This is a genomic window from Pseudarthrobacter chlorophenolicus (genome assembly GCF_000962805.1).
GTDB lineage: Bacteria > Actinomycetota > Actinomycetes > Actinomycetales > Micrococcaceae > Arthrobacter > Arthrobacter chlorophenolicus_A.
Genome location: NZ_JZTW01000014.1, coordinates 55,010 through 111,889, shown reverse-complemented (window position 1 = coordinate 111,889; position 56,880 = coordinate 55,010). Strand labels below are relative to the sequence as shown.

Here is a 56,880-nt window from a genome sequence, read left to right as displayed (position 1 = left end):
TGGCCGAGGCCCTCACCATCCACCGGCTGCAGCCGAAGAAAGCCGCCCGCAGGGACGCTGTCCGGTTGCTGGCAGAGAGCGGCATCCACGACGCCGAATCCCGGGCCCGGCAGTACCCGCACCAGTTCTCCGGCGGGATGCGACAGCGGGTGCTGATCGCCACCGCGCTCGCCGCCCGGCCCCGGCTGGTGATCGCGGACGAGCCCACCAGCGCCCTGGATGTCACCGTGCAGCGGCAGATCCTGGACAACATCGCGGCGCTTACGGCGGAGCGGGGGACCGCCGTCCTGCTGATCACGCACGATCTTGGCGTGGCGGCGGACCGTGCGGACCGGATCATCGTGATGCGGCGGGGCGAAATCGTGGAACAGGGCCCGGCGCCGGAGGTCCTTGGCAGTCCCCGGCACGCGTACACCCGGCAGCTGATCGCCGCCGCACCAGGGCTGAGCCCCAAACGGCTCCGGCCTGTTGTGGCCGCTGTGGCCGGGCCGGCCACGGGCGCGCCGGCCGGATCAGGCCCTGCGGCCCGCCCGCTCGTGGAGGCACAGAACCTGCGAAAGGTCTTTCACCTCCCGCGGACGGCGAACGGGCCCCGCACCCTGACCGCGGTCAACGACGTGTCGCTGGAGATCCTGCGCGGTGAGACCCTGGCCCTGGTGGGGGAGAGCGGCTCGGGCAAGAGCACTGTGGCCAGGCTCCTGCTGCGGCTGGACAAGCCAACCGGCGGCTCCGTGACGTTCGACGGCGAGGACCTCACCGCCGCGCGGGGTGAGCGGTTGCGCCAGCTCCGGCGCCGCTTCCAGGTGGTTTTCCAGAGCCCCTACGCCTCGCTGGACCCGCGTTTCACCGTGGCGGACAGCGTGGCCGAACCGCTGCGCGCCTTCGGCGAGGGAACGCCGTCGGAGCGCCGCGCAAGGGTGGCTGCGCTGCTGGACGCGGTGCACTTGCCTGCCGACTACGGGCGGCGGCATCCCGCGGAACTGTCCGGCGGGCAGCGCCAGCGGGTGGCCATTGCCCGTGCGCTGGCCCTTCGGCCCGAACTGGTGGTGCTCGACGAAGCAGTGTCCGCACTGGACGTGTCCGTGCAGGCCCAGATCCTGGCCCTGCTCGCTGAACTGCAGGCGCAGGACGGACTGAGTTACCTGTTCATCTCTCACGACCTCGCGGTGGTGCAGCAGATCTCGGACCGCGTGGCTGTGATGCGCGGCGGGGAACTGCTGGAAGCCGGAGCTACGGAATCGGTACTTGAGCGGCCGGAACACGGGTACACGCAGGAGCTGATCTCGGCAGTACCGGGCCGGCGGAAGCTGCAGGTGTAGGACCTGGCGGGGCCGCCGGTGCTCGAGAGTCCGCAGTTCCTGGGCTTGTCCGCTTATCGGAGCTTTCAAGGCGAGGATCTGCGAAGCGGCCCGGGATTCGAAACCGGTTTATGCGCCGGGCCAGGCTGCCGGTTCCGGGGTAAACATTCACAGCGTGGACAACCTGTGAGTATTAACCGGGTGTTCAACAAACCTGTGGCGCGCGTCCTAGCGGCGTTTCGGGGCGTCTGTTTCACTGGAACAATGACAACACTGACTGAAACCTCAGTCGCCGGCAACGATGACCGGCGAGACACAGAATCCAACAACAGCGGACTTAACGGACTTAGCGGCGGCCAGCTCATGGTGGCCCTGGACGTGGACGGCACCCTGGTGGACCACGACGGCCACATGTCCCCGGCCGTCCGGGAATCCGCGCAGGCTGTGGTGGACGCGGGCCACGAGGTGATGATCGCCACCGGCCGGTCCCTCAATGCCACGCTGCCCATCATCGAAAAGATCGGCGTGGAGCGCGGGTATGCGGTGTGCTGCAACGGCGGCGTGACCCTGCGGCTGCACCCCGAGCTCGACGGCGGCTACGAAATTATCCACAAGGCCACCTTCGATCCCGCCCCGGCCCTCCGGGCACTCCGCGAACGGCTGCCCTCGGCCAAGTACGCGCTCGAGGACGCCGACGGCAACTTCCTCTCCACCGAGCGGTTCCAGGACGCAAGCTTCGGCGTCGAGGCCATCGGGGTCGACTTCCAGACCATGCTGGATGCCACGGCCGTGCGCGTCGTGGTGTTCAGCACCGAGAACACCCCGGAGGAGTTCAACGAGGCCATCGACCATATCGGCCTGGCCGGCGTCACGTACTCGGTGGGCTGGACGGCGTGGCTGGACATCGCAGCGGCAGGTGTCACCAAGGCCAGCGCCCTGGAAAACCTCCGCCTGCAGCTCGGCATCGATCCGAGCCGCACGGTGGCGGTTGGTGATGGCAGGAACGACATCGAGATGCTCGGCTGGGCCGGCAGGGGAGTGGCCATGGGCCAGGCGCCCGAAGAGGTCATCGCCATCGCGGACGAGGTCACCCACTCCGTGCACGATGACGGCGCGGCCCACGTGCTGCGCAGCCTCCTCTAGTCTTCCGGGCGCCACAGCCCGCGGCTGCGGCCACGCGTCCCCGCCCGCCCCGGCACGGTTCCGTAACCCAGCCGGGTACAAGGCAGAATGGTAGATATGACCCTTACGACCTTTGCCCTCGTCCGCCACGGCCAGACCGACTGGAATGCCGAGCTCCGGCTGCAGGGGTCTACCGACATTCCGCTGAACGACGTGGGCCGGGGCCAGGCACGCGACGCCGCCGCCGTACTGGCGCCGTACGCATGGGATGCGATCGTTTCCTCGCCGCTGGGCCGTGCTGCGGAAACAGCCGACCTGATCGCCGAAGGGTTGGGCCTTGCGGTGTCGCGGCGCGTACCGGAACTGACCGAACGCAGCTTCGGGCCCGCCGAGGGGATGCAGGCCGGCCCGGAACTGGACGCGCTGCGGATCCCGGGCGGCTTCAAGGGTGCCGAGAGTGAAGACGAAGCTGCCAGCCGCGGCCTCGCAGCCCTGGAAGCGCTCGCCGAGGAATTCAGCGGCCAGCGGCTCCTGGTGGTCACGCACGGCACGCTCCTGCGCGTCAGCCTCAGCCGGGCCATCGGCGAGACCCTGCCCAGCGTGGACAACGCCGCGCTGAACCTGGCGCACCACCACGCCGTCGACGGGTGGCAGCTCGAATACTTCAACGGCGAGCCCGTCCTGGCGGCTACAGCCAAGTAGCGCTGCTACCTCACCTCAAGGATCAGCGCCAGCAGCCGTGCGGCAGCCGGCCTGGCCGCGTATTCCTCGTTCCACTGCGCCCTGGCCACGGCCTTGCTGACCGCCTGCGTGGTGATGCCCAGCGCCTGGGCCACCGCCTTTTGCTGGCCCCGGACACCCGGCGTCAGCAGGTCAAGAACCCGCCACTCCGCGCCCGACCGGTCGCGCACTATGTGGCCCAGCAGGCGGAGGACCGCCTCGGCGTCGTGCGCAATGTCCGCAAGGGGCCCTTCGACGGCCACCGGCACGCGCTCTTTGCTGTTGCGCAGCCGGTCCACCGCCCGTCGGGCGTAGATGAGGCCGTGGCCGGACGCGTCCTTGATCTGGTTCGGCAGCGGCTCGTTGACCGGACCGACGCCAATCCCCACGTACCACTGGCCGCTGCGCAGTGCGACCAGGGCTGCTTCAACCGCCTGCTCAGGGCACTCAACGATGCCTTGGACTTCGTCTTCGACGGAGCGGTCAAAGTCCAGGCGCGCGGGAATGTGCCGCAGGTCCTTGAGTAACTGCGGCACCCGGTCACCGTCGCGCCGGCTGTCCGTCTGGTTGATTGTCAGCGTGAACATTCTGGGTACACACTACCGGTAAGTAGTAAATGTGCGAGGGGGAGTGTTACGGCTGGTCAAGCGGTTATGGGCTGGTCGTAGGGCGCAGCTTCGGGAGCCCCCGCCGGAAGTTTCGGGAACCTCCTGTCGATGGTGAGGTGCCGTCCCTTCGGTTCGGCACCGGAGGGTGAAGAGCCCTCCGCGGTGCCCAGGAGCAGCACCAGGACCATCACGGAGAACAGGACAGTTCTGGCGAACATGACCCAGCCGGCCCGCCAGAACCCAGGAGCTTCGCCCGTGCTGATCCGGACCACTTCCGTCTGCGAGGCCAGCGAGCCCAGGGACCGGCCGCCCGCGCAGCAGAAACCGTACAGCCAGGGCGCGATGAGCCAGGTGGCGGCAGCAGCGCCGGCGGCCTTGCCCGCGGTCCCGGTCAGGGAGGTGCCCACCAGGACGGCCGCGATGATTGCCAGGATGGCCACGATGCCGAAATCCACGGCCCAGGCTTTGACGGAGCGCCAGATGGTGGAATCGACCACCCGTGTCCCGTTCCGCAGTGTCTTGACCCTCTGACGGGCGCTTTTCCACAGGGCTGCCTCCGCGCGTGACTGCGTTGCTGCCGTGCCGTGTACGTCGGTCACGTCCGTTCCCCCAAAGTTCGTCTTGCCCGAAACATCTTCAATCTATCGTGCTTAGGCTGCACCGCCCACGGGTAGGTCAGCCCATGTGGACGACGCCAGGTGGTTGTGCCTGGGCGGCTGGGATGTTGCGATGGAGGGACGGCCGGGCACGGCGTGAACCCCAAGGTGAGGATGGCTATGACCGGCAGCACTGGGACTGGATTCAAGGGAAACGGCAACACAGGTCAGGCAACCGCCGCGCAGGGCGCCCTGGGCCGCGAGGAACTTGAGCTCGTGGACCGCTGGTGGCGAGCCGCCAACTACCTCTCCGTCGGCCAGATCTACCTGCGCTCCAACCCGCTGCTGCGCCGGCCCCTGGGCCCGGAAGACACCAAAGCCCGCCTGCTGGGCCACTGGGGTACCACTCCCGGGCTCAACTTCGTGTACGCCCACCTGAACCGCGTGATCCGCCGCGACGCTGCCGAGATGCTCTTCATTGCCGGGCCCGGCCATGGCGGCCCCGCCGTCGTGGCCAATGCCTGGCTGGAAGGAACGTACTCGGAGATCTACGGCCACGTGGGCAACGACGAAGCCGGGCTCGCGGAACTCTTCCGCCAGTTCTCCTACCCCGGCGGCATCCCCAGCCACGCAGCGCCGGAGAGCCCGGGGTCCATCAGCGAGGGCGGCGAACTCGGCTATTCCCTGGCCCATGCGTACGGCTCGGTGCTGGACAACCCTCAGCTGGTGACCGCCGTCGTGATCGGCGACGGCGAGGCTGAAACCGGGCCGCTGGCGGCCAGCTGGCACTCGCACAACTTCCTGGACCCCGCGGCGGACGGCGCAGTGCTGCCCATCCTGCACCTCAACGGCTACAAGATTGCCAACCCCACGGTGCTTGCCCGGATGCCCCAGGAACAGCTGGAGCAGCTGCTGCGCGGCTACGGGCACGAACCGTATTTCGTCACTGTGCAGGACCCGGGCAATACCGGGCAGGCGCACCAGGACTTCGCCGCCGTCCTGGACCAGTGCCTCGCGGACATCCGCGCCATCCAGGCTGAACACCGCGACGCCGGGGACGTCCACAACGGGGCCGGGGACGGCACCTCCGGAGACCACCCCGGAAACCGGTGGCCCATGATCGTGCTGCGCTCGCCGAAGGGCTGGACCGGTCCGCGGACCGTGGACGGGCTGCAGGTGGAAGGGACCTGGCGGGCCCACCAGGTCCCGCTGTCCGAGGTCCGCACCAACGGTGAACACCTCAAACAGCTGGAGGAGTGGCTGCAGTCCTACCGTCCGGAAGAACTGTTCGACGGCGACGGGCGGCTCCGTGCCGACGTCGCCGCGGCGGCACCCACCGGGGACTTCCGGATGAGCGCCACCCCGCATGCCAACGGCGGAGTGCTCCGGCGGGCCCTAAAGCTGCCCGCCTACCGGGACTACGCCGTCGAGGTGGAAGCAGCCGGAACGGACCGCGTGAGCCCCATGATCACGCTGGGTTCGTGGATGCGGGACGTGATCGCGCAGAACATGGAGAACTTCCGCCTGTTCGGGCCGGATGAAACCGCGTCCAACCGGCTGCAGAACGTCTATGAGGTCACCGACAAGGTGTGGCAGTACCGGATTGACGACGCCGACGAGCACCTCGCGAGGTCGGGCCGCGTGATGGAGGTCCTCAGCGAGCACCTGTGCCAGGGCTGGCTGGAAGGCTACCTCCTCACCGGCCGGCACGGCGTCTTCAACTGCTACGAGGCCTTCATCCACATTGTCGATTCCATGTTCAACCAGCATGCCAAGTGGCTGAAGGTCCACCGCCGGCTGCCGTGGCGCCAGCCTGTGCCCTCGTTGAACTACCTGCTGTCCTCGCATGTCTGGCAGCAGGACCACAACGGCTTCTCGCACCAGGACCCGGGGTTCATCGACCATGCGGTGAACAAGAAGGCCGAGGTCATCCGGGTGTACCTGCCGCCGGACGCCAACACCCTGCTGTCCGTCATGGAGCACTGCCTGGCGTCCACGGACTGCGTGAACGTGGTGGTGAGCGGAAAGCAGCCCTCTCCCACCTGGTTGGGCCCGGCGGACGCGGCCAACCACTGCCGCCGCGGCCTGGGAATCTGGACGTTCGCCGGCTCCGAGGTGGCCGGCGAGGAACCCGACGTCGTGCTCGCCTGCGCAGGCGACGTCCCCACCGTTGAGACCGTGGCCGCCGCGGAACTTCTGCGCAGCGGCGTCCCGGGGCTGAAGGTCCGCGTGGTCAACGTGGTGGACCTGATGCGCCTCCAGGACGAGAGCGAACACCCGCACGGGTTGCCGGGCAGGGACTTCGACGGCATCTTCACCACGGACAAGCCCATCATTTTCGCGTATCACGGCTACCCCACGCTGATCCACCGCCTCGCGTACAAGCGCACCAACCAGGAGGGCCTGCACGTGCACGGCTACCAGGAGGAGGGGACCACCACCACCCCGTTTGACATGGCGATGCTCAACGGGATCGACCGCTTCACGCTCGCCATCGACGCAATCGACCGGGTGCCCGGCCTGGCCGAGAAGTACTCACTCCTGCGGCAGGAGCTGCAGGACCGCCGCGACAGCGCCCGCGAACACACCCGCACCCACGGCGAGGACCCGGAGGACATCCGGAACTGGAAGCTGGGCCGCTGACGACCCGTCAGCCGGGAAGGTCGCTGAGCCCGCACGAGGGCAGGTGGATCCAGCCCTCGCTGCGGGCGGCCCGCGCGTGCGCCTCATCAGGAAGGCGCGTACGACGGCGGGCCACGGCCCGGGCGGTCAGCGAAGCCACGACGGCGTCAAACAGGTCGTCCGAAGCCGCCAGCCGGGCCTCGTATCCGGCCAGGTCCAGCCACGGCGCCTGCTCACAGAGGGCTTCAAGGAGCACGCCGAGCCGCTCGGTTTCCGTGGTCCCCCGCCCCTTATACCCGCGGCCGTTGAGGCCCCAGATTTTGAGCGAGGCCGCCGGATATACCTCGGCCAGCCGGCCGGAGCCATCCCGGGACTGGGGGCCGTGCAGCGCAGCGATCTTTGCCTGGATCACCGCGCAGCGCATGGCCGGGTGGGCCAGCCGGTCTGCCGAAACGCTCAGCGGAATCAGGCCCGTCTGCGCGGTGCAGAAACGGTCCGTGTCCCGGTAGGCGAGGAGCCGCCGGCCGGCGATGCCGTCGTGCTCAAGGACCGGGGCGGCAACGTTGTCCAGGTGCCCGGTGAGGAACGGGATCAGCGCGTCCGGCCAGCCGACAGGGCAGTCGACACCGGTCATGTCGCTGGTGCCGAACAGGTCCACGATCGTCTGGTCGTCCACGTCCAGGGCCAGGTGGGCGAGCGTGGCACGGCCTTGGCCACGGGAATCCAGGTCCCACTCGATGACGGCAGCGGCGGTTTTCTTGGTGGCTGCCGCCAGGTCCACGCCCAAGGTCCGCATGGGTCCTCAGACCCTCCGGTAGTGCAGCGCGTCATTGATGGCACCGGCCTCGCCCAGGTCATCACCGCGGGCGAACCCTGCCCACAAAGCCCGAACCGCCCGTCCGGTCATGTCCACTTGCTCCCACGGTGCGCCGGCGATCAGTCCCACACCGTCCCAGGTTCCCCGGTTGCCCAAAAGCAGCGGCAGGTCGATGGTGTGGGCTGCGCCGAAGAGGTTATCCGGTGCATGCCAGCTCAGCAGGTACCGGTGTGCCCGTCCTCCTGCGCGCTTGTGGCGGCTGGCGAACTTCCGCGACGCCCACCCGTAGACCGTTTCGGTGACCACCCAGTCGACGGCGCGCACAGCGGCGGCGCCCACTCCCGGTACCTTGAGCAGGCGCATCAGGAACGGACTCCGGGGGAGGAACAGCCGCGCTTCCTCCGAGGTGTGGCCGATCAGGATGTCGATGCCCGGCGCGGCCCTGTCCCACGCCGCAGCAATGTCCTTCTCCTCCGGCAGCGGGGCATGGCCGTACTGGGTGCCGAACGGCATGGCGGCCAGCATCCCGAACTTCCGCGAGACCTGCGCCACCTCCGCCTCCCGGTCCACTACTTCCATGGCCGGGGTCCCTTCCGTCACCGATTCTGCCGCGATCCCCATGGCGTGGTTCATCCGGGCCCGGCCGCGGGCAATCCCCAGTGGCGCGCTCTGGATAATGGCACGCCGGAACAGCGACGGTGCATCGGGAGTGGCCATCAGGTGCGCGATGGCATCCCCGCCGGCGGACTGGCCGAACGCGGTGACGCAGCCTGGGTCGCCGCCGAACGCCGCGATGTTCCGCTGCACCCAGCGGAACGCCTCCAACTGGTCCAGCAGGCCCAGGTTTGCCGGCCGGCCGGTGCGGGTGGCCAGGAAACCGAACAAACCCAGCCGGTAGGTCACCGACACCACGATGACGCGGTTCTCGGCAACAAGCCGTGCGGGGTCGAAGATGGCGAGGTCCCCGGACCCGGTGGTGTAGGAGCCGCCATGGATCCAGACCATGACGGGCAGCTTTTCCCCGGGCCCGAGGTCGCCGGGCATGGTGATGGACAGGTTCTGGCAGTCTTCGCTGCCGGGAAGTTCGCCGTACCGGGTGCCCAGGACGTCGTCGAGGAACGGGACGGGTCCCTGCGGGCAGGCCGGCGCCAGCGAAGTGGCGGCAAAGGGATCGGTCCAGTCCGCCGCAGCAGCGGGCGGCTGGAACCGGGCCGCGGTGGCGTAGGGGATGCCCGTGGCGCGGAGGACATCGCCGTCCCGCCACCCGGTCACCGGGCCGCAGGGTGGGTGGAAAGCAGGTGCGGAATTCACGCCCCCAGCGTTTCACATCTTCCTGGAGAGTATTTGTCCGCGTATTGCCACTTCAGGGCCGCGAAGGTGGCTTCATCTGGACGAAAACTCCTGGAACGCGCGACGGCGGGTGGCCGGCTTCGAAAAGCCGGGCACCCGCCGTCGTAATTCCGGTGGTTGAGCCTGCCGAAACCAGGGCTTCGACAGGCTCAACCTCCGGGGAAAATCAGTGTCCGGTGGGAACGTAGCGCTTGATCGACGCTTCCAGCTCGGCCTCGGCGGCGGCGCGGTCGCCCCAGCCCTCGGCCTTGACCCACTTGCCCGGCTCCAGGTCCTTGTAACGGGTGAAGAAGTGCTCGATTTCCTTGATCAGGAATTCGCTGACGTCGCTGACTTCCTGGATGTGGTCGAAGCGGGCGTCAACAGGCACGCAGAGGACCTTGGCGTCTCCGCCGCCGTCGTCAGTCATGTTGAAAACGCCGATGGGGCGGGATTCCACGATGACGCCGGGGTGCAAGTCGAAGTCCTGCAGGAGCACCAGTGCGTCCAGCGGGTCGCCGTCTTCGCCCAGCGTGTTCTCGAAGAAACCGTAGTGCGTGGGGTACTGCATGGAGGTGAAGAGGACGCGGTCCAGGCGGACGCGGCCGGTCTCGTGGTCAACTTCGTACTTGACGCGCGATCCCTTGGGGATCTCGATGGTCACGTCGTGCTTCATGGGAATGCTCCTCAGCGATTACAGGGGGTGCGCGGCACACTTGACGGTCCACAAAAAGGAGTGTCCGTGCCGCCGACTATTATTGAGGATATAGCGAGAGGCCCTGGAATCAGGAACTTGTGGGGAAATTTCAGGACTTGAGGACCGGCACCGGCATGACCAAAACCACCAGCGCGGAATCGTGGCACCGCCGTGCGCTGAAGGCTGCGGCGCTGGGCCTTCCAGGCAGATCCGCCGGCCCGGGAAAACCCTGGCACCTCCTCCTGCTCGCGGCACTCCTGCTGGTCCTTGTCCTCCCGGCTGCAGCACTCGTGGCCCCCGGGTTCCTCGGCCCCGAGCCTCCCGCGCCCGCGCCCGAGGCCCCGGCCTGGCAGCGCGAACCGTCCGCCCTGGCATCCCCGCAGGGGCTCGCCCCGCTGCAATCCACCGCCTCTGTCCCGGACCCCGCCGTTTTGTCGGCGCAGGTTGACCCGCTGTTGAAGGCCGACGGCGGCGGTACTTTCACGGGCATCGTGCAGGATGCGCTTACTGGCCAGGTCCTCTTCGACCGGGGCGGCGCCGAGAGCCGCGTGCCGGCGTCGAACATGAAACTGCTGACCTCCGTGGCCGCCCTGCGCGCCCTCGGCCCGGACCGTGTGTTCACCACGCGGGTGGTGGAGGGGCCGGCCGCCAACCAGGTGGTGCTGGTGGGCGGCGGCGACGTGCTGCTCGGGCCCGGTGAGTCGAAGCCGGGCGAGGTGATGGGCCGCGCCGGCCTCACCACCCTCGCGGCCCGGACCGTGGCCTCCCTGCAGGCCAATGGTGCAACGGGGGAGATCAAGGTCCTGCTGGACGATTCCCTGTTTTCCGGGCCGGCCCTGAACCCGGCCTGGCAGGAGGGGGACGTCGCCGCCGGCGAAGTGGCGCCGGTGTATCCGCTTGCCATGAATTCTGCGCGCTACGACCCCGCCGTGACTACCGGGCCGCGCCCGCAGGACGCCGCGCAGACCGCCGCGGAGGAATTCGCAGCACGTCTCCGCGCCGCAGGTGCCGCCGCGGGACTGACTGTGGCGGCCGGCGTCGAGCGTTCACCCGGAGCGGGTTCGGCGAAGCCGGCTGCCGGAACCGAACTGCCTGATGTCCTGGCCGAGGTGCAGTCAGCCACCGTGGGGGACCAGGTGGACCTGCTGCTGCAGGAATCAGACAACTACCTGGCAGAGGTCATGGGCCGGATGGCCTCCATCGCGGATGGTGGTCCGGGCAGCAACGAAGGTGCCACAGCCGCGGTCAGCAGCCAACTGGCCCAGGCGGGGATTGCAGCCGGCCCCCTGACGCTGGTGGACGTGTGCGGCCTGGCGATGGGCAACCAGGTCTCGGCCGGCCAATTCGCTGAGGTGGTCCGGGCCATCACCACGGGCACCGATGCCAGGCTGCGCGCCGCTTTGGACGGCTTCCCGGTGGCCGGCCTCACCGGCACCCTTGATGCGCGGTACGGCGACGAGTCCACCGTCCAGGGAGCGGGCCTGGTCCGGGCCAAGACCGGAACTCTCAACACCGTTCTGGCGCTCAGCGGCTACGTCGTTGACGCAGACGGGCGGCTCTTGGTGTTCTCCTTCATCGGCAACGGATTGACGCCCGGCGCCACGGGCAACAAAGTGGCGCTGGACCGGGCGGCAACGGCGCTCGCAGGGTGCGGCTGCCGGTAGGTCAGCGCGCCTCCCTGGAATCTGCAACGCCATATGCGGGACCGGCCGCGGTGACCGGTTCCGCGGCCACCGCCATGGGGGCCGTGGTCCCCAGGAGCGCCGCCACCAGGACGGCGGCAACCACGGCCTTCCAGCCTTTCTTCGGGCCGGTGGTCAGGGGAGTGATGGGACGGTACGGGATCATGGTGTCCTCCTGAGGGGTTTGTCCGGCCCTGGCCCGCACGGACGGTGCTGGCCAGGGCCGCCTGTGCGGGTTCTGGAATGCGGTAGGGCCGCTGTTGCGGTGTACCCACCACCATGCCGCCGCAGCTTAGGCCTGGCCTTTTGCCCTCCTGTGCTCCGGCTGTGAGTGGCTGCCCGCCCATGCCTTTGCTTCGCCGGTGAGCGAACTTAAGGACGATCCCCGGCCCGCTGTGTTCTGATGGGACCTATGGAGTCCACTGCAGCCCAGTCCGCCCCCATCTCATCTGCTGATGCCGCTTCCCTGATCAATTGGGACCTGGCGGCCTCCGCGGCGGCACGGCTGGCTCCCGCCGGGCCGGACCTGAAGCCGGCGGCTATCAATGAAGCCGTGGACAGCCTCCGCCGGCTCGCCGACGCCTCCGTTCCGCACGTTCACGAGATCACCGGACTGGAAGCTGCCAGGGACCTCCGGGATTCCTCGGTGCTGGTGGTGGACCGGGCATCGTGGGCCAAGGCAAACACTCAGTCCTTCGCCGTGATGCTGAAGCCGGCCATGCAGAAGATGCTGGACAACCGGCGCGGTTCATTGAGCCCGTCCGCGGCCAGCGTCAGCGGCGCCATCACCGGCAGCCAGCTGGGCGCCGTCCTGGCGTTCCTGTCCAGCAAGGTCCTGGGCCAGTACGATCCGTTCGCGGCGCTGGCCGAAAACTCCTCCGCACCGGCCGCCGGGCGGCTCCTGCTGGTGGCACCCAACATCGTCTCCGTGGAACGCGAACTCAATGTCACGCCCGAGGACTTCCGGCTGTGGGTCTGCCTGCATGAACAGACCCACAGGGTGCAGTTCGCCGCGGCACCCTGGCTGCGCCACCACATGCTGGACCAGATCGACAACCTCAGCGGGCACCTGCTGGGCAACGTCGATTCGCTGATGGACCGGGCCTCGGCGGCCGCGCGCTCACTGAAGGACCGTTCGGCCACTGGAAACACGCCTGGCCGCGGCGCCATCCTGGACCTGCTGCAGGATCCCGAGGAGAAAGCCGCCATCTCGCACCTCACGGCCGTGATGAGCCTGCTCGAAGGCCACGCCAACGTGGTGATGGACGCCGTGGACGCCAGCATCGTTCCCTCCGTCAAGACCATCCGGCAGCGGTTCAACGACCGCGGCAAGGACCGTGGCGTGGTGGAGAAGTTCATCCGCAGCCTGCTGGGCCTGGACGCCAAGATGCGGCAGTATTCCGACGGCGCCCGCTTTGTCCGCGCCGTTGTGGGCGTGGCCGGAATGGAGGGCTTCAATCGGGTATGGGAGTCGGCCGACCACCTGCCCACCGAGCCCGAGATCCACGATGCCAAGCTGTGGCTTGAGCGGATGGGCCTGTAATTGCCTGACGTTCCGCCCACGCATTCCGAACCACAGCCTTCCGGGTACCAGCTCTCCGGGCCCGCCCCGCACGCTCCCGGTCCTGCCCCGCAGGATTCTGCGCCGGCAGCTTCCGCACCGCAGCGCAGCGGACGACGCCGGCCCGGCCGGTTGGCGCCCGTCGTCGGCACTGCCCGCAAGATGCTGGGCGACGCCCTGGCGCAGGCCGGCTATCCGGCGCACGTCCTGGTGGCCTGCAGCGGCGGGCCCGACTCGATGGCGCTGGCCGCCGTCGCCGCCTACTTCGCCCGCCGCGGCAGCATTGACGGCCACCCGGTCACGGTGGGCGCCGTGGTGGTGGACCACCAGCTTCAGGAAGGCTCCGCCCGGGTGGCGGCTGACACCGCCCGTGCCCTTCGGGAACTGGGTCTCGCCCCGGTTGAAGTCCACACCGTCACGGTGGCGGGTGCTGGCATGGGCCCCGAGGCCGCCGCCCGCGAGGCCCGGCACAAGGCGCTTGAAGCGGGAGCCGCGGACCAGGGCGCCGGCGCCATCCTGCTGGGGCACACCCTGGATGACCAGGCCGAGCAGGTGCTGCTGGGCCTGGCCCGCGGCTCCGGAACCCGTTCGCTCGCAGGCATGCGGCCCACCCGGGCAGGAGCCGGAAGCGCCGTGCTGCTCCGTCCCTTCCTGGGGCTCCGCCGGGCCGACACGGAGGAAATCTGCGAGGTGGAGGAGCTGGATCCCTGGCACGATCCCACCAACACGGATCCCGCGTTCGCCCGCTCCCGGACCCGGGTGGAAGTCCTCCCTCACCTGGAGGAAAAACTTGGCCCCGGCGTCGCGGAATCCCTGGCGCGCACCGCCTCAATCCTGCAACTGGACGCCGACTACCTCGAGGATGTGGCGGAAAGCACCTATACGTCCCTGGTGGAGTGGAACGGTGGAGAAGCAAGCCTCCCTGAGGACGCCCTGCGCGCCCTGGCCCCCGCCATCAGGTTCCGTGTGATCGCCAAGGCCGCAGCCGGCGTCGGCGGCCAGCAGCCCAGCTATCGGCGCCTTGTGGCGGCGGAAGGACTACTGCGGCGGCAGGGTTCCGCAGGCCCGGTGCAGCTGCCCGGCGGGGTTGCCGCCTACCGGTTGTCGCTGGCCGAACTCGAAGGGCCCGGGACCGCAGAGCGCCCCGGGACCGGTCCCCGCGAACCCGCGCGCTGTGGGAAGCTAGTATTCCGGCCGCAAAAACCGGCCACACATTAGTCGCACCCCGCATCTACACAGGAGCCATTGGTGGATTCAAACGACGTCCAGGCAGACCTCAAGCACGTTCTCTACACCAAGGAACAGATCCAGCAGCGCATCACCGAGCTCGCTGCCCAGATCGACAAGGACTACGAAGGCCGCGAACTGCTGATCGTGGGCGTGCTCAAGGGCGCCGTCATGGTCATGGCGGACCTGGCCCGTGCACTGCACAGCCACGTCTCGATGGACTGGATGGCTGTGTCCTCCTACGGCTCCGGCACCCAGTCCTCCGGCGTGGTGCGCATCCTGAAGGACCTGGACACGGACCTCATGGGCAAGGACGTGCTGATCGTCGAGGACATTATCGATTCCGGCCTCACCCTGTCCTGGCTGAAGACCAACCTGGAGTCCCGCGGCACCGCGTCGGTGGAAATCTGCACCGCCTTCCGCAAACCCACCGCCGCCAAGGTCCAGATCGACGTCAAGTACGTGGGCTACGACATCCCCAACGAGTTCGTGGTGGGCTACGGCCTGGATTACGCCGAGAAGTACCGCAACCTGGACTTCGTGGGCACCCTCGCACCGCACGTCTACGAGTAGGCCGCCATGCAGCTCGGTGGTTTCTCGGTAGGCCTTGCCGTGCAGGATCTCGCTGCTTCCATGGAGTTCTACCGGAAGCTCGGGTTCACGCAGTACGCGGGCAGCCCGGACCAGAACTGGGTCATCATGAAGAACGGGACCACCAACATCGGGCTGTTCAAGGGCATCCTCGAGAAGAACGTGCTGATCTTCAACCCGGGCTGGGACCAGGATGCCAAGCCCCTGGAACCGTTCACCGACGTGCGGGAACTCCAGGAACAGCTCCAGGCGCAGGGCGTCCCGTTTGCCGCCGAAGCCGACACGAAGACCACCGGGCCCGCGAGTGCCATCCTGATCGACCCCGACGGCAACCCGGTCTACCTGGACCAGCACGTCTGATTTTGGCAAGCCCGAACATAGGCATCAAGGATGTCGCGGTGGCCGCAGGGGTGTCGGCCACTACGGTGTCGCATGTCCTCAATGACGTCACGTATGCGCGGATCAGCCCCGAAACCCGTGCAAAGGTGAAGGCCGCCGCGGAGCAGCTGGGCTACGGGCCCAACCGGGTGGCGCAGGCGCTCCGCAACCGCCGCACCGGCGTGCTGGGGCTGGTCAGCGAGGATGTGGCCACCACGCCGCATGCCGGCCGGATCATCCTGGGCGCCGATGACGCGGCCCGTGCCCGCGGCTACACCCTCATGCTCATCAACACCGCCGCTTCCGCGGGGCCCGCCTCAAGGGAAGGCGACGTGGAAGCCGTGCTGGAACGGCAGGTGGACGGCATCCTCTACGCCACCATGTACCACCGGGTCCTGGACGCGCCGGCGAACCTCGGCAAGGTGCCGGCCGTGCTGGTGGATGCCGTCACCACCGACGGGCGGTTCCCTTCCGTCGTCCCGGACGAATACGGCGGCGCCCGCACGGCGGTCCGCGCGCTGCTCGACGCCGGCCACACCCGCATCGGCTTCATCAACAACGTCCAGGACGTGCCGTCCACCTCGGAGCGGCTCCGCGGCTTCCGCGACGCGCTCACCGCGGCAGGGCTCGACGGCGGCCTCGCGCCGGTGGAGTCATCGTCGTCGGACGCTGCGGGCGGGTACGAGGCAGCGGCGCGGATCCTGCGGAGCGGACACCCGCCGTCGGGCCTGTTCTGCTACAACGACCAGATGGCCATGGGTGCCTACCGGGCGGCCGCGGAACTGGGCCTCAGCATCCCCGGCGACCTCTCCGTGGTTGGATTCGACGACCAGGAACTGGTGGCCGGCAGCCTCTTTCCCGGGCTGACCACCATGGCGCTGCCCCACTACGCCATGGGTGCCTGGGCGGCCAACCACCTCATCGATGCGCTCGAAGGTGCAGGGGACGGTCCTTCGGCTTCCGCCGTGACCACTGTGCTCGAGTGTCCGCTGGTCACCCGCGCGTCCGTCGCCGCACCCCGGAACCCCTAGCCTGCCTGCAACGATGTCCGCTACGCCCACAGGGAACTTTTGCTTTTCATCATGCGTGATGTACTCCGGACGGTGTATAGCTAGAAGCTGACGCAGCACCATCACGCGCGCAAAGTACACGCCGTGCAGCACTACCGGAAGGGACGGGGCCAGCCCCCGAACAGATGAAAGCTAAGAATTTCTTCAAGGGCCCGGGCATCTGGATCGTCGTTGTTGTCGGTCTGCTCCTGGTGGCCTTTGCAACGCTGGCCCCCGGCGGTGCGTCGCGGATCGACACCGATAAGGGCCTGGAACTGCTTGCCGGCACCAACGTGGAACAGGCCAAGATCTTCGACGGTGAGAACCGCGTTGACCTCACCCTGAAGGACGACCTGGAGGTGGACGGCCAGAACAAGGGCAAGAGCGTCCAGTTCTTCTTCGTCGATGCCCGCGCCACGGACGTGGTCAAGGCTGTCACTGATTCCAAACCGGCGCAGGGCTACACGGACCAGCCCATCGAGAGCAACTGGTTCTCCGGCCTGCTGTCCCTCCTCATTCCCGTCATCCTGCTGGGCGCCCTCTTCTGGTTCCTCATGACCCGCATGCAGGGCGGCGGCTCCAAGATCATGCAGTTCGGCAAGTCCAAGGCCAAGATGGTCAGCAAGGACATGCCGCAGGTGACCTTCGCGGACGTGGCCGGCTCGGACGAAGCCGTAGAAGAGCTCCAGGAGATCAAGGAATTCCTCCAGGAGCCGGCCAAGTTCCAGGCCGTCGGCGCCAAGATCCCCAAGGGCGTGCTGCTGTACGGCCCTCCCGGTACCGGTAAGACCCTGCTGGCCCGCGCCGTTGCCGGTGAAGCAGGCGTCCCCTTCTTCTCGATCTCCGGCTCGGACTTCGTGGAGATGTTCGTGGGCGTTGGTGCGTCCCGCGTCCGCGACCTCTTCGAACAGGCCAAGGCCAACTCCCCGGCGATCATCTTCGTGGACGAGATCGACGCCGTCGGCCGCCACCGCGGCGCCGGCATCGGCGGCGGCAACGACGAACGCGAGCAGACCCTCAACCAGCTGCTGGTGGAGATGGACGGCTTCGACGTCAAGACCAACGTCATCCTTATCGCCGCCACCAACCGGCCGGACGTACTGGACCCCGCCCTGCTGCGGCCGGGCCGTTTCGACCGGCAGATCGGCGTCGAGGCGCCGGACATGATTGGCCGTGACCAGATTCTCCAGGTGCACGCCAAGGGCAAGCCGATGGCTCCCGGCGTCGACCTGAAGGCTGTTGCCAAGAAGACCCCCGGCTACACCGGCGCGGACCTGGCCAACGTGCTCAACGAAGCCGCCCTGCTGACCGCCCGCTCCAACGCCAACCTCATTGACGACCGCGCCCTGGACGAGGCAATCGACCGCGTGATGGCCGGCCCGCAGAAGCGCAGCCGGGTCATGAAGGAACACGAACGCAAGATCACCGCCTACCACGAAGGCGGCCACGCCCTGGTGGCGGCTGCCCTGCGGAACTCGGCCCCGGTCACCAAGATCACCATCCTTCCCCGCGGCCGTGCCTTGGGCTACACCATGGTGGTGCCGGACAACGACAAGTACTCCGTCACCCGCAACGAGCTCCTGGACCAGATGGCATACGCCATGGGTGGCCGCGTAGCCGAGGAGATCGTGTTCCACGATCCGTCCACCGGCGCCTCGAACGACATCGAGAAGGCCACCGGTACCGCCCGCAAGATGGTCACCGAGTACGGCATGAGCGAACGCGTGGGCGCCGTGCGCCTGGGCCAGGGCGGCGGCGAGCCGTTCCTGGGCCGCGACGCCGGGCACGAGCGCAATTACTCTGACCAGATTGCCTACGTGGTGGACGAGGAAGTGCGCCGCCTGATCGACCAGGCACACGATGAGGCGTACGCCATCCTCACCGAGAACCGTGACGTCCTGGACAGCCTCGCCCTGGAGCTGCTGGAGCGCGAAACCCTTAACCAGGCCGAGATCGCCGACATATTCCGTGACATCCGCAAGCGCGACTTCCGCGAAGTGTGGCTGTCCAAGGAATCCCGTCCGGTCCAGGCCGCCGGCCCCGTGGAATCGCCGCAGGAGCGGGCAGAACGCGAGGCCCAGGAGGAAGCCAAGCAGGCCCGCCTTGACGAGCCGCTGGACGCCCAGCCGCCGCATCCGCAGGGCGTTCCGGAAGACGCACCGTTCCAGGGAGGCGTCCCCGAATCGGGGCCGGACACCCTTCGCGGCTAAGCTTTCCCTGTGACTTCCTTCGACGACGACGCCGTTTCCGCCTCCGCCGCCTACCCGGCGGAGGACGGTTCCACCCATGCCCCGCTCCACAAGGTGGACCGGCCAAGGATTGAAGCGGCTGTCCGCGAAATCCTCCTGGCCATCGGGGAGGACCCGGACCGTGGCGGCCTCATCGACACCCCCAAGCGGGTGGCGAAGGCGTACGCCGAGGTATTTGCGGGACTGCACCACGACCCCGCGGACGTCCTGTCCACCACGTTCGAGCTGGACCATGAAGAACTGGTCCTGGTGAAGGACATCCCGTTCTACTCCACCTGCGAGCACCACCTGGTGCCGTTCCACGGTGTGGCCCACGTTGGCTACATCCCCTCCCATGACGGGAAGGTCACCGGGCTGAGTAAGCTGGCCCGGCTCGTGGATATCTACGCCCGCCGCCCCCAGGTTCAGGAGCGGCTCACCACGGAGATCGTCGAAGCGCTGGTCCTCCACCTCAAGCCGCGTGGCGCCATTGTCGTTGTCGAATGCGAGCACATGTGCATGTCAATGCGCGGTATCCGCAAGCCCGGAGCAAAGACCGTCACCAGTGCGGTCCGCGGGCAGCTTCATGACCCGGCCACCCGTGCCGAGGCCATGAGCCTCATCCTCGGAAGGTAACCACACAACACCATGGACTCACTAGCTGCAGCCCCGGGAACCGGGCCCGCAACCTCGCCGCTGCCCATCCTGCGCAAACCGCGCCCGGCCGCGCGCTTCGAGGACCTGCCCACGGACCGCACCCTGGTCATGGGCATCCTCAATGTCACCCCTGATTCGTTCAGCGACGGCGGCAAGCACGCCACGGCGGACACCGCCATCGCCGCGGGCCTGCGCATGTTCTACGCCGGCGCGGACATCATCGACGTCGGCGGCGAATCGACCCGCCCCGGCGCTGAGGACGTCTCCCCGGACGAGGAGCAGAAACGGGTCCTCCCCGTCATCGAAGCCCTGGTCAAGGCGGGTGCCCTGGTCAGCATCGACACCACCCACGCCGCCACCGCAGCCGCTGCCCTGAAGGCCGGCGCCGCCATCATCAACGACGTTTCCGGGCTGACCATCGAACCCGAAATGGCTGAACTCGTGGCCTCGTCCAAGGCGCCGTACATCCTTACCCACCGGCGCGGCGATGCCCGCACCATGAACTCCCTCGCCGAGTACACGGACGTGGCCGGCGAAGTGGTGGCGGAACTGGCCGGAGTGCGGGACAAACTGTTTGCCGCCGGCGTCAGCGCTGAGCAGATCATCGTGGACCCGGGCCTGGGTTTTGCCAAGAATGACGCCCAGAACTGGGAGTTGCTGCAGAACCTGGAGCAGCTGGCTGCCCTGGGCCACCGTGTCCTGGTGGCAGCCTCCCGCAAGCGGTTCCTTGGTACCCTCCTGACGGTTGCCGGCAAATCCGCTGCTCCGGAAGAGCGGGACGGAGCCACCGCCGCCATTACGGCCATCAGCGCCGCCCGCGGTGCCTGGGCCGTGCGGGTGCACGACGTCGGATCCAGCCTTGACGCCGTCAAGGTCGCCGCGCGCATGGCGGCAGTACCCAAAGCACCGTAAGCGCCGGGGGAGCCATGGACAGGATTACGCTGACCGGTGTGACGGCCGTCGGCCATCATGGTGTGTTTGATTTTGAACGCCGCGAGGGCCAGCCTTTTGTTGTGGACGCCGTCCTGTACCTCGATTTCGCCGCTGCCGCGAAGTCCGACGACGTCAGCGACACCGCGCACTACGGCGAGGTGGCTCAGCGTATTACTGAGTGGATTTCCGGCGAGCCGCTGAACCTCATCGAGGCCCTGGCGGTCCGGATCGCTGACGGCCTGCTGTCCGAGTTTGGCCTGCAGGCCGTGGATATCACAGTGCACAAGCCCCAAGCGCCCATCGAGGTGCCCTTCGGGGACGTGGCAGTGTCCGTTCACCGCGAACGGTCCGTCATCGTTTCCGGCCACCCGGCGGAACCCGCTTCCGGGGGCACCCCGTGAACGCGGTCTACACCAAAGCGGTCCTGGCCTTGGGGAGCAACCTCGGCGAACGCAATGACACCCTCTCCAGCGCGGTGGCTGATCTGGTGGATCCGCCGGAGGTCCGGCTCCTTGCGGTGTCCCCGATCATCCAGACCAAGGCGGTGGGCGGCCCGCCCGGCCAGCCGGACTTCCTGAACATGGTCATCACCGTCGAGACCAGCCTGACTCCGAATGAGCTGCTGGAGCATTGCCAGATGGTGGAGAACAAGCACCACCGGGTCCGTGAGGTGCGCTGGGGGCCGCGGACCCTCGACGTCGACATCATCACGTACGGTGACGAGCGCAGCGACGACCCAGTGCTGACGCTGCCGCACCCACGCGCGGCAAGTCGGGCTTTCGTGCTGTATCCGTGGTCCCTGATCGACCCCGCCGCAACCCTTGAGGGGGAGCGCATCAGTGCCCTCGCCGCCCGGGCGGCGGACTATGGCGACCTTGCCCCCTTTGATGGTTTCGGCGACTTTGACGGGATGCCGACCGCCGGGGCGGTGACGGACCGTTGAAACCCATTAGCCCGCTGCGGCTGCTGCTGATCGGCGTCATCCTCACCGTGGCCGGCTGGGCCGGAACGGTGATTACCAGCCGCTACGGCATGGCCACCCCGGTGTTGCCGGCCACCGCGCTGGCCACCATGGGCGTGATCGTGGCCATCACCCTGATCCTGGGTATCCGCATCCTGCGCTGGCGGAACAGCATCAAGCCCAACAGCACGGCAAAGAAGACAGCACTGGATCCGCTGCTCGCCGCCCGCACGCTCATCCTGGCCCAGGCCTGCGCCTATGCCGGAACGGTGCTGCTCGGCTGGCACGTGGGGATCTTCCTGGACCAGCTGCGGATCTGGAGCTTCCGTAGCCATCAGGACATCGCCTGGCTGGCGCTCGGCATGGCCGGCGGCGGCCTGGTCATGATCATTGTTGGCCTGGTGGTGGAGCGGTTCTGCAAGATTCCGCCGGAAGACGGCGACACGAAGGGCTTGGACGGCAAGCCGGGCCGCGCAACACGGGGAGAAGCCGCGGGGGAAGGCGAATATGCGTACCGAGGCGATTGACCCGCCCGGCATCGACTGGCACCGGGTGTCACCAAAGTTCGTGACTGTGCGGCTGGTGCAGTGGGCACTCGGCAACCTGGCCGCCGTCGTAATCCTCAGTCTTCCGCTCGTGTTTGTCCTGCTCGAATGGTGGCGGTGGCCGCCGCTGTGGCTGGCCATCACCGTTCCGGCCGTGACTTTGGTGGTGGCCCTCTGGCGGCTGGTACTCATCCCGCGCCAGGTCAGGGCCATCGGCTACGCCGAGCGCGACGACGACCTCCTGGTCCGCAGCGGCATCTTCTTCCAGCGGACCATGGCCGTCCCCTACGGCCGGATGCAGTACGTGGACGTCGCCGTTGGCCCCGTGGAGCGCAGCCTGGGCCTGTGCACGGTCAAGCTGCACACAGCATCGCCCGGCACCAACGCGCACATCCCCGGGTTGCCCGAGGCAGAGGGAGCCCGGCTCCGGGAGCAGCTCGCGGCCCGCGGCGAGGCCAGGCTGGCAGGACTGTGACCGCTGACGGGCGGTTCCCCCCTCGCGGGGTGCAGGAAGACGGTGCTGCGCCCGCCGTTCCTGCACCTACAGAAGCAACGTCCGCCAGTTCTGCTACATCCGGCTCAGTGCCCTCCGCATCAACACCTGCTGCGGACGGCGCGGGTCCCGGAATCACAACGCCCGGCGACGGCTGGTTGCGCGTGCACCCGGCGTCACCCTTTGTCCGTGGCTGGGTTGCGCTGGCAGCAATCGGCTTCTTTTTTGGCCGCGACATCTTTGAACGGACCCTGCAGGGCCGGCCCATGTTCGAAGACGGATTCGCCGGCCGGGTTCCCTGGTTGGTGGCGGGCGGCGGCGCAGTACTGCTGGTGGCGGTCCTCAGCTTCGTCCTCACCTGGTACTTCACCAAGTACCAGGTGTCCGGCGGTTACGTCCGCGTCAACACAGGCTTCCTGTTCCGGCAGCAGCGCCAGGCCCGGCTGGACCGGGTGCAGGCCATCGATATCGTCCAGCCCTTGCTGGCCCGCATCTTCGGGTTGGCCGAACTCAAATTTGAGGTGGCCGACGCAGGGGAGTCGGCGGTGCGGCTGGCTTACCTGAAGATCGACGACGCCCAGCAGCTCCGGGCCACCATCCTGGCCCGTGCCGCCGGCATCGACGAAGATGCCGAAAACCTTGGCGCCCCCGCACCTGAGGCGCCGGAGTATCCGGTACTGTCCGTTCCGCCGTCGCGCCTTATCGGTTCGCTGCTCTTAAGCGAGCAAAGCCTGTTCGTGGTGGTGGGCGGTGTGGCATCGGTGGTGCTCTCAGCCGTTACGGACAACCGGGCGTTCTACTTCTACCTGATTCCCGCGGCGCTTGGCCTCGCGGCGAGCTATTGGAACCTGTTCAACAAGGGATACAACTTCACGGCCGCCATCTCGCCCGACGGCATCCGGCTCCGTTACGGGTTGCTGGACACCCAGGCTCAGACGCTGCCGCCGGGGCGGATCCAGGCGCTGAAGATCAGCCAGCCACCGCTGTGGCGGCCGTTCGGCTGGTACCGGATACAGGTCAACGTGGCCGGTTACGGGCTGGTGGAGAACGCGGGGGAAGCATCATCCCGGACCACCCTGCTGCCGGTCGGCAAGCTGGACGATGCCATGAACATGCTCGCCCTGGTCCTGCCCGATCCCGGCACGAGCCGCCCTGCCGAGGTTTTCGGCGCGGGGCTCACGGGGTTGGATTCCGACGGCGGCTTCGTCACCACCCCGCGCCGGGCCCGGCTGCTGGCCCCGCTGGGGTGGCGGCGCAACGGCTTCGCCGCCACAGACACTGCTTTGCTCATCCGTTCGGGGCGCTGGTGGCGGAACCTGGTGCTCGTGCCGCACCAGCGGACCCAGTCCATGGCGCTGCACCAGGGCCCGCTGGCCCGGCGGTTCCGGGTGGCCGACCTGGTCCTGCACACCACCGCCGGTCCGGTGGTTCCGCGCCTGACGCAGGCGGGGCTGGACGAGGCGCGGGCGCTGTTTGATGAACAGTCGGCCCGTGCCCGGCTGGCCCGGAAGCGGCAAACCACCGAACAGTGGCTCCGGCAGGTCACCCCTCCCGGTGCCGGACCTGAGTCCCCAGCAGCTGCAACCGGGCCGGAACGAAACGAATCCCACCAGGAACAGGAAGGCCCCCACCATGGCTAAGCCCGGACGCCTCGGCGTCGGAATCATTGGAGCGGGCAAGGTTGGCGCCGTCCTTGGTGCAGCCCTGCGCGCCGCCGAGCACGCCGTCGTGGGTGTTTCCGCGGTCTCTGAAGCCAGCCGCGAACGGGCCGAAACCCTGCTGCCGGACGTTCCCATCCTGGAAGTCCAGGACATCGTGGAGCGCGCCGAACTGGTGCTCCTCGCGGTGCCGGACGACGCCCTCCCGGGCCTGGTGGACGGGCTGTCCAAACTTGGCGCGTGGCAGCCGGGCCAGCTGGTGGCCCACACCTCAGGCAGGTTTGGGGTTGGCGTGCTGCATCCTGTACGCGGTGCCGGGGCCGTTCCGCTGGCACTGCACCCGGCCATGACCTTCACCGGGATGAGCCTGGACCTGACGCGCCTGCTCGACTGTACTTTCGGCGTTACTGCAGATGCCGCCATGCTTCCCATTGCGCAGGCGCTGGTGGTGGAGATGGGTGCCGAACCGGTGGCCATCGCAGAAGCCGACCGGACGCTCTACCACGCTGCCCTGGCGCACGGATCCAACCATTTGGTCACCCTGGTGGCCCAGTCCTCCCAACTCCTGCGTGAGGTGGGGGTGGAGCAGCCCGAACGCATGCTCGGCCCCCTGTTGCGGGCAACCCTGGAAAACGCATTGGCATCCGGAGAGTCTGCTCTGACAGGTCCGGTTGCCCGCGGCGATGTAGGCACCGTGGAAGCGCACGCACAGGCCCTGCGGGAGTTCGACGGCGGCGGACAGGGCGATGTCCTTGCGGCGTACCTTGCCATGGCGCGCGCCACCGCCCGGCGGGCCGAAACGCGCGGGCTGCTGAAGTCCGACCAGCTTGAAGGGCTGAACCAGGCCCTCGGATCCAAGGAGGACTGACCATGGCCATAAAACTTGTCACCACTGTGGCCGGGCTGCACGCCGAGAGCGCACGGCTCCTGAGGGAGAAGCAGGGTGCATCGCAGGGCCTTGTCCCCACCATGGGCGCGCTCCATGAGGGGCATGCTGCCTTGGCCAGGACCGCCGTCGAACAGAATGACGTGGTGGTTGCCACCATCTTCGTGAACCCGCTGCAATTCGGCGATGCCGTGGACCTTGACCGGTACCCCAGGACGCTGGAGGCCGATCTCGCGCTGCTCGACGCCCAGGGCGTTGATATTGCGTTCGCTCCTGCTGTTGAAGAGGTCTACCCAGGCGGCGAGCCGCTGGTGCGGGTCACGTCGGGACGGCTGGGGGAGAAGTGGGAGGGTGCATCCCGCCCGGGCCATTTCGATGGTGCGCTCACGGTTGTGGCCAAGCTGCTGCACTATGGCATCCCGGCGGCCGGCCTCGCCGGAGGGGTGGGGTTGCCCGCCTACCGCGCCTACTTTGGCCAGAAGGACGCCCAGCAGTTGGCGCTGGTGCGCCGCATGGTGGTCGACCTCAACTTCCCCGTCGATATTGTGGGCGTCCCCACCGTGCGTTCAGCCGAGGGCCTGGCACTGTCCAGCCGTAACCGGTTCCTGTCCGACGACGAACGTGAGGCAGCGCTGGTCCTTTCCCGTGCCCTGCGGCTACTGGAGGAGCGTGCCAACGCCCATGAACCGCTGGACCTCGAGTCTGCGCAGGCGATGGTGGAGTCGCAGCCGCTGGTGAAGCTGGACTACTTCGACGTGGTGGACCCTGCCACGTTGGAGCCGCTGGCTGAAAACTGCCGCGAGACCCCATTCCGCGGTGAAGCCCTGGCCCTGATCGCTGCCAAGGTGGGTCCTGTGCGGCTGATCGACAACGCACCATTGAGCTCCTAAGCGCTCCTTAGTTCCCGCGCTCCTGGGTTCACACGTCCCTGATTTCACAGGCGACTGCCTGGATTCAGGCGGGTCTGCTGTCAGGCAGCGAGATACGACGTGAGGGCGCGTTCGAGGGGGCTTAGTACGTCCGAATGGTTGCTTGGCCGCGCGCCCAGTTGTCCGTTCGCGCCAGACTCACCAGCAGCGGCAACGTCTCCGGCTGGCGCGTGGTCGCCTACAGGCTCACGGTCTCCGACAGTTTCTAGGTGTCTGTCCGCTGCCGTGTCTGAGGCGGCGCGCGGCTCTCCAGCCGCGCCAACGTCCCCGGTCAGGGCCCGCTCCTGTTCGAATTCGAGGAGTCCGGGTGGCCAGTGTGGTGGTTGTGGGTCGGGGTGCTGGGTTGGGTAGTGCCGGCCTGTGGGTGAGGTCCAGCCGGGTGGTTCGGTTGTGGTGGCTGCTGTAGGGGTCCAGCCGCTGTTGTGTTTGAGGCGGTGGTGTTTCGGGCAGAGCTGTGCCAGGTTACTGACGCCGGTTGTGCCGTGGTGTTGCCAGGCGGTGAGGTGGTCGGTGTCGTTGTCTGTGCTGGGGTTGGTGCAGCCGGGGAACGTGCAGTGTCCGTCGCGCATCCTGATCCAGCGTTTCATCGCTTCGGTGAGCCGGTAGCTGGTCCGTCCGATCTCGAGCGGTGCCCCGGTACGGGGGTCGACGAGGACCCGGTAAAACGAGGTCGCCCCGTCGGCGACGAGCTTGCGGGCCATGGCTGCGGGGATGGGCCCGTACCCATCCAGGTCAGCAGGTTCGTCCGTGGTCCCCATGAGGGTGAACAGCGGGATGGTGACCAGCACGTCGGCTTTCGGCGCGGGGACCTTGCTGAGGTCAACGAAGTAGGGGTCGGTCCCGTTGCCACTGGCACCGGGAAGACTATCGACGCCGGATACGCCGCCGGATCCTTCGCCACCGTCCAACCGGCCCGGGGAAGCGGCCCCGGCGTGGGCGCCGAGCAGGAGCGCGGCGGCGGTGTCGGGGCGGAGCTGGGTGAGGGTGCGGGTCTCGCCCGGGCCTTGGAGGCCTCGGGCGATGGCCGTGGTCTTGTTCCAGATGGCGCAGGCGGTGTCCCCGGGCAGGACCAAGGTTATCGATGCCATCCCGTCGGCACCGGGCCGGTATTCCATCCGCCGGTCCGCCACACACTGGACGTGCCGTTCCTGGACTGAGGCGGGGTGGGTGCGTTCGCGCCAGGACCGTACTTTCCGGCGGAACAGGTGCGCCACGAGGTCACCCGGCGCCGACCCTCTGGCCCGGTTCGGGGCGTCCGGATCGAAAAAATGCGCCACCAACGCCGCCGCGTTCTCGGGGGCGAGGCAGTCGGTTTCGTCGGCGACGATCACCGCGTGCCGCCACGACATCGCCCCTACGGCCAGCGCACCCAACACCGGCGGCACGGCACAGACTTTCCGGGACTGGCTGATGAAGGCCGCCGCTGCGCCCGGGCTGAGCGTCAGGACCCCGGCGATCTCCGCCGTCGTGGACATCTCCACGAACGCCCGCTCCGACCCTGTGGCTTCCGGGGGTGTCATGGCCTCCTGGAACTCCGCGAAATCAACGGCGTCGCGGGCCTTCCCCGCCGCAACCTGGGCCGCCAACTGTGTTTCCACAACGCCAGCCGCTGCAGCCGAAGCTCCGACTTCCGCCCCAGCACATCAACTGCTTCATGGTCCACAGCGTCAGGGTCAGCCCGGTCCAGGTCTGCGTCCTCCAGAAACAACGCGTCAAGGGCGTCGACGGAGGCCCGAAGACCCTCCATCGCTGCTGCTTCAACGCCTGCATTTCCCATAAAAGAATTCTCGCGCGAGGGTCTGACATTCAAAGCACCTCATACTGGCCCCAACCCTCAACCCCCGGCGCAGCACGCGGAAGCCGCCGGCCGCCGTCGTACGTTCCAGGCAAACGAGCGCGGGCGCGGGCGCTGACGCCGTACAGGCCGCAACCACCCGCACACAGATTCAGGATAGTCAGCTTGCTTATTACTTTCGGTTTTCCTAGGCTGGAATCTGTCAGGCAAGCAACTCTCGAAGCAGCGAACTGGGCCCCTTGCAAAGGAGCGCAGCGGCCGGCTTCAGGCGAGGAGGAACAATGTCAGAACACAACATCGCAGGCAAGAAGGTTGCCTTCCTGCTCACGGACGGCGTGGAGCAGGTTGAGCTGACCAGCCCGTGGCAGGCAGTCAAGGACGCCGGGGGCGAACCGACCCTCGTAGCTCCCAGCAGTGGCAAGCTGCAGGGCTTCAACGGCACGGACAAGGGGGACACGTTCGATGTCGACCTCACTGTCGCCGAAGCCAACGCCTCGGATTTTGACGCACTGGTCATTCCCGGCGGCGTCGTCAACGCAGACCATCTGCGGGCAGACAAGAACGCTCAGAGCTTCACCCGCAGCTTCTTCGAGCAGCACAAGCCGGTGGCGTCCATCTGCCACGGGCCGTGGGTGCTTATTGATGCCGGCGTGATCCGCGGCCGGAACGTCACGTCCTACTTCACGCTGGAAACCGACCTCAAGAACGCCGGAGCCAACTGGACGGACGAGGAAGTGGTGGTGGACCAGGGGCTGGTGACCAGCCGTAACCCCGACGATCTGCCGGCCTTCAACAGCAAACTGGTGGAGGAAATCGCGGAAGGGCAGCACGCGGGCCAGACTGCCTGACACCTGATGTTCCCTCAGGGTTTGGGAAAATATTCCGTGCGGAGGAATTACTCCAGCCGGTAGAGTGTTGGAATCTGCAGCGGCCAGGTTCGCGCATCACTCACCACTCTCCCTGAGGGAACACCCATGTCTACCGAAGTATCTCCGAACGCCAACGGCCAGCCGGCCCAGGCGGCAGGAACCAAGCCCGCCGCGCCGGAGAAAATGTCCCGCGAGTCGGTGACCATTATCAGCACCCTGCTGGTGGCCACCTTCGTGGTGATCCTCAACGAAACCATCATGAACGTGGCGCTGCAGCGCCTCATGGTGGACCTGCAGGTGGACGCCCCCACCGTGCAGTGGCTCTCCACCGGCTTCATGCTCACCATGGCCGTGGTCATCCCCACCACGGGATTCATCCTGCAGAGCCTCTCCACCCGCGCCGTCTTCATGCTGGCCATGGGACTGTTTGCCGGCGGTACCGCGCTGGCCGCCGTCGCGCCCGGATTCGAGATCCTGCTGCTGGCGCGCATCGTCCAGGCCGGCGGTACGGCAATCATGCTGCCGCTGCTGATGACCACCATCCTCACCCTGGTTCCGCTGGCCAGGCGCGGTGCGGTGATGGGCAACGTCAGCATCGCCATCTCCGTGGCCCCCGCCATGGGCCCCACGGTGTCCGGTTTGATCCTTGAGCACTTCACCTGGCGCTTCATGTTCGTGTTCGTCCTTCCGGTGGCGCTGGCGGCCCTGGCGATCGGTGCGAAGTACCTGACGAACATCGGCGAAACCGAGAAGACCAAGCTCGATTTCCTGTCCGTCTTCCTGACAGTTCCTGCCTTCGGCGGACTGGTCTACGGACTCAGCCAGATCGGCGGCGGCCATGGCGGCCAGGCCGGCCCAAGCGCAGGTGCCGTCGCCGCACTGGTCCTTGGCGTCGCCGCGCTGGCGGTCTTCGTGATGCGCCAGGTCCGCTTGCAGAAGGCCGAGGCGCCGCTGCTGGACCTCCGGGCGTTCAACTTCCGCATGTTCACGGTCTCGGTCCTGCTGATGGTGGTGGCCATGATGGCGCTGTTCGGCGGCGTGATCCTGCTGCCGCTGTACCTGCAGGAAGTCCGCGGACTCGGGTCGCTGGAAACCGGCCTGGCGCTGCTGCCCGGCGGCCTGGCCATGGGCCTGCTCGGCCCCGTAATCGGCCGCCTCTTCGACAAGGTGGGGCCGCTGCCGCTCACCGTCACCGGGTCCATCCTCATGGTGGTGACGCTGTGGCAGTTCTCCATGCTCGACGCCGGCACGGCCGTTGCGTGGATTGTCACCTTGCACGTGGGGCTGAGTTTCGGCCTGGCGCTGCTGTTCACGCCTGCATTCACCACGGGCCTGAACCCGCTGCCGCCCCACCTCTACTCGCACGGTTCGGCGATCATGAGCACCACGCAGCAGGTTGCCGGTGCTGCAGGCACGGCGCTGCTGGTGTCCATCTTCTCCGTGGTGAGCGCGACGTCGGGACTCGTCGCCGGGATGAGCGCCGCCTTCATGACGGCAACCGTCATAGCCTTTGCCGCCGTCGTACTTTCCGCGATGATGCGCAAGACCGAAGGTGCGGGCCACGGCCCGGCGCACTAACAATTCGGTGGTTTAGCCTGGCGAAACCCCGCTGGGCTTCAGACCCAACAAAAAAGCCGTTGCCCCGGTGGGGCAGCGGCTTTTTCGTGCCGGTCAGCCGGCGTAGAAGTCGCTCAGTTCCTTGACCAGCTTGTCCGGGGCCTTGATGACGCCGTCGTGCCCGAAGCCGGGGAGGATGGTGTAGCTGGAGCCGGAGAGGACGTCGTGGATCTGGCCGCAGGCCACGCCGAAGTAGGCCGGGCTCTTCTCGCCCACAACAATCAGGGTTTCAAGGGGCAGTTCCAGGAACGGCTCGGCTGGCATGTCCGCGGCAATGATGGCCTTGATTTCGCGGACGCCGGTGCGCATCAGCTCCCGCTGCTGTTTGCCCTCGGATGTCCCGGCGGTCAGCTTGTTGGCGAGCGTCATCATGGACAGCGGCATGCGGGAGGACAGCGGACCGGGGGCCTCCAGGCCACGCTGGATGACTGCCAGGGCGCGGTCGTCGTCGCCGGCAGCGATGGCGGTCTCGTATTCGCCGATCCAGTCGGCCTTGACGGACTGGTTGACGGACACCGCGGGATCGTAGACAGCCAGCCGTTCCACCGGCAGCGTCCGGGCCGCGTGCAGTGCAACGGCTCCGCCGAAGCTGTGGCCGAACACGTCAGTGCTGGACGTGTGCCTCATGACGGCGTCGAGGTCGCGGATGTCCACGTCCAATGTGTAGTCTTCCGGCTGCGGCGAGGACGAACCCCGGCCGCGGCGGTTGAACGTGTGCACCGGCCGGCCCAGCGCAGCACTGAGTTTCTGGGCGAACTTGGTGTAGTCCGCCGCGGTCACCATTGAGGGCGGCACGATCACCACCCCTGAGCCGCCGGAAGCAAGGTCGGCGCCGGTGGTAAAGAGCTCCAGAGTGCCGCCGTCGGGGGTCCTGATGTTCTCACGCGTCATGGTCTGAGCCTATCTGAGCAACCTGGCCGCGGACACAATGCCGCAGGTATCGGGCGCTGACGGAGGCGCACTGTCCCGTGCGATGACGCGGGTGCCCGCCTCAGGCCGTGAAGTACTCCGAGATATCCGCCACCAGTTCCTTGACGGCGGCCGGGATGGAACCGTGGAAGCACTTGGGAGACAGCTCGAAGGTGCTGCCCGGGACCGCTGCATGCAGGCGCTGCGCGGTCACCTTGTAGTAGGTGGGGCTCTTCCCTCCCGCCATGAAGTGCGTACCTGAGGGCAGCACGCTGAAGTCCCTGGCACGGTCCTTTTCGTTGTAGGCGGCCCGCAGTTCACCTACGCCGCTGGGCATGACCTGGCGGAAGACCTTGTTGACCTTGGTCCGCGACAGGACAGCCATCAGCCCGGCCAGCACCGGCTCGGGGATCCTCGCCATCGCCGATCCAGGGCTGGTGGCCTTCTTCATGTGGGCGAGGGCGTGCCCTACCTTGCCGTCATTGACTGCCTTCTCGAACCCGTCCAGCCATTTGATGTCGATGCTGCCGTCGATGTTCACCGCGGCGTCGTAAACGGCCAGCTTGTCAGGGACGTACCCGGTTCCGGTGAATTCCTGGACGGCATTCAGTGCCACCGAACCGCCCAGGCTGTGGCCCAGGATGTTGCGGGCACCGGTAGCATCCATCACCGTGCGGACATCCTCGATCTCCGTGTCCATTGAGTAGCCGGGTGGTTGCGGGGATGAACTGCCGCGGCCCCTGCGGTCATAGACGTCCACGGCCCATCCCTCACCCAGGCCTTTGGCCAGCGCGATCGAGAACGGACGGTAGATCAGGGCGGTGAGGAATGCCCCGCCGATCAGCACCACCCTTTTCTCCCCGGGCGCATCCTCGGTGCCGTAGCTGTACAAGGCCAAGTGGCCGCCGTCGTGCGTGGGAAGGACCTGTTCTTTCACCAGCCCATCGTAGGGTGCGTGCCTGCGGGGCACCTGAAAGCCCGGTTTTGCAACGCCCGGTAAACTTGATGATTGTGACTTCCCAAAACACCCCCGCTCCCAAGAACGCCCCCGAGCCGCTCGACGCCAGCGAGCAGATGCGCATCCGCATGGAAAAGCGCGCCAAACTCCTCGAGCGCGGCACCGAAGCGTACCCGGTGGGTGTGGAGCGCACGCACTCCCTGGCGGAAGTCCGTGAAAAGTACGCGCACCTGCAGGCCGATGACACGACGGGCGACGTCGTGGGCGTCACGGGACGCGTGGTGTTCGTCCGCAACACCGGCAAGCTCTGCTTCGCCACCCTCCAGGAAGGCGGAACGGACGGCAAGGGAACCCGCCTGCAGGCCATGCTGAGCCTCGCCAACGTGGGTGAGGAAGCGCTGGCCGACTGGAAGGCCCTCGTTGACCTCGGCGACCACGTGTTCATCAAGGGTGAGGTCATCTCCTCCCGTCGCGGCGAGCTCTCCGTCATGGCCGAATCATGGGGGATGGCTTCCAAGGCCCTCCGCCCGCTGCCTGTGCTGCACGCGGAACTGAACGAAGAAACCCGCGTCCGCCAGCGCTACGTGGACCTGATGGTCCGCGACGAAGCCCGCGAAATGGTCTACACGCGTGCCGCTGTCACGCGCTCCATCCGCGAAACGCTGTTCCGCCACCAGTACGTCGAGGTGGAGACGCCCATCCTCCAGTTGGTCCACGGCGGCGCCCTGGCACGGCCCTTCGAAACCCACATGAACGCCTTCGACCAGAAGATGACCCTGCGGATCGCCACCGAGCTCTACCTCAAGCGCGCTGTGGTGGGCGGCATCGACCGCGTCTACGACATGGGCCGCGTCTTCCGCAACGAGGGCGTCGACTCCACGCACAGCCCCGAGTTCACTACCCTTGAGTGCTACGAGGCCTGGGCCGACCAGTTCGTCATGGCAGAGCGCATCAAGGAAATCATCCTCGACGCCGCCGACGCCGTGGGTGCCGGCCGCACCGTGCAGACCGAGGCCGGGGAGATCAACCTCGACGGCGACTGGGCTTGGCTGGCCGTCTATCCGGGGTTGTCCGACGCCGTTGGCCAGGAAATCACGCCGGACACTTCGCTTGAGGTACTCCGGGACATTGCCGCCAAGCACGAAGTGAAGGTGGACCCCAAGTGGGACGCCGAAAAGACGGTGGTGGAACTGTTCGGCGAGATCGTGGAGCCCACGCTGCTGAACCCCACCTTTGTCTACGACTACCCGCCGTCCGCCCAGCCGCTGGCCCGCCCCCACCGCGAGGACGGACGCCTCATCGAAGCCTGGGACCTCATTATCGGCGGCATGGAGCGCGGCACCGCGTTCTCGGAACTGATCGACCCCGTGATCCAGCGCGAGCGGCTCACCGAGCAGTCCCGCCACGCCGCCGCCGGTGACGACGAAGCCATGCAGCTGGACGAGGACTTCCTCCGCGCACTTGAATACGGTGCGCCGCCCATGGGCGGCATCGGCCTGGGCATCGACCGCCTGGTGATGCTGTTCACCGGCGCCGGAATCCGGGAAACCATCCTTTTCCCCCTCCTCAAGCCTGAAGGGCACTGACCATGGAGTACGTAGCAGTCCTGCTTCCGTCCCTTGTTGTAGGTTTGTTGTTCTGGTTTGCAATGAAGGCGGTCTTTAATGCCGATAAATCAGAACGCCAGGCTGAAGCCCGCGCGCAGGCCGAAGCCGATGCCCGGGCGGGCCTCGGTGACCGCCCGGATACCGGTCAAAAATAGATAAACCCCCCAACCTGCCCCCTGTTATCCCCACACGGCATTTGTCGCTTTGACGCGCTGGCATAAAAAGGGAGATAATTTTCTTTGGGAAACATCCTGCTTTTCTGAACACCGAAACTTTCCAGCAAAAGGAAGACTCTAAATGGCACAGAAAGTAAACATCATCCTCGTTGATGATCTGGATGGGGGATCCGCAGACGAGAATGTAAAGTTTGGCCTCGACGGGGTCAACTACGAGATTGATCTTTCGGCGGCCAACGCCACCGAACTCCGGTCTTCGCTTGAGCGCTATGTCGGCGCTGCACGCAAGTCCTCGGGCGGCCGTGCGGCTGCCAAGGCGAAAGCTCCTTCGGGGAGCGGCCGCAGCCACGATTCGGCACAGATCCGCCAGTGGGCGCGGGATAACGGGTACACCGTTAACAGCCGCGGCCGAATTCAGGCGGAAATCCAGGAAGCCTACCAAAAGGCCAATTCCTAGCTTCAGCAGGACCCTGGTTAAGCCCTGTTCCCCGTTGCCGGGGAACAGGGCTTTGTTTATTGGCGGAGTTGCCGGGGCTGGGATGAACCAACTGCCATTCAGCACGGTCCGCCCGAACCCATTGACCCCATCAAGGAGCCGCCATCGTCGGCACTGCCGCTCTGGGAATAGCGGTGTGCCGCAGGGCGGAATGGCGTTTAGCCCCGCGGCGGGCGCCGGAACTCGGGCAAACACCCGGCTGCCTAAACGCCGGATTCCTTTGGGTAAATGTTGGGGCGGCCCCGGAAGCCCGTTTTGTTCTTCCCGGGCAGCCACTGTTATTCGGACGGCGGTCAAAGGGGTCTTTCAGTAACGGGGAGTCTGCGGGCGGGCGCACCTGCAGATGCTGCCCAGCCAACCTTGGGTCAACCCCTGAAAAGCTTGTGGGTTTCCCCTGTGGCGAACACGCTCCACAAGATTGGGCCAGCCACGTAGCATCAAAGTACGTCGTAGCTAGGAGTGTGGCGAAATGTTTGAGCGATTTACGGACCGTGCCCGTCGCGTAGTTGTGCTTGCCCAAGAAGAGGCACGCATGCTGAACCACAATTACATCGGTACCGAACACATCCTTCTGGGTCTGATCCATGAAGGTGAAGGCGTTGCCGCCAAAGCTCTTGAGTCTTTGAGCATTTCGCTCGACGGCGTTCGCGAGCAGGTGCAGGAGATCATCGGCCAGGGCCAGCAGGCTCCGTCCGGTCACATCCCCTTCACCCCCCGCGCCAAGAAGGTACTGGAACTCTCGCTGCGCGAGGCGCTCCAGCTGGGACACAACTACATCGGTACCGAGCACATCCTGCTCGGCCTGATCCGCGAGGGCGAGGGCGTAGCCGCCCAGGTCCTGGTGAAGCTGGGCGCCGACCTCAACCGTGTCCGCCAGCAGGTCATCCAGCTCCTCTCCGGCTACCAGGGCAAGGAAACCACCGGCGCAGGCGTCGGCGGCGGCCAGCCCGAAGGCGCCCCCGCAGGTTCGGTGGTCCTGGATCAGTTCGGCCGCAACCTTACCCAGGCTGCGCGCGAGAACAAGCTGGACCCCGTTATCGGGCGCGAGCAGGAGATGGAACGCGTCATGCAGGTCCTCTCCCGCCGCACCAAGAACAACCCTGTCCTCATTGGCGAACCCGGCGTCGGCAAGACGGCCGTCGTCGAAGGGCTGGCCCAGGCGATCGTCCGTGGCGATGTCCCGGAGACCATCAAGGACAAGCAGCTCTACACCCTGGACCTCGGTTCCCTGGTGGCAGGCTCCCGCTACCGCGGTGATTTCGAAGAGCGCCTGAAGAAGGTCCTCAAGGAGATCCGCACCCGCGGCGACATCATCCTGTTCATCGATGAGATCCACACCCTGGTGGGTGCCGGTGCTGCCGAAGGAGCCATCGATGCGGCCTCGATCCTGAAGCCCATGCTGGCCCGCGGCGAGCTGCAGACCATCGGTGCCACCACGCTGGACGAATACCGCAAGCACATCGAGAAGGACGCCGCGCTGGAGCGCCGCTTCCAGCCGATCCAGGTCAAGGAACCCTCCGTGGCACACGCCATCGAGATCCTCAAGGGCCTGCGTGACCGCTACGAAGCGCACCACCGCGTCACCATCACCGACGGCGCACTGGCCTCCGCTGCCAGCCTCGCCGAGCGCTACATTTCGGACCGCTTCCTGCCGGACAAGGCCATCGACCTGATCGACGAGGCCGGCGCCCGACTGCGCATCCGCCGCATGACCGCTCCGCCGGAGCTCAAGGCCATGGACGAGCGCATCGCCAAGCTGAAGATGGAGAAGGAATCCGCCATCGACGCCCAGGACTTCGAAGGCGCCGCAGCGCTCCGCGACAAGGAGCAGAAGATGATCTCCGAGCGGTCGGAGAAGGAGCGGCACTGGAAGTCCGGCGGCATGGACGACATCTCCGAGGTGGATGAGGACCTCATCGCCGAGGTGCTGGCCAACTCCACCGGTATCCCTGTCTTCAAGCTGACCGAGGAAGAGTCCTCGCGCCTGCTCAAGATGGAAGACGAACTGCACAAGCGTGTGGTGGGCCAGGACGAAGCCATCAAGGCACTGTCCCAGGCCATCCGCCGCACCCGTGCAGGGCTCAAGGACCCCAAGCGTCCCGGTGGCTCGTTCATCTTCGCCGGCCCCACCGGCGTCGGCAAGACCGAACTCGCCAAGGCACTCGCGGAGTTCCTGTTCGGTGAAGAGGATGCCCTCATCACCCTGGACATGTCCGAGTACTCCGAAAAGCACACCGTTTCGCGGCTCTTCGGTGCCCCTCCGGGCTACGTGGGCTACGAAGAGGGTGGCCAGCTGACCGAGAAGGTCCGCCGCCGTCCGTTCTCCGTGGTGCTGTTCGACGAAGTCGAAAAGGCCCACGCGGACCTCTTCAACTCGCTGCTGCAGATCCTGGAAGACGGCCGCCTGACCGACTCCCAGGGCCGCGTAGTGGACTTCAAGAACACCGTGATCATCATGACCACCAACCTCGGTACCCGGGACATCTCCAAGAGCGTCGCCACCGGCTTCCAGTCCGGCACCGACACGCAGACCGGCTACAACCGCATGCGTGCCCGCGTCACGGAGGAACTCAAGCAGCACTTCCGCCCCGAGTTCCTGAACCGTGTTGACGACGTCGTGGTGTTCCCGCAGCTGACGCAGGACGAGATCATCGAGATCGTGGACCTGTTCGTGACCCGCCTCGAGAAGCGGCTCAAGGACAAGGACATGGGCATCGAGCTGACCTCGGCCGCCAAGGTACTCCTGGCTACCCGCGGTTACGACCCCGCCATGGGTGCCCGGCCGTTGCGCCGGACCATCCAGCGCGAGATCGAAGACCAGCTGTCCGAGAAGATCCTGTTCGGCGAGATCCACCCCGGCGACATCGTCGTAGTGGATGTCGAAGGCGAAGGCGACGAAGCGAAGTTCACCTTCGCCGGCAACGCCAAGCCGCGCATCCCGGAAATCGCCCCGAGCGTCTAGTTCCAGAGCCAAAGCCCCGCCACTCCGCAAGGAGCGGCGGGGCTTTCCTGGTTAAACGCACTGTCCGTGGTTGAGCCCGGTGACGGCCATCAGAGATTTCCCGGCGCCTGCTCCTCCGTCGCTTTGACGGCGCCTACATAAATCCCTGATGCCCGCCACCTCCTGCGTTGGTGGGCGTTAGGCGAAGCGCAGGCGCCGGGGTCATTTGTGTAGCTTGCGTCAAAGCGAGGAACGAGCAGCAAGCGGCAAATGGCGCCGGTGGTGGCGCGCCCCGGCCCAGCCCCAGCCAACTAACCAGCGTGTCGGCTTCTGAAGGTTTGTGATGGTGGACACAAACCGTGTTGAATCGGAAGCATGGCTAATCAGAACCCGGCGATCCCGGACGAGCAACCACTGACCCCCTTCCACGACCTTGACCACTTCCTGTCCATCCCGCGCGTGGGCGGTTTGGCCCTGAGTCCAGACGGAACCCGTCTGGTCACCACGGTCAGTACCCTAAACGGCAAGGGCACCGAGTTCGCCACAGCGCTGTGGGAACTGGACCCGAAGGGCCAGAAGCATGCCAGGCGCATCACCCGCAGTGCCAAGGGCGAGGCTGGAGCGGCGTTCGCCGCCAGCGGTGACGTCTACTTCACGTCCGCCCGCCCCGATCCGGACAGCCCCGATGAAGAACCGGTCAGTGCCCTCTGGCTCCTGCCTGCCGATGGCGGCGAGGCCCGTGTGGCGCTCAGCAGGCCGGGCGGCGTCAGCCGGGTGATGACGGCCCGGAACGCGGATGCAACCTTCGTGGCCGCCGAGGTCTTGGCTGGCTCCGCCGATGAGGAAGACGACGCAGAACGCCGCAAGTCCCGCAAGGACAAGAAGGTTTCCGCCATCCTGCACAGTGAGTACCCGGTACGCTTCTGGGATGCCGACCTGGGCCCCGCCCAGCCGAGGATCTTCGCCGTCGAGCCGGGGGAGGACAAATCGGGCGGCAAACCCGGAACCGTGGACCCTGCGGCGCCTCTGGTCCTGCGCAACCTGACGCCCGAGGCCGGTGCGAAGCTCCGTGAAGCTGACACCGTGGTCAGCCCTGACGGCAGGACGGTCTACAGCAGCTACACCAAGCCGCTGGCCAAGGCGGACAGCCGCTCAGTGCTGGTGGCTGTGGACGTCGCATCGGGCAGCCTCAAGGTGTTGCTCGACCAGGAGGGCATGAGCTACTTCCCGGGCCCGGTCAGCCCGGACGGCCGGACCCTGGTGGTGGTCAGCGAGAGCGATTCCACCCCGCAACAGGCGCCTGAAATCAAACTGCACCTGCTCGACGTTTCGGGCGGCGCGGAAAATGCCGCCGAAGCCACGGACGGGGCAGCGGAGAGTGCCGCAGGGCTGCGGCCCCTCGCCCACGATTGGGACCGCTGGCCCAGGCCTGCCGCCTGGCTGCCTGACGGGTCCGCACTCCTGGCAACGGCGGACGACGACGGCGCGTCGCCGGTTTTCCGGATCAGCGTTCCGGCTGCTGCGGCTGAAGTGAGCGTCTCCCGGGTGACCCAGGACGCCGCAGCCTACTCCGACGTGGTTGTTTCCCCTGAAGGCAGGTACGCGTACGCACTGCGGAGCTCCTACGAATTCCCCGCCGAAGCCGTGCGGATCGACTTGGCGACGGGAGAGACCTCGCGGCTGCCGGCACCGGCTGAACGCCCGTCACGCCCGGGCAGGTTGGAGCGCATCGCCGCCACTGCACCGGATGGTTCGCGGGTCCCCGCCTACCTGGCCCTGCCAGAGGGTGCTTCGGCGGACAACCCGGCGCCGTTGCTCCTCTGGATCCATGGCGGTCCCCTGGGGTCCTGGAATGCGTGGACGTGGCGCTGGAACCCCTGGCTCCTGACGGCCAAGGGCTACGCCGTTCTGCTGCCGGACCCGGCACTCTCCACCGGCTACGGCCAGGCGTTCATCCAGCGCGGCTGGGGAGCATGGGGCAAAGCGCCGTTCACCGACCTGATGGCTGTTACTGACGCTGCGGTGGAACGGCCGGACATCGATGAGACCCGCACGGCGGCCATGGGCGGATCGTTCGGCGGTTACATGGCCAACTGGGTTGCTGGCAACACGGACCGCTTCAAGGCGGTGGTCACCCACGCCAGCCTGTGGGCCCTCGACCAGTTCGGTCCCACCACGGATGCCTCGCAGTACTGGCTGAAGGAAATGACCGAGGAAATGGCGCTGGAAAATTCGCCTCACCTGCACGCGGAGAAGATCAGTTCGCCCATGCTGGTGATCCATGGCGACAAGGACTACCGGGTGCCCATCGGCGAGGGCCTGCGGCTCTGGTACGAGCTGCTGTCCAAGTCAAAGCTCGCCGCGGACCAGGACGGCCAGACCGCCCACCGGTTCCTGTACTTCCCGGATGAGAACCACTGGATCCTGCAACCGCAGCACGCCAAGGTCTGGTACGGAGTGGTGGAGTGGTTCCTGGCAAAGAACGTCCTGGGCCAGGAGCTGGACCTGCCGGAAGAACTCGGGCTGTAGATTCGGTTGGCCTTGCGCCGACGGCCGAGGCATTTCCCGGCGCCTGCTCCTTCGTCGCTTTGACGGCGCCTACACAAATGCCTGACCGCCGCCGCCTGTGGGCGGCGCACCTTTAGCGAAGTGAAGGTGCCGGGGCCATTTGTGTAGCTTGCGTCAGAGCGATGGAGGAGCAGCAAGCGGCAAATGGCTTCGGCACCGGAACGCCTAACCAGCAGCGCAGCGCCCTTGGCCTCGTAGGATTGGACCTGTGACTGACTCCTTCCACATCCGCCCTGCCCGCACCAGCGACGTTTCCGCCATCAAGAAACTGGTGGCGCCGCTGGCCGAGGAGCGCATCCTGATGGCGAAGGAGACGGTGGCGTACTACGAGAGCCTCCAGGAATTCAGGATCGCCGAGTCGGACGACGGCGAGGTGATTGGCTGCGGGGCGCTCCACGTCATGTGGGAGGACCTGGCCGAGGTCCGCACGCTGGCAGCCTCGGGTGACTGGCGCGGCAAGGGCGTGGGGCACGTCCTGGTGGAACGGCTGCTGGAGGAGGCCCGTGCACTGGGGGTGGCCCGGGTTTTCTGCCTCACCTTCGAGGTGGACTTCTTCAAGCGCCACGGGTTCGAGGTCATGGCCGACCAGTCGGCCGTGGATCCGGTGGTCTACTCGGAGCTCCTGCGCTCCCATGACGAAGGCGTGGCGGAGTTCCTCGACCTTGCCCGCGTGAAGCCAAACACCCTGGGCAACACCCGGATGATCCGGTTCCTCTAACAGGGCAGCCGGGTCCCGCCGGCTGCACCCGTGCACAGAACAGGCACGCACGAAGCAAAAACATTGCATTTCAGTCTGACCTGCGCTTCCTTTTACTCGAATTGATGGATAAACTGTTGCCGGCCGGGTTTGGGGGCCCACGGAAAGGGACAGTCATTGGGGGCTGTCCCTTTTCTGCGTCTGCAGCGGATGGAACCCTACCGCAGCCCCTCCGGCCGGTAGTAGGGTCGGGATTGTCAATCTCCATGTGCGCAGCAAGCACAAGCACAGCCAGGAGCACCGCCATGAAGAAACTCATCAACGATCCCAAGTCCGTCGTCGCGGAATCCGTGCAGGGCTTCGGCCTTGCCCACGCAGACCTCGTCGCGATCAGCGAAGATCCCACGTACATCACGCGCAAGGACGCGCCCGTGAACGGCAAGGTAGGCCTGGTTTCAGGCGGGGGCAGCGGGCACGAACCGCTGCACGCCGGGTACGTGGGCAAGGGAATGCTCGACGCCGCCGTGCCGGGGGCGGTGTTCACCTCGCCTACGCCGGACCAGATCCTTCCGGCCACCCTCGCCGTCAATTCAGGCGCCGGCGTGGTCCATATCGTCAAGAACTACACAGGTGACGTCCTCAACTTTGAGACCGCAGCGGAACTGGCCGAAGCCGAAGGCGTCAGCGTCCGCACTGTCCTGGTCAACGACGACGTTGCCGTGGAGGACTCCCTGTACACAGCGGGCCGCCGGGGTGTGGGCGGTACCGTGCTGGTGGAGAAGATTGCCGGTGCGGCCGCAGAGCGCGGCGACAGCCTTGACGGCGTGGCCTCCATCGGTGAACGGGTCAACGCCAACGTACGGACCATGGGCGTGGCGCTCTCCGCCTGCACCGTGCCGCACGCTGGCCAGCCGAGCTTCGACCTCGCGGACGATGAAATCGAAATCGGCATCGGCATCCACGGTGAGCCTGGCCGCCACCGCATTCCGCTCGAAAACGCGGATGGCATCACGGACCGGCTGCTGGAGCCCGTCCTGGCGGACCTGAACATCGGCTCGGGGGACAAGGTGCTCCTGTTCGTCAACGGCATGGGCGGGACGCCGCAGAGTGAGCTTTACATCGTGTACCGCCGTGCCGTCCAGGTCCTGAAGGACAAGGGCGCCACCGTTGAGCGGTCCCTGGTGGGCAACTACATCACCGCACTCGAGATGCAGGGCTGCTCCATCTCCGTGCTGCGGCTGGATGATGAGCTGACCGAACTGTGGGATGCGCCCGTCCACACCGCCGCCCTCCGCTGGGGCGCCTGACCATGGTGCTGGATGCCGCATGGGCGGTGAGGTGGCTGAACCTGTGTGCAGAGGCCATGGCTGAACACCGCGTGGAGCTGATCGAGCTGGACCGGGCCATCGGGGATTCCGATCACGGCGAGAACATGGACCGCGGGTTCCAGGCGGTGGTGGCAAAGCTGGGCGAGGGTGCGCCGGAGACGCCCGGAGCGGCTATGAAGCTCACGGCCATGACGCTGATGTCCAAGGTGGGTGGCGCCGCGGGTCCGCTCTATGGCACGGCCTTCCTCCGCGCCGCCACATCGCTCGGCGACTCTGCTGAGATCGATCCCGGGGCCTGGGCGTCAGCGCTGGCTGCCGCCCGCGATGGCATAGTGGCCCGCGGCAAGGCCGAACCGGGAGATAAGACCATGGTTGATGCATGGACCCCGGCCGTTGACGCTGCCCGGGCCGCTGCCGACGCCGGAAGTTCCGATGCCCTGGCGGTCCTGGTGGCCGCCGCGGAGGCTGCCGAGGCCGGGGCGGTGGCCACCGATCCGCTTGTGGCACGGAAAGGCCGGGCAAGCTACCTCGGGGAGCGCAGCGCCGGCCACCGTGACCCCGGCGCGGTATCCAGCGCGCTGATCCTGCGCGCCGCCGTGGGTGCCGCCGCGTGACAGTCAGCATTGTGGTGGTGTCCCATAGCGAAAAGATCGCCGACGGCGCCGTGGAACTTGCCGCGCAAATGGCGCCCAACGTGGTGATCCTGGCAGCAGGCGGCACTGGGGACGGCAGGATCGGCACCAGCCTGGAGAAGGTCATGGCCGCCCTGGACAAGGCCGCCGGCGGTGACGGCGCGGTGATCCTCGCAGATCTCGGTTCCGCGGTGATGACGGCGGAGTCTGCGCTGGAGTTCGTCGATGACCCGGAGAAGTTCCTGCTGGCCGATGCACCCTTGATTGAAGGGCTCGTGGCGGCGTCCGTCGCTGCCCAGGGCGGCGCCGACGTGGAGGGCGTCAGGCGTGCTGCTGAGGCGGTCCGCGGACCTGCCCACGGGGGCGACGCCGGTCGGCAGATGGTGGAGGAGGGCTCTGTCACCGGGCGGGGCCCCGATTTCACGGGTGACTTTGAGCTCATCAATCAGGCAGGCATGCACGCCCGGCCCGCCGCGAAGATCGCCGGTGGCCTGTCCTCGCTGGCAGCGGACGTCACGGTCAACGGGGTGGACGGGGCATCCATGACGGCGCTGATGACGCTGGCCGCCGGGAAGGGATCAGTGCTGCACGTGGAGGCCTGGGGTGCCGACGCGGAACGGGCGGTGAACTACGTAGGCGGCCTGGTCCAGGCTGGTTTCGGCGAGCCCTGAGCCTGCAACCCGCGTGCAGCTGGCCACAATGGGAGCAGCCCGGTGTGTCCGCAACCCGTCGCCTGATGCTGCCAATAAGCTCGATGGCATGGAACAGCTCCACCCCGAAGACAACTCCCCGGCAATCGAAGTGCTGGACGGGCAGACCACGGTGGAAGAGCTGCTGGCGGACCTCGGCTTCGAATGGCGCCCTCAGTATGTGGGCGATCCTGGCCAGCCTGCAGGCGGGCAGTTCAGCCAGCCGGCACTGTTCTAGCCCGTACTCCCGCTGTCCGCGCCATTCGAGGTTGCGGCCGGTTCGAGGAGGCTGCCCTAGCTGGATGCATCGCTGAGGCCTGATGCATCCAGGGTTACTGACGCCGAGATGAACTTGCCGCACTGTTCTCCAAACGGATAGTCAGCCCGGGGCCGGAACTCGAGTGTGCGGACCGGGAGGGTAGACCCGTCCGCGCCGGTCCCGGAGGCGGTGACGGTCATGGCCGATTCAGTGAGTGTGTCCAGCATCAGCATCCCCACCTTGGTCCCGTCAGGCGAGGCTGTGGCGGAGCAGACGCCATCCGGCGTGCAGCCCTGGTCGATGCTGGCGCTGCCGGGAGCCAGCTCAACCGGCCCCTCCTTGCAGGTGCCGTCCTGGCACGCCTTCACGTTGAGCGTGCCGATCAGGGGCGCGTAGTCCGCCGCGACGGTCACGGAAACAGCTGTGGCCTGCGCGATGGCCGGGCAGGCAACCTCCCCGGGCCCGCAGCCCGTGGTGAGTCCCGCCGTCGTGACCAGCACCAAGAGCAGCCCCCGCTTACGCATGTTTTCAGCGTAGGACGGCCGGGGTCGCGTGGCGTCCTCGCCGGAGAAGTGACGCCGGCATCGTTATGGCCGGCAACGTCCTGACAGCCGAAAGGAAATCTTTGGTCAGCCCAGCGGGAAGACGCTGATGAACCAGAACAGAGCGATGGCGAACACGGCAAAGAACGGCACCAGGCAGCCCATGGTGGTCCGGGGTGAGGAGGAAACCTGCAGTGATTCGTTGGGGTTGGCCGGATTGTAGGCCACCTCGATCCGGGATCCGGGGGCCGGTGCCGCCGCCGTGGAGATCTCGGACTTGCCCATGAACAGGGTGCCGCCCGGGTCCGTGAACTGGTAGGTGGGGAAGAACCGGCGGCTGCGGCTGGAGCCTCCTCCGCCGCTTGTCCAGCCGGCCACACTGCCGGTAACGGTGGCCTGCACCTTTGGCCAGCTGGCCATCAGCTGCTCCTGGTGCCTGGTCTTGCGGATGGCGTGGACCATGGCGAAAACAGCGGCCACAACGAACAGCGCCCACACGATGTAAAGGATGATTCTCAAGATTCCCCCGGTTCCAGTCACCAGAAAGTATGCCACCCCGGCGCCGGCCGTTACGCGGGAAGCCGGTAACCGCCGTCGTGGATCTCCGCCAGGCCGTCCGTGAGCAGCCCGGACAAGGCACGCTCCAGTTGCTCCGGCGCGGAATTGAGCCGGTGCAGCGCCGCGAGCGGGACGCCGATCCCCTCCGGGGCAAAGCCCAGGTCCGCGGGCGGCTGCAGGAACATCTCCGCGGGCACCGGGGCATCAGCCAGCCGAAGGACGGCCATGACGGCTCCGCGGACCTGCCGGTCGGTGCCGTGCCAGGCCTGGCCCTTGGGAACGTACGACGGCGGCGGCTCACCGGCGGCGCGCCACGCACAGGATTCCATCACGGGGCAGTCGGGGCATTTCGGCGCACGCGCGGTGCAGACCAACGCTCCCAGCTCCATGACCGCAGCGTTCCAGCGCACGGAGGCGGCGTCGTCGTCCGGCAACAGCGAGGCGGCAAGGCGCATCTCCGCAGCAGTCAGGGCGGGCGCGGGAAGCGCCGCGCCGGCCACCAGCCGGGCATGTACCCGGCGGATATTGGTGTCGACGACGGTTTCCCGGCGGCCGTACGCGAAGGCGGCCACAGCTGCTGCCGTGTAGCTGCCCACGCCGGGAAGTGCCAGCAGCTCTGTGTAGGTGTCCGGGACCGTGCCGTTGTGGTTTTCCACGATGGCCGTTGCGGCGGCATGCAGCCGGAGAGCCCGCCGCGGATACCCCAGCCTGCCCCAGTTCCGGACTGCCTCGCCGGCTGGTTCGGCGGCCAGGCCCGCGGGGGTGGGCCAGCGTTCCAGCCATTCCTCCCAGACCGGGAGCACCCGCACCACGGGGGTCTGCTGCAGCATGATCTCGCTGACCAGCACACCCCAGGCGCCGCAGTCAGGGTCCCGCCAGGGCAGGTCGCGGGCGGTTTCGGCAAACCAGCCGGTGATCCTGCGGTGCAGGAACTCCATGTGATTGGGATGGCCGGGGGGTGGCGCGGCTACACCGGGAGCGGTTTCGGGTGCAGTTAAGGAAGGGGCTTGAGTATCGATGCCAACACTGTAATGGATGCCCTTCGCGCGCCGGAAAACCGGGCCTGGCCCTTGTTGTGACCAGAGCGATGGGCGGACGGCGGCGTGGTGGCGCCGCAGAACCGTGGACTTTCCCTAGCCTAGGAGGATGGTCAGGCAAGGCAATTCACCAGCACGCGGCAAGGCAACGGCACCGGGCTCCGGCGGTGCCCCGAAGGCCAGCGCTGCCGTGTACCGGCGCCGCAGGCTGTTCGTTGGCGGCGCGCTGCTGATGGTTATCGCCTTGGTAATCACTGGTTTTGCCATCTCAGGGGTCCTCGGGGGAGCCTCCCAGCAGGCCTCGTCCACCATGCCAACCACCGCCGCGCCGGCCGCATCGCCTGACGCTTCTGCCCCGCCGTCGGCCACTCCCTCCGCATCGGCGACGCCCTCGCCGTCCGCCACCCCCGGCTGCAACCAAAACCTCGTGACCATCTCGGCCTCCACTGACAAGGCGGCCTATGGCGACGGCGAGAACCCGCGGCTCACGCTGAAGGTGACCAACGGCGGTACCGTTGCCTGCGAGGTGAACCTGGGGACCTCCCAGATGGAGTTCCTCGTGACAAGCGGCGCTGACCGGGTCTTTTCGTCCAAGGACTGCCAGGCTGCCAGCGAGGACCTGGAAAAGACCCTGGCGCCCGGTGCCAGCGAAACAGCCAATTTCACGTGGCAGCGGAACCGGACCGTGGAGGGATGCCAGGCTGTGGCGGCCAAGCCCGGAACCGGCGGGGCGTACTACATCTTCACTGCGAAGCTCGGCTCCAAAGCCAGCCCGAAAGCTGTATTCCAGCTGAACTAGGCGCCACGGGGGACCTGCCCGGCCCTGCCCGTCCGTGCGGCCCGCATGGCCGTACCGGGGTCAGAGGAAACGGTCCAGCAGGCTGGCTTCGGCCATCCGGCTGAGGCCCTCACGGACAGTCCGTGCGCGCTGGTCGCCGATGCCGTCAACGGTCATGAGGTCATCGATGGTGGCGGCCATCAGGAACTGCAGCCCGCCGAAGTGGTCCACCAGCCGGTCCGCTACTGCCTTGGGTACGGCCTTCAGCCCGGAGAGCAGGCGATAACCGCGGGGCTGGACAACGGCGTCCAGCGTATCCACCCCGCCGGCGAAGCCGATGATCCCGGAGATCTTGCCAAGGTCGATCAGCTCGGTGGGGCCCAGGTTCAGGAGGGCGCTGACGGCCTTGTCAATGTCCTCGGGAGACGCATCCGGGCCCGCGTAGTCGCGGATGATGACGTCGCTGCCCGGCCCGCGGCCCACCGTCAGTTCATCGAGCTGGAGCGAGAGGAGCCGGCCGTCTTCGCCCAGTTCCAGCACGTACTGCGAGATTTCCTCCGAGATGCGGCGGACCATCTCCTGCCGCTGCAGTGTCACGGCCACGTCCCGGACGGTGACCATCGCCTCGATCTCCAGGGCGGACAGGGAGCTGGTCACCTGGTCCAGCCGGGCACGGTAGCGTTCCAGCGTGGCCAGGGCCTGGTTGGCCCGCGCCAGGACCTTTTCGGAGCCCTCCAGCACGTGCCGCAGGCCGTTGACGTACAGGGCGATGATCTGCATGGACTGGCTGACGGACACCACGGGAACGCCGGTCTGGATGGCGACGCGCTCGGCGGTACGGTGGCGGGTTCCGGATTCCTGGGTTTCGATGCTGGAATCGGGAACCAGTTGGACTGCCGCGCGCAGGATGTTGCCGGCGTCCTTGTCGCAGATGATGGCGCCGTCCATCTTGGCCAGTTCACGCAGGCGCGTGGGTGAAAACTCGATGCCGATGTCAAAGCCGCCGGAACAGATCGAATCGACGGTACGGTCCGAACCAAGAACGATCAGTGCACCGGTGCGGCCGCGGAGGATGCGTTCGAGGCCGTCGCGGAGGGGAGTACCGGGGGCCACCCTGCCCAGAGTTGCCCTGAGCGATTCTTCGGGGCTCCGCGCCATAAGTTTTCCCTTCAAAGGTGCGGGCAGAAACCCCGCAAGAATACCGGCATCCCTGTTTCACCGGCCGGATCAAAAGTACTCATTTTCCCGCAAGCACAATGATAGGGGCAAGTACCTTCAAATTCCGCATGGGCAAGCCCCAAAGTGCACCATTGGGGGTGTCCCTGAAATGCCTGCACCGGGCCTGCGGCGCAGCCCGCGCAGCATGCACTTTGGCCGCAGGACGGCAGGCTGATGAGCCCGGCCGGGTCCGGGAGGGGGTCAGAGCCCGGTGACCGACTTTGTGCTGCTGTCCCAGAGCCGCGCGCCCACCATGCGCCCGTCCAGCTTGAGGTCCAGGAGGTCCATGGCCTGGCCCAGCTGTTCGCCAGTAAGCCGCCGGGCCAGGGTCACATGCGGCGTCCAGGCCCCGGGAAGGGTTTGCGGGACGGCGCCGCCGATCCCCCGGTGCAGGCGCTGGTGCGCTTTGCGGAGCGGGATGGTCAGCACCACGGACCGGGCCAGGACATATTTGTCCCGCCCCGCGGCAAAAACCTGCGCGCCCGAGAAGGCGGCGGCCAGGGGAAACGCCCCCTCAAAGGCGTGAAGGGGCGGCACGGAGAGTTCCGCCCCTGCCGCGAGCGTGAGGTGCGGCCGGTTGCTGGCACCGGTATGACTGGCAAGGCTCGGAAGTCCGGCCCCGGCGAGCCGCACCCAATCGGCCCTGATGGCGGACTCGGTATCGTCGTCGAACACCAGCTCTATGCTGCGCATGCACCCATCATGCCTTTTCAGCCGGCAACCTACGTGATCCTGGAGCCAAACACCGAAGCGGACGGGTGGGCAGGCAGGTCCGAAGGGGAAGGAACGCCCGCTTCAGCGCGCCCGGACCCGGAGCATCCGCTCCAGGTCCCTGCTGACCCTGGCGAGCGATGCTGCCCGGAGCGCCTTCAGTTCTGCCGCCGACTGGACGCCCTTTGGGTGCTGCCCGGCGTCACCCTGGCCCGTACTGTGCTCCTGCATCCTGCCAGGAGCGATGGTGGAGGCGAAAGGATCGTGGAAGGGGTTACCCGGCGTCGTCATGCCGCCACGGTAGCGGGCCGTCATTTCGCTGCCTTGAACTGCCGGTTTCGCGGGTGTTAAGCGGACCGGTGCCGGTTTGCGGCACTGCGATAAAATTGGACTTTGGCTTCATCCAGCCGCAACCGCAGCGAAAGTAGCACCGTGTCCCAAGATGTCCTGACCCCCGCCCGGATCAATGCGATTCACAAGGAAGCGGGCCGCCGCAGGACCTTCGCCGTCATCTCCCACCCCGACGCCGGCAAGTCCACCCTCACGGAAGCCCTCGCCCTGCACGCCAAGGTGATCGGCACCGCCGGCGCCTCCAGCGGCAAGGCCAACCGCAAGGAAACGGTCTCGGACTGGATGCAGATGGAAAAGGACCGAGGCATCTCCATTAGCTCCGCGGCCCTGCAGTTCTCCTACCGGGACACGGTCATCAACCTCCTGGACACCCCCGGCCACGCCGACTTCTCCGAGGACACCTACCGCGTGCTGGCCGCCGTCGACTGTGCCGTGATGCTGGTGGACGCCGCCAAGGGCCTGGAAACCCAGACCATGAAGCTTTTCGAGGTCTGCAAGCAGCGGAACCTGCCCATCATCACCGTCATCAACAAGTGGGACCGTCCCGGCCTGGACGCGCTGGCGCTGATGGACGAGATCACCGAACGCACCGGCCTGCAGCCCATGCCGCTGACCTGGGCCGTGGGCATCTCCGGTGACTTCCGCGGTGTGTGGGACCTGCGCAACGACCGGTTCGCCCGGTTCCAACGCAACAACGCCGGCGCCCAGATCGCCCTGACCGAGTACTTCACGCCGGAGGAAGCCGCCGAAAGCCAGGGCAGCAACTGGTCTGACGCCGTGGATGAAGCCGGCCTGGTAGTCGAGTCAAACCTGGAGTTCGACGTCGACGCCTTCCACGCCGGTAAGGCCACCCCCATCCTGTTCAGCTCCGCCGCGCTCAACTTCGGCGTCAAGGAGCTGCTGGACGCACTGGTGGACTTCGCCCCACCCGCGGCGCCCCGCCCGGACGTGGACGGCAGCCCCCGCCCCGTCGAGTCCCCGTTCTCGGGCTTTGTGTTCAAGGTCCAGGCCGGAATGAACAAGGCCCACCGGGACCATGTGGCCTTCATCCGCGTGTGCTCCGGCGTCTTCGAACGCGGCATGGTGGTCACCCAGACCCGCACCGGCAAGTCCTTCGCCACCAAGTACGCCCAGCAGGTGTTCGGCCGCGAACGCGAAGTCATCGACGAGGCCTACCCCGGCGACGTGGTGGGACTGGTCAACGCTTCCTCCCTGCGCGTGGGTGACAGCCTCTTCCTCGAAGACTCCGTGGAGTACCCGGCCATCCCGCTCTTCGCGCCGGAACACTTCCAGGTGGCCCGCTCCAAGGACCCCAGCAAGTTCAAGCAGTTCCGCCGCGGCATCGAACAGCTCGAGCACGAGGGCGTCATCCAGGTGCTCCGCTCCGACGTCCGCGGTGACCAGGCGCCGGTGCTCGCCGCCGTCGGCCCCATGCAGTTCGAGGTGGTGGAGGACCGGATGGCGCACGATTTCAGCGCCCCCATGCGCCTGGAGCGCCTGCCGTACTCGCTGGCCAGGATCTCGACGGCGGACGCCATGCCCGCGCTGGCCAACGTTCCGGGCGCGGAGGTGCTCCTGCGGTCCGACGGCGAATACCTCGCCCTGTTCAATGACGTCTGGGCCCTGCGCCGGATCGAAAAGAACCACCCGGACCTGACCCTGGTGCCCATCGGCACGCACAACCCCGCAAAGTAAGGGCACCAATGACGGAACCCACCACGGCCCAGCCGCGCGCCCTCGTCACCGGCGCCGGCACCATCAATCCACTTGGCGCCAGCGTCAGCGAAACCTGGGAAGCATTGCTCGCCGGGGAATCCGGCATCACCGCGCTGGAGGAGGACTGGGCCGGGCAGTTGCCCGTCAAAATCGCCGGGCAGGTGTCCGCGGACCTCTCGCAGCACCTCAGCACCCGGGAACTGAAGCGCATGGACCGGTGTGGACAGCTGGCACTCATCGCCGCCCGCGAAGCCTGGACGCAGGCCGGCGCCCCTGAGGTGGACCCGGAACGGTTCGCCGTGGTGATCGGCTCCGCCTATGGCGGGCTGGGGTCCACCATCGAGCAGGACCGGGTGCTGGCGGCCTCGGGACCCCGCAAGGTCTCGCCGCACACCCTGACCCGGCTGATGGTCAACGGCCCCGCAGCCTGGGTGTCCATCGACCTCGGTGCCCGCGGCGGCGCGCGTACTCCCGTGAGCGCCTGCGCTTCCGGGGCTGAGGCGATTGTCCAGGCAGCCGAGATGATTCGCTCCGGTGCTGCCGACGTCGTCATCGCCGGCGGCGTGGACGCCTCCATCAACGACCTCGTGATCAGCGGCTTTTCCCAGATCCGTGCGCTGTCCACGCGCCCGGGTGATCCGGCGGAAGCGTCACGGCCGTTCGACGGCGGCCGGGACGGCTTCGTGCTGTCCGAGGGGGCCGGGATTGTGGTGCTGGAAAGTGAAGCGCACGCCCGGGCCCGGGGCGCCGCGATCCTCGGCGAAGTTGCCGGGGGTGCAGTGACCTCCGACGCGAACGACATCGTGGCGGCGGACCCTGCCATGCAGCGCCGCGTCATGCAAAAAGCGCTGGCCTCGGCCGGGATGGAACCGGCGGATATCGGTTTCGTCCACGCGCACGCCACCTCAACGCCCGTGGGGGACCGGCTGGAGGGCCAGGCCATCAGCGCCATCTTCGGCACCGAGGTGCCCGTGACGTCCACCAAGGGGCACACCGGCCACCTGCTGGGCGGCGCCGGCGCCCTGGCCGCCGTCGTGGTCCTCGAAGCGCTGCGCACCGCGCAACTTCCCGGGACGCTGAACGTGGAGGCCGTGGACGCCGAGGTGGACCTGAACGTCGTCACCGGACCTGCGCACGCCCTGCCCGCCTCAGCCCGCACCGGTCTGGTCAACGCGTTCGGCTTCGGCGGACACAGCGTGGCGCTGGTGATCGCGGGCGCGTAGCCAAAAACGCCGGGAACGCTGGAACGGTGCGGGGACGCTGCACCGAGTCAGCGTTCCCGCACCGTTCCAGCGATTTGGATGGTGTTACGGGTCAGGCGCGGGCGGCCACTGGTTCGTCGGCCGCCTCCGCCGCCTTGGCTGAGGGTTTCGCGGAATCCACGACGGCGTCCCCTCCGCTGCGGCGCTCCTTCAGGAAGTAGACCAGGCCGGCGGCGACAGTCGACGCGGCGGCCAGCGCGAACAGGCCGGGGACCACGCTGCCGGTCTGCTCCTTGATGATGCCGAAGCCGAACGGCGCCACGAAGCCGCCAAGGTTGCCCAGCGAGTTGATGATGGCGATGGCGGGGGCCAGGACCAGCGGGTGCAGTCCGGACTGCGGGATGGTCCAGAACAGCGGCGAAGCGCTCTTGAAGCCCATGGCGGCGACCGCCAGGAACACCAGTGCCAGCACCGGTGAGGCGATGGCGGCCGCGAACGTGCCCACTGCAGCCACCAGCAGCGCCACCACCAGCAGCGGCTTCTTGGACTTTGCCTTGTCCTGCATCTTGGCGGCGAAGTACATCGCGAACACCGCGCAGACCCAGGGAATGGAGGACAGGAAGCCCACGGTCAGGTCCGTGGTGCCGGGGATCTGCTTGATGATGCTGGGCAGCCAGAACGTGTTGGCGTAGATGGACAGCTGCACGGAGAAGTAGATGCCGCACAGCAGCAGGATCTGCGGGTTAAGCAGCATCTTCCAGCGGTTGAGCTTGCCGGCAGTGGCGCCTGTCTTGTCGCCTGTGTTGTCGCCGTTGGCAGCGGAGTGCTGGGCGTCCTCGTCACTGATGGCCTGCGTGAGTGCGGACTTTTCGGCCGGGGAGAGCCACTTGGCATCCTTGATGCCGGCGTCCAGGACGAAGAACACGGCCATGCCCACAACAACGGACAGCGCTCCCTCGAAACCGAACAGCCACTGCCAGCCGCGCAGGCCAAGTACACCCTGCAGGCTCAGGAGGGCACCGGCCACCGGGCCGGAGATCGCCGCGGCCACGGAGGAACCGGCGATGAAGATGGCGGTGGCCTTGCCGCGCTGCCCCGCGGGGACCCAGCGGGCGAAGTAGAAAATGACGGCGGGGAAGAACCCGGCCTCTGCGGCGCCCAGCAGGAAACGGAGGACGTAGAACATGGTTTCGTTCTGCACGAACGCCATCAGGAAGGAGACGATGCCCCAGCTGATCATGATCCTGGTCAGCCAGATTTTGGCGCCGTACTTCTCCATCATCACGTTGCTGGGAAGCTCGAAGATGGCGTAGGCGATGAAGAACAGGCCCGCGCCGAAGCCGTAGGCCGCGGCGCCGATGCCCACGTCGGCCTGAAGGTGGTCCTGCGCGTACCCGATGTTGGAGCGGTTCAGCTGGTTGCAGACCAGCATCACCAGCATGATGGGCAGGACGCGCTTGAAGAATTTCTTCGTGGCCGAGGCCACGTCCGTGACGGCATTGTCCACAGACACCATTGAGTATTTCCTTTGGGATAGATCTAGCTGCCGGCTGTGGGGCGGGGGAATGTGGGGCGCGCCACAGCGACTCAATTACTTTAGGGGACAGGCATGGGGAGGGCCCCTTTTGTGTCCGGCGTGCAGAACAAAAGGGGCCCCCAGGTTTGTGGCAGCTGCGTTCCCGGTCCGGGGCGGCTGCCGCGGTCCTACCTGACCAGGCAGGGCCGTTTCGGATCGAAGGACCAGCCGTCGATGTAGTACTGCATGCCGATGCTGTCGTCCCGCGCGTCCAGGCCGTGCTCCAGGTACAGCTGGTGGGCCCTGTCCAGTGCCTCACGGTCCAGTTCGATGCCCAGGCCGGGTGCGGCCGGGACCTCGATGGCGCCTGCCTTGATCTGCAGCGGGTTCTTGGTCAGGCCCTGGCCGTCCTGCCAGATCCAGTGCGTGTCCAGGGCGGTGATCTCACCCGGGGCCGCGGCGCCGGTGTGGGTGAACATGGCCAGCGAGATGTCGAAGTGGTTGTTCGAGTGCGAGCCCCAGGTGAGGCCGAACTCGTTGCACAGCTGCGCCACGCGGACCGAGCCGTGCATGGTCCAGAAGTGCGGATCAGCCAGCGGAATGTCCACGGCATTGCTGCGGATGGCGTGGGACATCTCGCGCCAGTCCGTGGCGATCATGTTGGTGGCCGTTTTCAGGCCGGTGGCCCGGCGGAATTCGGCCATGACTTCGCGGCCGGAGAAGCGCCCCTCGGCGCCGCACGGGTCCTCGGCGTATGCCACCACGCCCTGCATCCGCTTGCCCAGCCGGATGGCGTCATCGAGGAGCCATCCGCCGTTGGGGTCCAGGGTGACCCGGGCATCCGGGAAACGCTTGGCCAGGGCCGTGACCACGTCCACCTCGTCGTCGCCGGACAGGACGCCGCCCTTGAGCTTGAAGTCACTGAAACCGTAGCGCTCCTGCGCGGCCTCGGCGAGGGCGACGACGGCTTCCGGAGTCATTGCCTCCTGGCGGCGGAGTTCTTCCCAGCGGTCCGACGGCGATTCCTCCACGAGGTAGGGCAGGTCGGTCCGTTTGTGGTCGCCCACGAAGAACAGGTAACCCAGCATGGGCACCGACGTGCGCTGCTGCCCGTCGCCGAGCAGTTCCGCCACGGGAACACCGAGGAACTGGCCGTGCAGGTCCAGCAGGGCCGATTCAACGGCGGTGACGGCATGGACGGTGGTGCGCAGGTCGAAGGTCTGCAGCCCGCGGCCGCCGGCGTCGCGGTCGGCGAACTCCGCAGCGACGTCCCGCAGCAGCGAGCGGTAGCGGGCCACCGGTTTCCCCTTGAGCAGGGCGCCGGCTTCCTCGATGGTGGTGCGGATCTTTTCGCCACCGGGTACCTCGCCCAGTCCGGTGCGCCCGTCGGAGTCGGTCAGGATGACAACGTTGCGGGTGAAGAACGGGCCGTGCGCACCACTGAGGTTCATCAGCATGCTGTCGTGCCCGGCGACCGGAACTACCTCAACACCGGCAATGGTGGGCTGGCCGCTCATGCGCCAACCCCAGCCTTCTGGGGTGCTGCCACGACGTCGCCGTCGATGCGGCGGTTGAGGTGCCAGGGGTTGGTGTCCTGCAGGGGTGCGGGGAGCAGTTCCTGGGGGATGTTCTGGTAGGCGACCGGGCGGAGGAAGCGGTTGATGGCGAGGGTTCCCACGGAGGTGGTGCGGGTATCGGAGGTGGCGGGGAAGGGGCCGCCGTGGACCATGGCGTGGCCTACTTCGACGCCGGTGGGCCAGCCGTTGACGATGATGCGGCCTACTTTTTGTTCGAGGACGGGGATCAGGGGTGCCGCCGTCGCGTAGTCGGCCTCGGTGAGGTGCAGGGAGGCGGTGAGCTGGCCCTCGATCCGGGAGGCTGCCGCCAGCAGGTCTTCGGTGCCGGTGTAGCGGATAACCAGGGAGGCGGCGCCGAAGATTTCTTCGTGGAGGACGTGGTTGGTGGTGAACTGCTCCACGCCGGTGCCGAAGATCGCCGGTGCGGGGGCGTTCTCGGTGGGGCCGGGGGTGCCCTGGCCGATGAGTTCGACGCCGTCGGCTGCGCTGAGTGCCCCGGTGCCGGTGTTCCAGGACCCGGCGATGCCTGCGGTGAGCATGGTCTGACCGGCGCTGGCGGCCACGGCGCGTCCGACGGCGGCGGCGAATTTGTCGCCTGCCTCGCCTGCGGGGGCGAAGAGCAGGCCGGGGGAGGTGCAGAGCTGCCCTGAGGATCCGGTGACGGCGGTGACGTAGGCGGCGGCGAGTGCGTCGATGCTTTCGGGATCGCCGGTGAGGGCGCCGTCGAAGACGAAGACGGGGTTGAGGGAGGACATTTCGGCGTAGACCGGGATGGGTTCCGGGCGCGCGGCGGCGGTCTTCATAAGGGCGATGCCGGCGGACTGGGATCCGGTGAAGCCGACGGCCTTGATGGCGGGGTCTGCCACGAGGGCCTGGCCGATGCTGGAGCCGGGGCCATAGATCAGGGAGAACACGCCGGGGTGCAGGCCGTTGTCCTGGACGGCCTTGGCGATGGCCTGGCCTACGAGTTCGCTGGTGCCGGGGTGGGCGTTGTGGGCCTTGAAGACCACGGGGCAGCCGGCGGCGAGGGCCGAGGCGGTGTCGCCCCCGGCGGTGGAGAAGGCCAGCGGGAAGTTGCTGGCGCCGAATACGGCGACTGGGCCCAGGGGGATCTGGCGCTGGCGGATGTCTGCGCGGGGCAGGGGTGCCCGGTCCGGGATGGCGGGGTCGATGCGGACGCCGCGGTAATCGCCTTGGCGGACCACGGCGGCGAAGAGGCGCAGCTGTCCGGTGGTGCGGGCGCGTTCGCCGGTCAGCCGTGCGGCGGGCAGGCCGGTTTCCTGGCCGGCGCGGACCAGCAGTTCATCGCCGATCGCTTCGATGTTCTCGGCGATGGACTCGAGGAAGGACGCGTGGGTTTCCGGATCCAGGGTGCTGAAGGACGGGTAGGCATCTTTCGCTGCCGCGGTGGCCGTGGCGAGTTGTTCTTCGGTGAGCAGCGTGTAGGCGGGCTCGAGGGCCTCGTTGGTGGCGGGGTTGAACCCGAAAGTGGTCTTGCCTTCGCCGGCAACCGTCCGGCCTGCGATGAGTGAATGTCCGGTGAGGGTCATGGATTGCTCCTGTGTCTTCGGTGACGGTTAGGAAACGGTGGCGATCAGGGCTTTGAGGTCCGCGAGGTCCTGCGGCGCCAGGTTCTGCAGCGGCGTGCGGACCGGGCCAGCGGAACGGCCGATTGCGTCGAGGCCGCCCTTGACGATGGACACAGAGTAGCCCTTCACGCGGTCGCGGATATCCAGGTAGGGGATGACGAAGTCGTTGAGCTTCTTGTTTACGGCGGTGCGGTCCTGGTTGCGGACGTCCTGGTAGAAGTCCAGGGCGAACTGCGGAACAAAGTTGTACATGGCGCTGGAGTAGGTGCTCATCCCGAGCTGGAGCAGGGGCAGCGCGAAGGTTTCGGCTGTGGGCAGGCCGCCCAGGTAGAAGAGCCGGTCGCCGAGCTTGGCGTAGACGCGGGCATCGTGTTCGAGGTCGCCCACACCGTCCTTGAAGCCGATGAGGTTTGCATGGCGGTCCGCCAATGTGGCCACCGTGGTGTCCTTGTAGATGGCGTTCGCGCGGTTGTAGATGATCACGCCGAGGGACGTGGCGCGGCAGACGGCGCTGACGTGCTCCACCAGGCCGGCCTGGTCGGCCTCGGTCAGGTACGGCGGCAGGAGCAGGATGCCGTCGGCGCCGGCGGCTTCGGCGGCCTTGGCGTTCTCGATGGCCTGGGCTGTGGATCCGCCTGCCGAGGCGAGGACCGGAACACGGCTGCCCACTTCGTCGACGGCGGTGCGGACTACGCGCTCGGACTCGGCGGGGGTCAGGGAGAAGCCTTCGCCGGTGCCGCCCGCGGCAAAGAGGCCGGCCACGGGGAAGCTTGCCTGCCAGGCCAGGTGCTTGCGGTAGTTCTCCTCATCGAACTGGAGGTTGGCATCGAAGGATGTCACGGGGAAGGACAGCAGGCCTTCCTTGAGGGTGTCCGCCAGTTCATTGGGGGTGTACTTTGCCACGGTGTGGTCCTCCGGGTGTGTGCGCCGCGAAGGCGGCAGGCCGATGATTCCCTC

Annotated in this window: 54 protein-coding genes (1 of these 54 running past the window's edge); 35 read left to right on the top strand and 19 right to left on the bottom strand. The window is 67.2% G+C overall.

Annotated elements, in window-relative coordinates:
* The 3 genes from UC32_RS14635 to UC32_RS14625 all read left to right on the top strand — a co-directional run.
* Nucleotides 1-1,319, top strand: partial view of a dipeptide ABC transporter ATP-binding protein gene (locus tag UC32_RS14635; protein WP_045731922.1) — the 3' portion only. Its footprint begins 379 nt before the window's first position; only the last 1,319 of its 1,698 coding nucleotides appear in the window; its start codon lies off the left edge, out of view; its stop codon occupies nt 1,317-1,319.
* A gap of 243 nt (nt 1,320-1,562) precedes the next feature.
* Nucleotides 1,563-2,441, top strand: a complete 879-nt coding sequence (locus tag UC32_RS14630; RefSeq protein WP_045731921.1) for a Cof-type HAD-IIB family hydrolase — start codon at nt 1,563-1,565, stop codon at nt 2,439-2,441.
* A 96-nt stretch (nt 2,442-2,537) separates the two neighbouring features.
* Nucleotides 2,538-3,122: a histidine phosphatase family protein gene (locus UC32_RS14625; protein ID WP_045731920.1), complete on the top strand. Its 585-nt coding sequence runs from the start codon at nt 2,538-2,540 to the stop codon at nt 3,120-3,122.
* Nucleotides 3,123-3,127: 5 nt separating this feature from the next.
* Here the strand turns inward: UC32_RS14625 and UC32_RS14620 are convergent, their stop codons facing one another.
* Both UC32_RS14620 and UC32_RS14615 read right to left on the bottom strand, forming a co-directional pair.
* On the bottom strand, nt 3,128-3,727 hold the full coding sequence (locus tag UC32_RS14620; protein WP_045731919.1) for a MarR family transcriptional regulator: 600 nt from the start codon (nt 3,725-3,727) through the stop codon (nt 3,128-3,130).
* Between the two features lie 56 nt (nt 3,728-3,783).
* The gene (locus tag UC32_RS14615; protein WP_045731918.1) at nt 3,784-4,347 is read right to left on the bottom strand and encodes an RDD family protein; all 564 of its coding nucleotides are present in this window, start codon (nt 4,345-4,347) and stop codon (nt 3,784-3,786) included.
* 177 nt (nt 4,348-4,524) lie between these two features.
* On the opposite strand from UC32_RS14615, the gene UC32_RS14610 reads away from it, so the two are divergent.
* Nucleotides 4,525-6,987: a phosphoketolase family protein gene (locus UC32_RS14610; protein WP_045731917.1), complete on the top strand. Its 2,463-nt coding sequence runs from the start codon at nt 4,525-4,527 to the stop codon at nt 6,985-6,987.
* 7 nt (nt 6,988-6,994) lie between these two features.
* On the opposite strand, the gene UC32_RS14605 is transcribed toward UC32_RS14610, so the two are convergent.
* The 3 genes from UC32_RS14605 to UC32_RS14595 form a co-directional block, all read right to left on the bottom strand.
* Complete coding sequence (locus tag UC32_RS14605; protein ID WP_045731916.1) at nt 6,995-7,762, bottom strand: DUF429 domain-containing protein; 768 nt, start codon at nt 7,760-7,762, stop codon at nt 6,995-6,997.
* 6 nt (nt 7,763-7,768) lie between these two features.
* Complete coding sequence (locus UC32_RS14600; protein WP_045731915.1) at nt 7,769-9,094, bottom strand: carboxylesterase family protein; 1,326 nt, start codon at nt 9,092-9,094, stop codon at nt 7,769-7,771.
* 205 nt (nt 9,095-9,299) lie between these two features.
* Nucleotides 9,300-9,788 (bottom strand): inorganic diphosphatase, encoded by a 489-nt coding sequence (locus UC32_RS14595; protein ID WP_015935533.1) that lies wholly within the window; start codon nt 9,786-9,788, stop codon nt 9,300-9,302.
* 155 nt (nt 9,789-9,943) lie between these two features.
* Here UC32_RS14595 and dacB point away from each other — a divergent pair, with 155 nt between their 5' ends.
* Nucleotides 9,944-11,473: a D-alanyl-D-alanine carboxypeptidase/D-alanyl-D-alanine endopeptidase gene (gene dacB / locus UC32_RS14590; protein ID WP_052690595.1), complete on the top strand. Its 1,530-nt coding sequence runs from the start codon at nt 9,944-9,946 to the stop codon at nt 11,471-11,473.
* Between the two features lies 1 nt (nt 11,474).
* Here the strand turns inward: dacB and UC32_RS14585 are convergent, their stop codons facing one another.
* Nucleotides 11,475-11,657 carry a hypothetical protein gene (locus tag UC32_RS14585; RefSeq protein WP_045731914.1) on the bottom strand — a complete coding sequence of 61 codons (183 nt, stop codon included), beginning with the start codon at nt 11,655-11,657 and terminating at the stop codon, nt 11,475-11,477.
* Nucleotides 11,658-11,903: 246 nt separating this feature from the next.
* On the opposite strand from UC32_RS14585, the gene UC32_RS14580 reads away from it, so the two are divergent.
* The 15 genes from UC32_RS14580 (at nt 11,904) to panC (ending at nt 25,548) form a co-directional block, all read left to right on the top strand.
* Nucleotides 11,904-13,034 carry a zinc-dependent metalloprotease gene (locus UC32_RS14580; protein WP_045731913.1) on the top strand — a complete coding sequence of 377 codons (1,131 nt, stop codon included), beginning with the start codon at nt 11,904-11,906 and terminating at the stop codon, nt 13,032-13,034.
* A gap of 180 nt (nt 13,035-13,214) precedes the next feature.
* Entirely contained in the window at nt 13,215-14,270 is a 1,056-nt protein-coding gene (gene tilS / locus UC32_RS14575) for a tRNA lysidine(34) synthetase TilS (RefSeq protein WP_200896395.1), read from the top strand.
* A gap of 30 nt (nt 14,271-14,300) precedes the next feature.
* Nucleotides 14,301-14,852, top strand: coding sequence for a hypoxanthine phosphoribosyltransferase (hpt, locus tag UC32_RS14570; RefSeq protein WP_015935538.1), 552 nt, complete (start codon nt 14,301-14,303; stop codon nt 14,850-14,852).
* 6 nt (nt 14,853-14,858) lie between these two features.
* Complete coding sequence (locus tag UC32_RS14565) at nt 14,859-15,230, top strand: VOC family protein (protein WP_045731912.1); 372 nt, start codon at nt 14,859-14,861, stop codon at nt 15,228-15,230.
* Nucleotides 15,231-15,232: 2 nt separating this feature from the next.
* Nucleotides 15,233-16,279, top strand: coding sequence for a LacI family DNA-binding transcriptional regulator (locus UC32_RS14560; RefSeq protein WP_045731911.1), 1,047 nt, complete (start codon nt 15,233-15,235; stop codon nt 16,277-16,279).
* Nucleotides 16,280-16,443: 164 nt separating this feature from the next.
* On the top strand, nt 16,444-18,507 hold the full coding sequence (gene ftsH / locus UC32_RS14555; protein WP_045731910.1) for an ATP-dependent zinc metalloprotease FtsH: 2,064 nt from the start codon (nt 16,444-16,446) through the stop codon (nt 18,505-18,507).
* A gap of 9 nt (nt 18,508-18,516) precedes the next feature.
* A complete protein-coding gene (folE, locus tag UC32_RS14550; protein ID WP_045731909.1) occupies nt 18,517-19,161 on the top strand; it encodes a GTP cyclohydrolase I FolE in 645 nt (214 codons plus the stop codon).
* A 12-nt stretch (nt 19,162-19,173) separates the two neighbouring features.
* Nucleotides 19,174-20,094, top strand: coding sequence for a dihydropteroate synthase (folP, locus tag UC32_RS14545; RefSeq protein ID WP_045731908.1), 921 nt, complete (start codon nt 19,174-19,176; stop codon nt 20,092-20,094).
* Nucleotides 20,095-20,108: 14 nt separating this feature from the next.
* Entirely contained in the window at nt 20,109-20,516 is a 408-nt protein-coding gene (gene folB / locus UC32_RS14540) for a dihydroneopterin aldolase (RefSeq protein WP_045731907.1), read from the top strand.
* Nucleotides 20,513-21,058: a 2-amino-4-hydroxy-6-hydroxymethyldihydropteridine diphosphokinase gene (folK, locus tag UC32_RS14535; protein WP_045731906.1), complete on the top strand. Its 546-nt coding sequence runs from the start codon at nt 20,513-20,515 to the stop codon at nt 21,056-21,058. Before folB ends, folK begins: the two co-directional genes overlap by 4 nt.
* A complete protein-coding gene (locus UC32_RS14530) occupies nt 21,055-21,603 on the top strand; it encodes a DUF3180 domain-containing protein (protein ID WP_045731905.1) in 549 nt (182 codons plus the stop codon). The genes folK and UC32_RS14530 overlap by 4 nt, the downstream gene beginning before the upstream one ends.
* A complete protein-coding gene (locus tag UC32_RS14525; protein ID WP_045731904.1) occupies nt 21,584-22,096 on the top strand; it encodes a PH domain-containing protein in 513 nt (170 codons plus the stop codon). The genes UC32_RS14530 and UC32_RS14525 overlap by 20 nt, the downstream gene beginning before the upstream one ends.
* Nucleotides 22,097-22,203: 107 nt before the next feature.
* Nucleotides 22,204-23,754 (top strand): PH domain-containing protein, encoded by a 1,551-nt coding sequence (locus tag UC32_RS14520; protein WP_045731903.1) that lies wholly within the window; start codon nt 22,204-22,206, stop codon nt 23,752-23,754.
* Nucleotides 23,747-24,640 carry a Rossmann-like and DUF2520 domain-containing protein gene (locus tag UC32_RS14515; RefSeq protein WP_045731902.1) on the top strand — a complete coding sequence of 298 codons (894 nt, stop codon included), beginning with the start codon at nt 23,747-23,749 and terminating at the stop codon, nt 24,638-24,640. The genes UC32_RS14520 and UC32_RS14515 overlap by 8 nt, the downstream gene beginning before the upstream one ends.
* A gap of 2 nt (nt 24,641-24,642) precedes the next feature.
* Nucleotides 24,643-25,548, top strand: coding sequence for a pantoate--beta-alanine ligase (gene panC, locus UC32_RS14510; RefSeq protein ID WP_045731901.1), 906 nt, complete (start codon nt 24,643-24,645; stop codon nt 25,546-25,548).
* A gap of 80 nt (nt 25,549-25,628) precedes the next feature.
* Here the strand turns inward: panC and UC32_RS14505 are convergent, their stop codons facing one another.
* Nucleotides 25,629-27,185, bottom strand: a complete 1,557-nt coding sequence (locus UC32_RS14505) for an HNH endonuclease signature motif containing protein (protein ID WP_412178025.1) — start codon at nt 27,183-27,185, stop codon at nt 25,629-25,631.
* Nucleotides 27,186-27,663: 478 nt separating this feature from the next.
* Here UC32_RS14505 and UC32_RS14500 point away from each other — a divergent pair, with 478 nt between their 5' ends.
* Both UC32_RS14500 and UC32_RS14495 read left to right on the top strand, forming a co-directional pair.
* Nucleotides 27,664-28,230 carry a type 1 glutamine amidotransferase domain-containing protein gene (locus UC32_RS14500; protein WP_045731900.1) on the top strand — a complete coding sequence of 189 codons (567 nt, stop codon included), beginning with the start codon at nt 27,664-27,666 and terminating at the stop codon, nt 28,228-28,230.
* A 126-nt stretch (nt 28,231-28,356) separates the two neighbouring features.
* Nucleotides 28,357-29,829 carry a DHA2 family efflux MFS transporter permease subunit gene (locus tag UC32_RS14495; RefSeq protein ID WP_045731899.1) on the top strand — a complete coding sequence of 491 codons (1,473 nt, stop codon included), beginning with the start codon at nt 28,357-28,359 and terminating at the stop codon, nt 29,827-29,829.
* A gap of 93 nt (nt 29,830-29,922) precedes the next feature.
* On the opposite strand, the gene UC32_RS14490 is transcribed toward UC32_RS14495, so the two are convergent.
* Nucleotides 29,923-30,759, bottom strand: coding sequence for an alpha/beta fold hydrolase (locus tag UC32_RS14490; RefSeq protein ID WP_045731898.1), 837 nt, complete (start codon nt 30,757-30,759; stop codon nt 29,923-29,925).
* Nucleotides 30,760-30,859: 100 nt separating this feature from the next.
* A complete protein-coding gene (locus UC32_RS14485) occupies nt 30,860-31,714 on the bottom strand; it encodes an alpha/beta fold hydrolase (protein ID WP_045731897.1) in 855 nt (284 codons plus the stop codon).
* 68 nt (nt 31,715-31,782) lie between these two features.
* Here UC32_RS14485 and lysS point away from each other — a divergent pair, with 68 nt between their 5' ends.
* From lysS to UC32_RS20815, 10 genes are all read left to right on the top strand, one after another.
* Complete coding sequence (gene lysS, locus UC32_RS14480; RefSeq protein ID WP_045731896.1) at nt 31,783-33,321, top strand: lysine--tRNA ligase; 1,539 nt, start codon at nt 31,783-31,785, stop codon at nt 33,319-33,321.
* 2 nt (nt 33,322-33,323) lie between these two features.
* Nucleotides 33,324-33,497, top strand: a complete 174-nt coding sequence (locus UC32_RS20820) for a hypothetical protein (RefSeq protein ID WP_200896393.1) — start codon at nt 33,324-33,326, stop codon at nt 33,495-33,497.
* Nucleotides 33,498-33,639: 142 nt separating this feature from the next.
* Nucleotides 33,640-33,975 carry a histone-like nucleoid-structuring protein Lsr2 gene (locus tag UC32_RS14475; protein WP_045731895.1) on the top strand — a complete coding sequence of 112 codons (336 nt, stop codon included), beginning with the start codon at nt 33,640-33,642 and terminating at the stop codon, nt 33,973-33,975.
* A 508-nt stretch (nt 33,976-34,483) separates the two neighbouring features.
* Nucleotides 34,484-36,976 carry an ATP-dependent Clp protease ATP-binding subunit gene (locus UC32_RS14470; protein WP_045731894.1) on the top strand — a complete coding sequence of 831 codons (2,493 nt, stop codon included), beginning with the start codon at nt 34,484-34,486 and terminating at the stop codon, nt 36,974-36,976.
* 354 nt (nt 36,977-37,330) lie between these two features.
* Nucleotides 37,331-39,484: a S9 family peptidase gene (locus UC32_RS14465; RefSeq protein ID WP_045731893.1), complete on the top strand. Its 2,154-nt coding sequence runs from the start codon at nt 37,331-37,333 to the stop codon at nt 39,482-39,484.
* Nucleotides 39,485-39,731: 247 nt separating this feature from the next.
* The gene (locus UC32_RS14460) at nt 39,732-40,241 is read left to right on the top strand and encodes an amino-acid N-acetyltransferase (protein WP_045731892.1); all 510 of its coding nucleotides are present in this window, start codon (nt 39,732-39,734) and stop codon (nt 40,239-40,241) included.
* Between the two features lie 284 nt (nt 40,242-40,525).
* The gene (gene dhaK / locus UC32_RS14455) at nt 40,526-41,527 is read left to right on the top strand and encodes a dihydroxyacetone kinase subunit DhaK (RefSeq protein WP_045731891.1); all 1,002 of its coding nucleotides are present in this window, start codon (nt 40,526-40,528) and stop codon (nt 41,525-41,527) included.
* A 2-nt stretch (nt 41,528-41,529) separates the two neighbouring features.
* The gene (dhaL, locus tag UC32_RS14450; protein WP_045731890.1) at nt 41,530-42,162 is read left to right on the top strand and encodes a dihydroxyacetone kinase subunit DhaL; all 633 of its coding nucleotides are present in this window, start codon (nt 41,530-41,532) and stop codon (nt 42,160-42,162) included.
* Nucleotides 42,159-42,851, top strand: coding sequence for a dihydroxyacetone kinase phosphoryl donor subunit DhaM (gene dhaM, locus UC32_RS14445; protein ID WP_045731889.1), 693 nt, complete (start codon nt 42,159-42,161; stop codon nt 42,849-42,851). Before dhaL ends, dhaM begins: the two co-directional genes overlap by 4 nt.
* Nucleotides 42,852-42,939: 88 nt before the next feature.
* Nucleotides 42,940-43,107 (top strand): hypothetical protein, encoded by a 168-nt coding sequence (locus tag UC32_RS20815; RefSeq protein ID WP_015935565.1) that lies wholly within the window; start codon nt 42,940-42,942, stop codon nt 43,105-43,107.
* 56 nt (nt 43,108-43,163) lie between these two features.
* On the opposite strand, the gene UC32_RS14435 is transcribed toward UC32_RS20815, so the two are convergent.
* The 3 genes from UC32_RS14435 to UC32_RS14425 form a co-directional block, all read right to left on the bottom strand.
* Nucleotides 43,164-43,652 (bottom strand): hypothetical protein, encoded by a 489-nt coding sequence (locus UC32_RS14435; protein WP_045731887.1) that lies wholly within the window; start codon nt 43,650-43,652, stop codon nt 43,164-43,166.
* Between the two features lie 105 nt (nt 43,653-43,757).
* Nucleotides 43,758-44,189, bottom strand: a complete 432-nt coding sequence (locus UC32_RS14430) for a DUF3592 domain-containing protein (RefSeq protein ID WP_045731886.1) — start codon at nt 44,187-44,189, stop codon at nt 43,758-43,760.
* Nucleotides 44,190-44,239: 50 nt separating this feature from the next.
* Complete coding sequence (locus UC32_RS14425; protein WP_045731885.1) at nt 44,240-45,166, bottom strand: HhH-GPD family protein; 927 nt, start codon at nt 45,164-45,166, stop codon at nt 44,240-44,242.
* Nucleotides 45,167-45,374: 208 nt separating this feature from the next.
* On the opposite strand from UC32_RS14425, the gene UC32_RS14420 reads away from it, so the two are divergent.
* On the top strand, nt 45,375-46,064 hold the full coding sequence (locus UC32_RS14420; protein WP_045731884.1) for a hypothetical protein: 690 nt from the start codon (nt 45,375-45,377) through the stop codon (nt 46,062-46,064).
* Nucleotides 46,065-46,124: 60 nt separating this feature from the next.
* On the opposite strand, the gene disA is transcribed toward UC32_RS14420, so the two are convergent.
* The 3 genes from disA to UC32_RS14405 all read right to left on the bottom strand — a co-directional run bounded on the left by disA (nt 46,125) and on the right by UC32_RS14405 (nt 48,263).
* Nucleotides 46,125-47,201: a DNA integrity scanning diadenylate cyclase DisA gene (gene disA, locus UC32_RS14415; protein WP_045731883.1), complete on the bottom strand. Its 1,077-nt coding sequence runs from the start codon at nt 47,199-47,201 to the stop codon at nt 46,125-46,127.
* A gap of 261 nt (nt 47,202-47,462) precedes the next feature.
* Nucleotides 47,463-47,954, bottom strand: a complete 492-nt coding sequence (locus tag UC32_RS14410; RefSeq protein WP_045731882.1) for a 2'-5' RNA ligase family protein — start codon at nt 47,952-47,954, stop codon at nt 47,463-47,465.
* A 102-nt stretch (nt 47,955-48,056) separates the two neighbouring features.
* Nucleotides 48,057-48,263: a hypothetical protein gene (locus tag UC32_RS14405; RefSeq protein ID WP_235423675.1), complete on the bottom strand. Its 207-nt coding sequence runs from the start codon at nt 48,261-48,263 to the stop codon at nt 48,057-48,059.
* Nucleotides 48,264-48,404: 141 nt separating this feature from the next.
* Between UC32_RS14405 and UC32_RS14400 the strand changes: the two genes are divergently transcribed.
* Complete coding sequence (locus UC32_RS14400; protein WP_045731880.1) at nt 48,405-50,018, top strand: peptide chain release factor 3; 1,614 nt, start codon at nt 48,405-48,407, stop codon at nt 50,016-50,018.
* A gap of 8 nt (nt 50,019-50,026) precedes the next feature.
* A complete protein-coding gene (locus tag UC32_RS14395; protein WP_045731879.1) occupies nt 50,027-51,262 on the top strand; it encodes a beta-ketoacyl-[acyl-carrier-protein] synthase family protein in 1,236 nt (411 codons plus the stop codon).
* Between the two features lie 91 nt (nt 51,263-51,353).
* On the opposite strand, the gene UC32_RS14390 is transcribed toward UC32_RS14395, so the two are convergent.
* The 4 genes from UC32_RS14390 to kdgD all read right to left on the bottom strand — a co-directional run bounded on the left by UC32_RS14390 (nt 51,354) and on the right by kdgD (nt 56,826).
* On the bottom strand, nt 51,354-52,757 hold the full coding sequence (locus UC32_RS14390) for an MFS transporter (RefSeq protein ID WP_045731878.1): 1,404 nt from the start codon (nt 52,755-52,757) through the stop codon (nt 51,354-51,356).
* Between the two features lie 188 nt (nt 52,758-52,945).
* On the bottom strand, nt 52,946-54,274 hold the full coding sequence (locus UC32_RS14385) for an enolase C-terminal domain-like protein (RefSeq protein ID WP_045731877.1): 1,329 nt from the start codon (nt 54,272-54,274) through the stop codon (nt 52,946-52,948).
* Nucleotides 54,271-55,884, bottom strand: coding sequence for an aldehyde dehydrogenase (NADP(+)) (locus UC32_RS14380; protein WP_045731876.1), 1,614 nt, complete (start codon nt 55,882-55,884; stop codon nt 54,271-54,273). Before UC32_RS14380 ends, UC32_RS14385 begins: the two co-directional genes overlap by 4 nt.
* A gap of 27 nt (nt 55,885-55,911) precedes the next feature.
* Nucleotides 55,912-56,826 (bottom strand): 5-dehydro-4-deoxyglucarate dehydratase, encoded by a 915-nt coding sequence (gene kdgD, locus UC32_RS14375; RefSeq protein WP_045731875.1) that lies wholly within the window; start codon nt 56,824-56,826, stop codon nt 55,912-55,914.
* Between the last annotated feature and the right edge of the window lie 54 nt (nt 56,827-56,880).

Bases quoted from the DNA above. Each gene is read 5' to 3' on its own strand.
- UC32_RS14630 (WP_045731921.1), top strand. From the start codon at position 1,563: ATGACAACACTGACTGAAACCTCAGTCGCCGGCAACGATGACCGGCGA.
- UC32_RS14625 (WP_045731920.1), top strand. From the start codon at position 2,538: ATGACCCTTACGACCTTTGCCCTCGTCCGCCACGGCCAGACCGACTGG.
- UC32_RS14620 (WP_045731919.1), bottom strand. From the start codon at position 3,727: ATGTTCACGCTGACAATCAACCAGACGGACAGCCGGCGCGACGGTGAC.
- UC32_RS14610 (WP_045731917.1), top strand. From the start codon at position 4,525: ATGACCGGCAGCACTGGGACTGGATTCAAGGGAAACGGCAACACAGGT.
- UC32_RS14605 (WP_045731916.1), bottom strand. From the start codon at position 7,762: ATGCGGACCTTGGGCGTGGACCTGGCGGCAGCCACCAAGAAAACCGCC.
- UC32_RS14595 (WP_015935533.1), bottom strand. From the start codon at position 9,788: ATGAAGCACGACGTGACCATCGAGATCCCCAAGGGATCGCGCGTCAAG.
- dacB (WP_052690595.1), top strand. From the start codon at position 9,944: ATGACCAAAACCACCAGCGCGGAATCGTGGCACCGCCGTGCGCTGAAG.
- UC32_RS14585 (WP_045731914.1), bottom strand. From the start codon at position 11,657: ATGATCCCGTACCGTCCCATCACTCCCCTGACCACCGGCCCGAAGAAA.
- UC32_RS14580 (WP_045731913.1), top strand. From the start codon at position 11,904: ATGGAGTCCACTGCAGCCCAGTCCGCCCCCATCTCATCTGCTGATGCC.
- tilS (WP_200896395.1), top strand. From the start codon at position 13,215: ATGCTGGGCGACGCCCTGGCGCAGGCCGGCTATCCGGCGCACGTCCTG.
- UC32_RS14565 (WP_045731912.1), top strand. From the start codon at position 14,859: ATGCAGCTCGGTGGTTTCTCGGTAGGCCTTGCCGTGCAGGATCTCGCT.
- ftsH (WP_045731910.1), top strand. From the start codon at position 16,444: ATGAAAGCTAAGAATTTCTTCAAGGGCCCGGGCATCTGGATCGTCGTT.
- folP (WP_045731908.1), top strand. From the start codon at position 19,174: ATGGACTCACTAGCTGCAGCCCCGGGAACCGGGCCCGCAACCTCGCCG.
- folB (WP_045731907.1), top strand. From the start codon at position 20,109: ATGGACAGGATTACGCTGACCGGTGTGACGGCCGTCGGCCATCATGGT.
- UC32_RS14525 (WP_045731904.1), top strand. From the start codon at position 21,584: ATGCGTACCGAGGCGATTGACCCGCCCGGCATCGACTGGCACCGGGTG.
- UC32_RS14515 (WP_045731902.1), top strand. From the start codon at position 23,747: ATGGCTAAGCCCGGACGCCTCGGCGTCGGAATCATTGGAGCGGGCAAG.
- panC (WP_045731901.1), top strand. From the start codon at position 24,643: ATGGCCATAAAACTTGTCACCACTGTGGCCGGGCTGCACGCCGAGAGC.
- UC32_RS14500 (WP_045731900.1), top strand. From the start codon at position 27,664: ATGTCAGAACACAACATCGCAGGCAAGAAGGTTGCCTTCCTGCTCACG.
- UC32_RS14495 (WP_045731899.1), top strand. From the start codon at position 28,357: ATGTCTACCGAAGTATCTCCGAACGCCAACGGCCAGCCGGCCCAGGCG.
- UC32_RS14490 (WP_045731898.1), bottom strand. From the start codon at position 30,759: ATGACGCGTGAGAACATCAGGACCCCCGACGGCGGCACTCTGGAGCTC.
- lysS (WP_045731896.1), top strand. From the start codon at position 31,783: ATGATTGTGACTTCCCAAAACACCCCCGCTCCCAAGAACGCCCCCGAG.
- UC32_RS20820 (WP_200896393.1), top strand. From the start codon at position 33,324: ATGGAGTACGTAGCAGTCCTGCTTCCGTCCCTTGTTGTAGGTTTGTTG.
- UC32_RS14475 (WP_045731895.1), top strand. From the start codon at position 33,640: ATGGCACAGAAAGTAAACATCATCCTCGTTGATGATCTGGATGGGGGA.
- UC32_RS14470 (WP_045731894.1), top strand. From the start codon at position 34,484: ATGTTTGAGCGATTTACGGACCGTGCCCGTCGCGTAGTTGTGCTTGCC.
- UC32_RS14465 (WP_045731893.1), top strand. From the start codon at position 37,331: ATGGCTAATCAGAACCCGGCGATCCCGGACGAGCAACCACTGACCCCC.
- dhaK (WP_045731891.1), top strand. From the start codon at position 40,526: ATGAAGAAACTCATCAACGATCCCAAGTCCGTCGTCGCGGAATCCGTG.
- dhaL (WP_045731890.1), top strand. From the start codon at position 41,530: ATGGTGCTGGATGCCGCATGGGCGGTGAGGTGGCTGAACCTGTGTGCA.
- UC32_RS20815 (WP_015935565.1), top strand. From the start codon at position 42,940: ATGGAACAGCTCCACCCCGAAGACAACTCCCCGGCAATCGAAGTGCTG.
- UC32_RS14435 (WP_045731887.1), bottom strand. From the start codon at position 43,652: ATGCGTAAGCGGGGGCTGCTCTTGGTGCTGGTCACGACGGCGGGACTC.
- UC32_RS14425 (WP_045731885.1), bottom strand. From the start codon at position 45,166: ATGGAGTTCCTGCACCGCAGGATCACCGGCTGGTTTGCCGAAACCGCC.
- UC32_RS14420 (WP_045731884.1), top strand. From the start codon at position 45,375: ATGGTCAGGCAAGGCAATTCACCAGCACGCGGCAAGGCAACGGCACCG.
- disA (WP_045731883.1), bottom strand. From the start codon at position 47,201: ATGGCGCGGAGCCCCGAAGAATCGCTCAGGGCAACTCTGGGCAGGGTG.
- UC32_RS14410 (WP_045731882.1), bottom strand. From the start codon at position 47,954: ATGCGCAGCATAGAGCTGGTGTTCGACGACGATACCGAGTCCGCCATC.
- UC32_RS14405 (WP_235423675.1), bottom strand. From the start codon at position 48,263: ATGACGACGCCGGGTAACCCCTTCCACGATCCTTTCGCCTCCACCATC.
- UC32_RS14395 (WP_045731879.1), top strand. From the start codon at position 50,027: ATGACGGAACCCACCACGGCCCAGCCGCGCGCCCTCGTCACCGGCGCC.
- UC32_RS14390 (WP_045731878.1), bottom strand. From the start codon at position 52,757: ATGGTGTCTGTGGACAATGCCGTCACGGACGTGGCCTCGGCCACGAAG.
- UC32_RS14385 (WP_045731877.1), bottom strand. From the start codon at position 54,274: ATGAGCGGCCAGCCCACCATTGCCGGTGTTGAGGTAGTTCCGGTCGCC.
- UC32_RS14380 (WP_045731876.1), bottom strand. From the start codon at position 55,884: ATGACCCTCACCGGACATTCACTCATCGCAGGCCGGACGGTTGCCGGC.